This window comes from Streptomyces sp. NPDC052042, from assembly GCF_044548345.1.
Classification (GTDB): Bacteria; Actinomycetota; Actinomycetes; order Streptomycetales; family Streptomycetaceae; genus Streptomyces.
In genome coordinates, this window is sequence record NZ_JBIUBU010000009.1 from 1 (window position 1) to 57,671 (window position 57,671).

Annotated in this window: 46 protein-coding genes and 5 pseudogenes (1 of these 51 running past the window's edge); 27 read left to right on the top strand and 24 right to left on the bottom strand. The window is 70.8% G+C overall.

The features are described 5' to 3' along the window. The first annotated feature begins 100 nt into the window (after positions 1-100). The 4 genes from ACIHCL_RS16805 to ACIHCL_RS16820 all read left to right on the top strand — a co-directional run bounded on the left by ACIHCL_RS16805 (position 101) and on the right by ACIHCL_RS16820 (position 4,390). On the top strand, positions 101-1,237 hold the full coding sequence (locus tag ACIHCL_RS16805) for an NAD(P)-dependent alcohol dehydrogenase (RefSeq protein ID WP_399862328.1): 1,137 nt from the start codon (positions 101-103) through the stop codon (positions 1,235-1,237). A 31-nt stretch (positions 1,238-1,268) separates the two neighbouring features. Further along, positions 1,269-2,735 carry an aldehyde dehydrogenase family protein gene (locus ACIHCL_RS16810; RefSeq protein ID WP_399862329.1) on the top strand — a complete coding sequence of 489 codons (1,467 nt, stop codon included), beginning with the start codon at positions 1,269-1,271 and terminating at the stop codon, positions 2,733-2,735. 32 nt (positions 2,736-2,767) lie between these two features. Next, positions 2,768-3,514, top strand: a complete 747-nt coding sequence (locus ACIHCL_RS16815) for an SDR family NAD(P)-dependent oxidoreductase (RefSeq protein WP_399862331.1) — start codon at positions 2,768-2,770, stop codon at positions 3,512-3,514. Between the two features lie 90 nt (positions 3,515-3,604). Then, a complete protein-coding gene (locus tag ACIHCL_RS16820; protein WP_399862333.1) occupies positions 3,605-4,390 on the top strand; it encodes an SDR family NAD(P)-dependent oxidoreductase in 786 nt (261 codons plus the stop codon). 195 nt (positions 4,391-4,585) lie between these two features. On the opposite strand, the gene ACIHCL_RS16825 is transcribed toward ACIHCL_RS16820, so the two are convergent. From ACIHCL_RS16825 to ACIHCL_RS16835, 3 genes and pseudogenes are all read right to left on the bottom strand, one after another. Continuing rightward, on the bottom strand, positions 4,586-4,882 hold the full coding sequence (locus tag ACIHCL_RS16825) for a hypothetical protein (RefSeq protein WP_399862335.1): 297 nt from the start codon (positions 4,880-4,882) through the stop codon (positions 4,586-4,588). 283 nt (positions 4,883-5,165) lie between these two features. Further along, on the bottom strand, positions 5,166-5,570 hold the full coding sequence (locus ACIHCL_RS16830) for a hypothetical protein (protein ID WP_399862778.1): 405 nt from the start codon (positions 5,568-5,570) through the stop codon (positions 5,166-5,168). Between the two features lie 155 nt (positions 5,571-5,725). Beyond that, positions 5,726-6,259: pseudogene (locus ACIHCL_RS16835) on the bottom strand (RNA polymerase sigma factor); the annotation flags it as partial. A gap of 548 nt (positions 6,260-6,807) precedes the next feature. On the opposite strand from ACIHCL_RS16835, the gene ACIHCL_RS16840 reads away from it, so the two are divergent. Further along, complete coding sequence (locus tag ACIHCL_RS16840) at positions 6,808-8,352, top strand: FMN-binding glutamate synthase family protein (protein ID WP_399862337.1); 1,545 nt, start codon at positions 6,808-6,810, stop codon at positions 8,350-8,352. A gap of 302 nt (positions 8,353-8,654) precedes the next feature. Here the strand turns inward: ACIHCL_RS16840 and ACIHCL_RS16845 are convergent, their stop codons facing one another. Continuing rightward, positions 8,655-9,797, bottom strand: coding sequence for a serine/threonine-protein kinase (locus ACIHCL_RS16845; protein ID WP_399862339.1), 1,143 nt, complete (start codon positions 9,795-9,797; stop codon positions 8,655-8,657). A 35-nt stretch (positions 9,798-9,832) separates the two neighbouring features. Beyond that, on the bottom strand, positions 9,833-10,288 hold the full coding sequence (locus tag ACIHCL_RS16850) for a hypothetical protein (RefSeq protein ID WP_399862341.1): 456 nt from the start codon (positions 10,286-10,288) through the stop codon (positions 9,833-9,835). Positions 10,289-10,390: 102 nt separating this feature from the next. Between ACIHCL_RS16850 and ACIHCL_RS16855 the strand changes: the two genes are divergently transcribed. From ACIHCL_RS16855 to ACIHCL_RS16875, 5 genes are all read left to right on the top strand, one after another. Next, positions 10,391-11,011: a DNA-binding protein gene (locus ACIHCL_RS16855; RefSeq protein WP_399862343.1), complete on the top strand. Its 621-nt coding sequence runs from the start codon at positions 10,391-10,393 to the stop codon at positions 11,009-11,011. Between the two features lie 202 nt (positions 11,012-11,213). Further along, complete coding sequence (locus ACIHCL_RS16860; protein WP_399862345.1) at positions 11,214-11,969, top strand: DUF4118 domain-containing protein; 756 nt, start codon at positions 11,214-11,216, stop codon at positions 11,967-11,969. Between the two features lie 221 nt (positions 11,970-12,190). Then, entirely contained in the window at positions 12,191-12,637 is a 447-nt protein-coding gene (locus ACIHCL_RS16865; RefSeq protein WP_399862347.1) for a PPOX class F420-dependent oxidoreductase, read from the top strand. A gap of 458 nt (positions 12,638-13,095) precedes the next feature. Then, the gene (locus ACIHCL_RS16870) at positions 13,096-14,628 is read left to right on the top strand and encodes a flavin monoamine oxidase family protein (protein WP_399862349.1); all 1,533 of its coding nucleotides are present in this window, start codon (positions 13,096-13,098) and stop codon (positions 14,626-14,628) included. Positions 14,629-14,723: 95 nt separating this feature from the next. After that, positions 14,724-16,040, top strand: a complete 1,317-nt coding sequence (locus ACIHCL_RS16875) for a glutamate-cysteine ligase family protein (RefSeq protein ID WP_399862351.1) — start codon at positions 14,724-14,726, stop codon at positions 16,038-16,040. Between the two features lie 336 nt (positions 16,041-16,376). On the opposite strand, the gene ACIHCL_RS16880 is transcribed toward ACIHCL_RS16875, so the two are convergent. The 3 genes and pseudogenes from ACIHCL_RS16880 to ACIHCL_RS16890 form a co-directional block, all read right to left on the bottom strand. Further along, entirely contained in the window at positions 16,377-17,873 is a 1,497-nt protein-coding gene (locus ACIHCL_RS16880) for an IMP dehydrogenase (protein WP_399862353.1), read from the bottom strand. A 357-nt stretch (positions 17,874-18,230) separates the two neighbouring features. After that, positions 18,231-18,377 (bottom strand): annotated as a pseudogene (locus tag ACIHCL_RS16885) (GNAT family N-acetyltransferase); the annotation flags it as partial. 95 nt (positions 18,378-18,472) lie between these two features. Further along, entirely contained in the window at positions 18,473-19,822 is a 1,350-nt protein-coding gene (locus ACIHCL_RS16890) for an MFS transporter (protein WP_399862355.1), read from the bottom strand. Between the two features lie 614 nt (positions 19,823-20,436). Here ACIHCL_RS16890 and ACIHCL_RS16895 point away from each other — a divergent pair. Beyond that, entirely contained in the window at positions 20,437-20,997 is a 561-nt protein-coding gene (locus tag ACIHCL_RS16895) for a hypothetical protein (RefSeq protein ID WP_399862357.1), read from the top strand. A 666-nt stretch (positions 20,998-21,663) separates the two neighbouring features. Continuing rightward, positions 21,664-22,881: a hypothetical protein gene (locus ACIHCL_RS16900; protein WP_399862359.1), complete on the top strand. Its 1,218-nt coding sequence runs from the start codon at positions 21,664-21,666 to the stop codon at positions 22,879-22,881. A 122-nt stretch (positions 22,882-23,003) separates the two neighbouring features. Here the strand turns inward: ACIHCL_RS16900 and ACIHCL_RS16905 are convergent, their stop codons facing one another. Further along, positions 23,004-23,978 carry a LuxR C-terminal-related transcriptional regulator gene (locus ACIHCL_RS16905; RefSeq protein ID WP_399862361.1) on the bottom strand — a complete coding sequence of 325 codons (975 nt, stop codon included), beginning with the start codon at positions 23,976-23,978 and terminating at the stop codon, positions 23,004-23,006. 590 nt (positions 23,979-24,568) lie between these two features. Between ACIHCL_RS16905 and ACIHCL_RS16910 the strand changes: the two genes are divergently transcribed. Beyond that, positions 24,569-24,931 (top strand): winged helix-turn-helix domain-containing protein, encoded by a 363-nt coding sequence (locus tag ACIHCL_RS16910; protein ID WP_399862363.1) that lies wholly within the window; start codon positions 24,569-24,571, stop codon positions 24,929-24,931. Here the strand turns inward: ACIHCL_RS16910 and ACIHCL_RS16915 are convergent. From ACIHCL_RS16915 to ACIHCL_RS16935, 5 genes are all read right to left on the bottom strand, one after another. Then, positions 24,841-26,016 carry an MFS transporter gene (locus ACIHCL_RS16915; RefSeq protein ID WP_399862365.1) on the bottom strand — a complete coding sequence of 392 codons (1,176 nt, stop codon included), beginning with the start codon at positions 26,014-26,016 and terminating at the stop codon, positions 24,841-24,843. The genes ACIHCL_RS16910 and ACIHCL_RS16915 overlap by 91 nt on opposite strands. A gap of 62 nt (positions 26,017-26,078) precedes the next feature. Continuing rightward, positions 26,079-27,188, bottom strand: coding sequence for a winged helix DNA-binding domain-containing protein (locus ACIHCL_RS16920; protein ID WP_399862366.1), 1,110 nt, complete (start codon positions 27,186-27,188; stop codon positions 26,079-26,081). Positions 27,189-27,419: 231 nt separating this feature from the next. Continuing rightward, entirely contained in the window at positions 27,420-31,358 is a 3,939-nt protein-coding gene (locus ACIHCL_RS16925; RefSeq protein ID WP_399862368.1) for an amino acid adenylation domain-containing protein, read from the bottom strand. Continuing rightward, positions 31,355-32,380 (bottom strand): cytochrome P450, encoded by a 1,026-nt coding sequence (locus ACIHCL_RS16930; RefSeq protein ID WP_399862370.1) that lies wholly within the window; start codon positions 32,378-32,380, stop codon positions 31,355-31,357. Before ACIHCL_RS16930 ends, ACIHCL_RS16925 begins: the two co-directional genes overlap by 4 nt. A gap of 10 nt (positions 32,381-32,390) precedes the next feature. Then, positions 32,391-33,797 carry a BTAD domain-containing putative transcriptional regulator gene (locus ACIHCL_RS16935; RefSeq protein ID WP_399862372.1) on the bottom strand — a complete coding sequence of 469 codons (1,407 nt, stop codon included), beginning with the start codon at positions 33,795-33,797 and terminating at the stop codon, positions 32,391-32,393. Positions 33,798-34,098: 301 nt separating this feature from the next. Here ACIHCL_RS16935 and ACIHCL_RS16940 point away from each other — a divergent pair, with 301 nt between their 5' ends. The 4 genes and pseudogenes from ACIHCL_RS16940 to ACIHCL_RS16955 all read left to right on the top strand — a co-directional run bounded on the left by ACIHCL_RS16940 (position 34,099) and on the right by ACIHCL_RS16955 (position 38,932). Further along, the gene (locus tag ACIHCL_RS16940) at positions 34,099-35,697 is read left to right on the top strand and encodes a tryptophan halogenase family protein (RefSeq protein ID WP_399862374.1); all 1,599 of its coding nucleotides are present in this window, start codon (positions 34,099-34,101) and stop codon (positions 35,695-35,697) included. A 104-nt stretch (positions 35,698-35,801) separates the two neighbouring features. After that, positions 35,802-36,452 carry a flavin reductase family protein gene (locus tag ACIHCL_RS16945; protein ID WP_399862376.1) on the top strand — a complete coding sequence of 217 codons (651 nt, stop codon included), beginning with the start codon at positions 35,802-35,804 and terminating at the stop codon, positions 36,450-36,452. Beyond that, entirely contained in the window at positions 36,439-37,734 is a 1,296-nt protein-coding gene (locus ACIHCL_RS16950) for a cation:proton antiporter (RefSeq protein WP_399862378.1), read from the top strand. Before ACIHCL_RS16945 ends, ACIHCL_RS16950 begins: the two co-directional genes overlap by 14 nt. Before the next feature lie 473 nt (positions 37,735-38,207). Further along, positions 38,208-38,932: pseudogene (locus ACIHCL_RS16955) on the top strand (IS6 family transposase). Between the two features lie 60 nt (positions 38,933-38,992). Here the strand turns inward: ACIHCL_RS16955 and ACIHCL_RS16960 are convergent. The 3 genes and pseudogenes from ACIHCL_RS16960 to ACIHCL_RS16970 form a co-directional block, all read right to left on the bottom strand. Next, entirely contained in the window at positions 38,993-39,409 is a 417-nt protein-coding gene (locus tag ACIHCL_RS16960) for a hypothetical protein (RefSeq protein WP_399862379.1), read from the bottom strand. A gap of 271 nt (positions 39,410-39,680) precedes the next feature. Next, a pseudogene (locus ACIHCL_RS16965) lies at positions 39,681-40,444 on the bottom strand (transposase family protein). A gap of 203 nt (positions 40,445-40,647) precedes the next feature. Next, positions 40,648-40,911, bottom strand: a pseudogene (locus ACIHCL_RS16970) (hypothetical protein); the annotation flags it as partial. A 178-nt stretch (positions 40,912-41,089) separates the two neighbouring features. Between ACIHCL_RS16970 and ACIHCL_RS16975 the strand changes: the two are divergent. The 4 genes from ACIHCL_RS16975 (at position 41,090) to ACIHCL_RS16990 (ending at position 45,900) form a co-directional block, all read left to right on the top strand. Next, positions 41,090-41,782 (top strand): response regulator, encoded by a 693-nt coding sequence (locus tag ACIHCL_RS16975; RefSeq protein WP_399862381.1) that lies wholly within the window; start codon positions 41,090-41,092, stop codon positions 41,780-41,782. Next, entirely contained in the window at positions 41,779-43,305 is a 1,527-nt protein-coding gene (locus tag ACIHCL_RS16980; RefSeq protein WP_399862383.1) for an ATP-binding protein, read from the top strand. Before ACIHCL_RS16975 ends, ACIHCL_RS16980 begins: the two co-directional genes overlap by 4 nt. Then, positions 43,305-43,799 carry a hypothetical protein gene (locus ACIHCL_RS16985; protein WP_399862385.1) on the top strand — a complete coding sequence of 165 codons (495 nt, stop codon included), beginning with the start codon at positions 43,305-43,307 and terminating at the stop codon, positions 43,797-43,799. The genes ACIHCL_RS16980 and ACIHCL_RS16985 overlap by 1 nt, the downstream gene beginning before the upstream one ends. A gap of 343 nt (positions 43,800-44,142) precedes the next feature. Further along, a complete protein-coding gene (locus ACIHCL_RS16990; RefSeq protein ID WP_399862387.1) occupies positions 44,143-45,900 on the top strand; it encodes an enoyl-CoA hydratase-related protein in 1,758 nt (585 codons plus the stop codon). Between the two features lie 220 nt (positions 45,901-46,120). Here the strand turns inward: ACIHCL_RS16990 and ACIHCL_RS16995 are convergent, their stop codons facing one another. After that, positions 46,121-47,701, bottom strand: a complete 1,581-nt coding sequence (locus tag ACIHCL_RS16995) for an alpha/beta hydrolase (protein ID WP_399862388.1) — start codon at positions 47,699-47,701, stop codon at positions 46,121-46,123. A 630-nt stretch (positions 47,702-48,331) separates the two neighbouring features. Continuing rightward, complete coding sequence (locus ACIHCL_RS17000; RefSeq protein ID WP_399862390.1) at positions 48,332-49,150, bottom strand: sulfite exporter TauE/SafE family protein; 819 nt, start codon at positions 49,148-49,150, stop codon at positions 48,332-48,334. Between the two features lie 93 nt (positions 49,151-49,243). Here ACIHCL_RS17000 and ACIHCL_RS17005 point away from each other — a divergent pair, with 93 nt between their 5' ends. Next, positions 49,244-50,029: an AraC family transcriptional regulator gene (locus tag ACIHCL_RS17005; RefSeq protein WP_399862392.1), complete on the top strand. Its 786-nt coding sequence runs from the start codon at positions 49,244-49,246 to the stop codon at positions 50,027-50,029. Positions 50,030-50,426: 397 nt separating this feature from the next. Here the strand turns inward: ACIHCL_RS17005 and ACIHCL_RS17010 are convergent, their stop codons facing one another. From ACIHCL_RS17010 to ACIHCL_RS17025, 4 genes are all read right to left on the bottom strand, one after another. Continuing rightward, entirely contained in the window at positions 50,427-50,807 is a 381-nt protein-coding gene (locus ACIHCL_RS17010; RefSeq protein WP_399862394.1) for a hypothetical protein, read from the bottom strand. After that, complete coding sequence (locus tag ACIHCL_RS17015; RefSeq protein WP_399862395.1) at positions 50,804-51,061, bottom strand: hypothetical protein; 258 nt, start codon at positions 51,059-51,061, stop codon at positions 50,804-50,806. The genes ACIHCL_RS17010 and ACIHCL_RS17015 overlap by 4 nt, the downstream gene beginning before the upstream one ends. 128 nt (positions 51,062-51,189) lie before the next feature. Beyond that, entirely contained in the window at positions 51,190-51,399 is a 210-nt protein-coding gene (locus ACIHCL_RS17020; protein WP_399862397.1) for a hypothetical protein, read from the bottom strand. 351 nt (positions 51,400-51,750) lie between these two features. Next, a complete protein-coding gene (locus tag ACIHCL_RS17025; protein WP_399862398.1) occupies positions 51,751-52,422 on the bottom strand; it encodes a formylglycine-generating enzyme family protein in 672 nt (223 codons plus the stop codon). A gap of 313 nt (positions 52,423-52,735) precedes the next feature. On the opposite strand from ACIHCL_RS17025, the gene ACIHCL_RS17030 reads away from it, so the two are divergent. After that, on the top strand, positions 52,736-53,365 hold the full coding sequence (locus ACIHCL_RS17030; protein ID WP_399862400.1) for a class I SAM-dependent methyltransferase: 630 nt from the start codon (positions 52,736-52,738) through the stop codon (positions 53,363-53,365). 569 nt (positions 53,366-53,934) lie between these two features. Here the strand turns inward: ACIHCL_RS17030 and ACIHCL_RS17035 are convergent. Continuing rightward, the gene (locus tag ACIHCL_RS17035; RefSeq protein WP_399862402.1) at positions 53,935-54,105 is read right to left on the bottom strand and encodes a hypothetical protein; all 171 of its coding nucleotides are present in this window, start codon (positions 54,103-54,105) and stop codon (positions 53,935-53,937) included. 1,408 nt (positions 54,106-55,513) lie between these two features. Here ACIHCL_RS17035 and ACIHCL_RS17040 point away from each other — a divergent pair. The 4 genes from ACIHCL_RS17040 to ACIHCL_RS17055 all read left to right on the top strand — a co-directional run. After that, a complete protein-coding gene (locus tag ACIHCL_RS17040; protein WP_399862404.1) occupies positions 55,514-56,272 on the top strand; it encodes a BTAD domain-containing putative transcriptional regulator in 759 nt (252 codons plus the stop codon). Between the two features lie 70 nt (positions 56,273-56,342). Further along, positions 56,343-56,978: an NADPH-dependent FMN reductase gene (locus ACIHCL_RS17045; protein WP_399862406.1), complete on the top strand. Its 636-nt coding sequence runs from the start codon at positions 56,343-56,345 to the stop codon at positions 56,976-56,978. 212 nt (positions 56,979-57,190) lie between these two features. Next, a complete protein-coding gene (locus tag ACIHCL_RS17050) occupies positions 57,191-57,454 on the top strand; it encodes an ammosamide/lymphostin RiPP family protein (RefSeq protein ID WP_399862408.1) in 264 nt (87 codons plus the stop codon). Further along, positions 57,448-57,671 carry the 5' end (the start) of a hypothetical protein gene (locus tag ACIHCL_RS17055; protein WP_399862410.1) on the top strand. It continues 1,585 nt past the right edge of the window, so the window shows 224 of its 1,809 coding nt (coding positions 1-224); it begins with the start codon at positions 57,448-57,450; its stop codon lies off the right edge, out of view. The genes ACIHCL_RS17050 and ACIHCL_RS17055 overlap by 7 nt, the downstream gene beginning before the upstream one ends.

Here is a 57,671-nt window from a genome sequence, read left to right on the forward strand (position 1 = left end):
CCCGGAGGACCGGGCGGCCATTCCTTCGGAGTCATCAACGACAGACCACCATCAGCCACACCCGGTCCTCCCGGACCGCCAACCATTCTTAGGGAACACCATGAGCACCCAGATCCGCGCGAGCGTCGTCGAGAAGATCGGCGCTCCCTTCACCTACACCGACCTCGAGATCGACGACCCGGGCTCCGGCGAGATCCTCGTGCGCATCGTCGCCTCCGGCGTCTGCCACACCGACGCCAACACCCGCAGCGGCAACATGCCGCTGCCGCTGCCGGGTGTGCTCGGTCACGAGGGAGCCGGCATCGTCGAGGCGGTCGGCCCCGGCGTGACGAGCCCCCGGGTCGGTGACCACGTGGTCCTCGGCTGGCCTTACTGCGGGGAGTGCAAGAACTGCCTGGACGGGGAGCCGCGCTACTGTCTCAGCATCGGCCCGGCGCTGGTCGCAGGCGTGCGGTTCACCGGCGAGAAGGCGGGCGCCTCCGGCTACCGCCGCCTCGACGGGACACCCGTCTCGGGCCACTTCTTCGGCCAGTCCTCGTTCGCCACCCACGCGCTCGCGCTCGCCGGCCAGGCAGTCGTCATTCCCGACGATGTCCCGCTCCAGATCGCCGGGCCCCTCGCCTGCGGCATCGCCACCGGCGCCGGCGCGGTGCTCAACACGGCCAAGCCCCGAGTCGGGGACAGCATCGTGGTCTACGGAGCAGGAGCGGTCGGCCTGGCGGCGATCATGGCCGCGAAGAACACCCCGGCGACGACGATCGTCGCCGTCGACGTCCACGAGTCCCGGCTCGACCTGGCCACGCGCTACGGCGCGACGCATGTCGTCAACGCCGCATCCACCCCCGACGTCGTCGTGAAGGTGCAGGAGATCGTCGGCGGCACCGCCGACTACGCGCTGGACTGCACCGGCGTCATCCCCGTCGTCGAGCAGGCGATCGAAACCGTCGGAATGCTCGGCACCGCCATCCTCATCGGAGGCGCTCCTGCCGGGGCCACCTTCACCGCCGACCACTTCCGCACCCTGTTCGGCAAGCGGATCGTCGGCACCCTCGGCGGCAGCGGACGCTCCCAGCGCCTCATCCCCGCGCTGCTCGCACTGTGGCGCCAGGGCCGGTTCCCGTTCGACGAGCTCGTGGAGACCTTCGACTTCGAGGACATCGAGGGCGCTCTCGAGGCCAGCCATCGCGGCGACGTCATCAAGCCGGTCGTCCGCATGCCCGAACCCGCCGCCGAGTGACCAACCGTCGTACGACCGTCAAGGAGTTTCCATGACCAAGGACACCAACGAGAGTCCCGTCTGGGAGGGCAAGCTCTTCTCCGGCGGCTGGCGAGCCGGCTCCGGCGATCCGGTCACCGTCACCGCCCCCGGCACGGACAGGCTCCTGGGTACCGTCGCCGGCGCCACCCCCGCCGACCTGGACCAAGCCGTGGAGACCGCGCGTGTCGCCCAGCGGGCCTGGGCGGCGGCGCCGTACGCCGTGCGCGCGGCCGTCATGCTCAAGGCCGCCGCTCTCCTCGAAGCCGATCCTGCTCGGCTCGCGGAGATCCTGGTCGCCGAGTCCGGCTCGGGGCAGGGGAAGTCCGGCTTCGAAGTCGGGCTGGTCGTCTCCGAGTTGCAGGAGTCGGCGGCCCTGGCCTCGCACCCGTCGGGGGAGATCCTGCGCTCGGTCAAGCCGCGCCTGTCCCTGGCGCGACGGGTCCCGCTCGGCGTGGTGGGTGTCATTGCGCCGTTCAACTTCCCGGCCATCCTCGCCATGCGGTCGGTTGCACCGGCACTCGCGCTCGGCAACGCGGTGGTGCTCAAGCCGGACCCCCGGACCTCGGTCTCGGGCGGCCTCGCGCTCGCGGCGCTGCTCGAGGAAGCGGGTCTGCCCGAGGGCGTGCTCCATGTGCTTCCGGGCGGCGGCGAGCTCGGCGCGGCCCTGGTGGCCCACCCGCGGGTCCCGTGCATCTCGTTCACCGGGTCCACCGCCGCCGGCCGCAAGATCGGCGAGGCCGCGGCACCGCTGCTCAAGCGGATACACCTGGAACTCGGTGGGAACAACGCGATGTTGGTCCTGCCGGACGCGGACGTCCAGGCGGCGGCATCGGTGGCGGCCTGGGGCTCGTTCCTGCACCAGGGCCAGATCTGCATGACCACCGGCCGGCACCTGGTACACCGCTCCATCGCCGACGCATACGTGGCCGCGCTCGCCGAGAAGGCCACCCACCTACCGGTGGGCGACCCGATCGATCCGACGAACGCACTCGGTCCACTCATCGACGAGCGGCAGCGCGACCATGTGCACACCATCGTGACCGACACCGTCGCAAAGGGCGCCACCCTCGCCGCCGGAGGGGAGTACGACGGACTGTACTACCGGCCAACGGTGCTGACCGATGTCGCGCCGGACAGCCCGGCATGGACCGAGGAGATCTTCGGTCCAGTCGCACCTGTGCAGGTCTACGACGACATCGACGAGGCGATCGACGTCATCAACGCCTCCGAGTACGGACTGTCCGTCTCGATCCTGACCGGCAACCCGCACGCCGCGTTCGAACTGTGCGACCGCATCGATTCCGGCGCGGTCCACATCAACGACGCGACCGTCGACGACGAGGCCGTCGCCCCGTTCGGCGGGGCCAAGGCCTCGGGGGCGGGCGGCCGGTTCGGGGGGCCGCACGCCAACCTCGACACCTTCACCGAGACCCAGTGGGTCACCGTCCAGAGCGACATCGAGCGCTACCCGTTCTGACCCGCACATACCGAGGAAAGGCTGAACGCGTCATGCGATTCGACGACAAGATTGCCCTCGTCACCGGGGCGGGATCCGGGATCGGCCGCGCCATCGCGCTCCGCCTGGCCGAGGAGGGCGCAGTGGTCGTGGCCGGCGACATCCACCTCGCCGGCGCCGAAGAGACCATCGAACTGGTCGAGAGCGCGGGCAGTAGCGGTTTGGCGATCACACAGAACGTCGCGGACCCGGCCGACGCCGAACGCGCCGTGCAGACCGCCGTGGAACGGTTCGGCGGTCTGCACCTGGCCGTCAACAACGCGGGAATCCCCGGGGTGAACCTGCCGATCGCCGATCTGGAGATCGAGGACTGGAACAGGCTGATCGCCATCAACCTCAACGGTGTCGCCTACGGGCTGCACTTCCAGATCCCCGCGATCATCGCCTCCGGCGGCGGCGCGATCGTCAACATGGCGTCCGTCGCCGGCACCGTCGCCGTCCCCGAGAACCCCGCTTACACCGCCTCCAAACACGGCGTCGTCGGCCTCACGAGGGCAGCCGGTGCCGATTACGGCGCGTCCGGCGTGCGCGTCAACGCCGTAGGCCCGGGTTTCATCTCGACCCCACTGCTCGCCGAACTCCCCGACGAGGTCACGGCGGACGTCGCCGCCAAACACGCCATGGGCAGGCTGGGCCGGGCGGAGGAGGTCGCTGCGATGGCGGCATTCCTCCTCAGCGACGACGCCTCCTTCATCACCGGCAGCTACCACGTCGTGGACGGTGGCTACACGGCGGTATGAGACCGGCATGGGGGCGAGGACGACGGTCGTTCTCGCCCCCCACGTCTGGAGAACCGCACCCGGACTCGGGCCATTCGAAAGGAGCTTCACATGAACGCGCACGAGGACCTCAAGGGCAAGGTCACACTGATCACCGGCGGTGCAGGCGGGCTGGGGATCGCAGCGGCGAAGGCATTCCTGGAGCAGGGCAGCAAGGTCGCCCTCGTCGACCTCTCGGCCGAGGCGCTGGCCGCGGCGGCGGCCGACCTCGGTGCACCCGGGGACGATCTGCTCACCCTGACCGCCGACGTCAGCGAGGAGGACGACGTCAAGGCCTACGTCGCCGCGGTGGTGGAGAAGTTCGGAACCATCGACGTGTTCTTCAACAACGCCGGCATCGAGGGCAAGGTCGCACCGCTGGTCGACCAGGACATGGCCGACGTCGACAAGGTCTTCGCGGTCAACATCCGTGGCACCTTCCTGGGTCTGAAGTACGTACTGCCGGTCATGTACGCGCAGGGCTCTGGCTCGGTCATCAACACATCGTCGGTCGGTGGCCTGACGGCAGGCCCCGGGCTCGGCGTGACGCCGTACGTGACCAGCAAGTTCGCGATCACCGGACTGACCCGGCTGGCAGCCAACGAAGCCGCCGCCCACGGAGTACGCATCAACTCGGTGCACCCGTCACCGATCAACACCCAGATGATGCGCCGGCTGGAAGAGGGGTTCGCCCCGGGGCACGCGGACGAAGCGCGCTCCGGCATCGCCGACAGCATCCCGCTGGGCCGCTACGCCGAGGCACGCGACATCGCTGACGCGGTCCTGTTTCTGGCCTCCGACGCCTCACGGTTCATCACGGGCACTCAACTGCGGGTCGACGGCGGCCAACTCAGCTGATGTGCCACCCACCACCGACGCGAACAAGACCAGCCGCTCCGTGATTACGTGTACCTCACCGGGTTCAACGGGCGGCGCACGGCCCGGTAGGCGGCGTCGATGCGCGGGAGGTCGGCTTTCGACGGGCGGCGGCCCCGAGAACGCACCGGGCTTGACCGCCCGAGCGTCGGCCGGGCCGTCGGTCAGGGCCGTCGGTCAGGGCGTGTCGCCGCAGTGGTAGAAGCGGCAGCTCACGCCCGGCCCGGACGTGCGGGGCTCGTCGGGGCGCGGGTCGTACAACGACCGGCCGCCGGGAAAGCGCCCGAGTTCGGTGGACAGGGCCGCGCCGGCGTCGACTTCGTCGGGCCGCCGTCCCGTGATGTCCAGCAGCAGTCCGTCCAGCGGCCCACCGACCAGTTCGGCGTAGGTCCGGTGCGGGAGCGGGCCGGGGTTGGGGGCGTCGTGGTCGTGGCCGTAGACCCGGCCGTTCAGCAGTTGCTCATCGCCGTTCATTCGACCAGCCTTGCAGCCACCACCGACAACGAGAGCCCAAAGACGAGGACGGGCCCGGCCCGGAGAGGCCGGGCCCGTCGCGCAGGCGGTGCGGGGTTATCGGGTCCGGACGGCCGCGCGGTCGATGAGGTACTCAACGTGGCCGGGCCGGTCCCGCTCCGGGCTCGCCGTGAGGGCCGCGCGGACATCGGCGCGAGCCTGCGGGGTGATGTGCTCGACTTCGCCACTGCGGTAGCGCGGGCGCAGGCCTCGCACAGGATGGCGTGGGCCTTGTGCATCAGCGTCATGCAAAGCCGCGGAACCGGGGCCTTGATGAGTGCGTCGATGACGGCTTCGTGGTGGATGCCGACAGGACATCACGGGCGAACTCCTCCGAGGTCTTCGCCGCCGAGGTTGCCTTGGTGAGGGTGCAGACGCCGTCCACGCACCGGCGCTCCAGACGGCGGCGGGAGATGGTCTGCACCAGGCCGACCATCCAGCAGGTGGGGCAGCCGCGGAAGGCGATCAGCGCCAACGGGGCCGCCAGCAGGGTGACCGGGCCGACGGCGGGCACCAGGGCGATCGAGCCGGCGATCAGCCCGAAGCCGAGGGCGCCGCGCACCAGGTGGCGCGGGACGGAGGTGCTGGCGAAGTCGGGCGCCGCGGGCTGCGTGGTGGCCCGGTTCCTAACGCCCTGGGCGGGCTTCACGGTGTTCACGGTCCTGTGTCTCTCCGACTGTTGGTTGGCCGACTGATGGTTGGCCGACTGATGGTTGGCCGACTGATGGTTCCGGCTGGTGATTGGCCGATGGCTTCGTCGGATGCCTGATGGGCGGCTTGACCGGGCTCCCGATCGGTCACTGTCAGTGAGTGACGCAGAGCTGCGCGCGCTCTGTGCAGCCGCGATTTCATCGCGGCGTTGCTCAGACCGAGCGAGTGGGCGACGGTCCTGCCCGGCAGGCCCTGTATGTCCCGCATGATCAGGACCTGCCGCTGGTCATGGGGAAGGGCACCGACCGCGGTTGCGATCCGTTCCACTTCCAGCCTGTGCAACACCGCCTCCTCGGCGGACGGTTCCGCGGATGCCTCCGGTTCGGCCGACGCCTGGTCGCTCCGGGAGACGATCAGCCGTAGCTGCCGAAGGCATTCGTTGCGCACGATCCGGAACATCCATGAGGCAAGCGCGCCAGTGGCCCGCAAGGTGCCGATCTTCCGGTAGAGGATGATCAGCGCCTCCTGCACCGCGTCCTCCGCGTCCTGCGGCGAGGCGCACAGCGAGATGGCGAACCTGCGTACATGAGGCTGCGATTCCATGACGACGGTGGTGAGCGAAGTGACGTCGCCGTCCTGAGCAGCCTTGATCAGCCGCTCGTCCGGCCAGCGGAAGCGTTGGTTCATGTGCTCCTCATACCTGGAAGGCACCCGTGCTGGGCGCGGTTCAGCCGCGGCTCCTGTAGCGCCGCATCAGGTGCCAACTGCACGCGCCCATGAGCAGGCCCCCGAGCACTACGAGAACAGTGACCATCATTGGTGCTACCTCCCGGTTTCCTCCGGCCCGTTCGGCCGGTACACGGATAAGAGACAGGGAGGTCCCGAGAGGATTCGCGTCCGGCCGAATTTTCTCTCCGGGGCGCGGGCCGGGCGCCGAGGCGGTCGGGGCGGGGCAGGAAACCGGCCCCCGGCCGGCACAGAGGACGTTGCGGTGGTAGTGCCGCTCGCGGCACCAGGCGGGCCGGGCCCCCACGGGCAGGGCCCCGGCGGTGATGCCCGCGCGGCAGGACTCACACACCCTGCCCCGCCCGCCCATCCGCGCGACCTCTAATATCATGTGGCGTTTCGTCGTCGGACGCCGATGCCTGCCTGGCCCTGTCCGCCGCCCAACGCCCACGACGTCCGCCGCACAGCGATGGAGTCGGGTCATCGAGCAGTCGAGGAGAGGAACGTTCATGCGCGCTCGGAGCATCGGTGCGGCCGCCGCAACAGCATTGGCACTGGTGGCTGCCCGCGACCTCGTCCAGAAGAAGCACGCACTGCTCAGAAACTTCCCCGTGATCGGGCACGCCCGGTACCTGCTGGAGACGATCGGGCCGGAGCTGCGGCAGTACGTCGTGACGTCCAACGAGGAAGAGCGCCCGTTCAGCCGCGACCAGCGCACCTGGATCTATGCCTCGGCGAAGGAAGAGAACAACTACTTCGGGTTCGGAACCGATGTGGACGTCGAGCACGTGCAAGGGCACGCGTACGTGAAGCAGCGCACGTTCGCCGGCACGCTGCCCGACCTGCACGACCCGCAGGCCCCGCTGCCCTCGGCCAAGGTGCTGGGCGGCCCGCGCGGGCGTGCCAAGGCGTTCCGGCCGGCGAGCGTCGTGAACATCTCGGCGATGAGCTTCGGGTCGCTGTCCGGTGCGGCCATCACAGCGCTCAACAAGGGCGCGGCGCTGGCCGGCACGATGCAGAACACGGGCGAGGGCGGCCTCTCGCCGTACCACCGCAACGGCGCCGACCTCGTACTCCAGATCGGGACGTCGTACTTCGGCTGTCGCAACGAGGACGGCACCTTCAACCTCGACAAGCTCAAAGACGTGGTCGCCGGCGCCCCGGTCAAGGCGATAGAGATCAAGCTCTCCCAGGGCGCCAAGCCGGGGCTCGGCGGGATGCTGCCGGGCGCGAAGGTGACCCCCGAGATCGCCAAGATCCGCGGCATCCCGGCCGGCAAGGACTGCGCCTCCCCCTCTCGGCACACCGCGTTCCACGACGTCGACTCGATGCTCGACTTCGTGGAGCTGCTCGCCACCGAGACCGGTCTGCCGGTCGGGATCAAGAGCGCTGTCGGGGAGATGAGCTTCTGGCGGGAGCTGGCCACGCTGATGGCGCGTGGTGATCGCGGGGTCGACTTCGTGACCATCGACGGTGGCGAGGGCGGCACCGGGGCTGCTCCTCTGATCTTCACCGACTCGGTGTCGCTGCCGTTCCGGATGGGCTTCTCCCGCGTCTACGGCACGTTCGCCGAGCGGGGTCTGACCGATGACGTCACCTTCATCGGCTCCGGCAAGCTCGGCCTGCCCGAGAACGCCGCCGTCGCCTTCGCCCTGGGTGTCGACATGATCAACGTCGGCCGCGAGGCAATGCTGTCCATCGGCTGCATCCAGGCGCAGAAGTGCCACACCGACAAGTGCCCCACCGGCATCGCCACCCAGGACCCGTGGCTGGTGCGCGGCCTCGACGCGCCCTCGAAGGCCACCCGGGCCGCTGTCTACCTGCGCACCCTGCGCAAGGAGCTGCTGAAGGTCTCGGGAGCCGTCGGCGTCGCCCACCCGGCACTCATCACCACCAACGACATCGAGATCATGAACGGCGACTACGACGCCCGCACCCTGGCGAGCGTCTACGGCTACAAGGACGGCTGGGGCGAACTCGGCCCGGAGCTCGCCCAGGAGATCACCGCGCTGCTCACCGCCCAGCCGATCCCTCACCAGAAGCCGGCCGGCTGACGCGTGACGCGTTGCCGGGCGAGGGTGTCCAGCAACGACTGACCGGGCTCTGCGTGGCCGCCGACGATGCCCAGCGGTCGGGGAAGGGCCGCCTGTGGGGGCTGCGTTTCCGGGCGAGGGCCCTGCCTTCCCGGTTGAGGACGACCGCTCCGACCGCCCAGACCTCGCCGCGGGCGGGCACGGGGATCTCGACGTCGGCCTCCACGGTCACACGGCGTCGGCTTTCCGGCATGCCCTCGCAGTCGGTCCCATGCCCTCACCGTCGGTCCCATGCCTTCGCAGTCGGTCCCGTGCCCTCACCGTCAGTCCTCGGGAACGACCGGTTGCCACTCGTAGCGGCGTGTGCCGGGGATGTGCGCACACAACAGGGCGTAGCCCTCGGGGCTGAAGGCGATGCTGTACTCCTGGCCCGCAGGGCAGGGACTGAAGGCGGTGGGCCCTTCGGGATCGGCGGGCCCGCGCTCGGCGTCGGCGGGGACGGTGCGGGCGGGGACGGTGCGGGCGGGGGCGGTCGGCGAGCGGCTCTCCGCGGGGGTGGCCGGGTCGTCGGGGCCGCCGCTGATCAGGACTGCCGTCGTGGCGAGGCCGGCCAGGAGCGCGGCGCCGACGGTGAGGGCTGCCCAGGTGCGTCGGCGGTGGGGGGACCGGTCGGTGGCGGGAAGGGGCGCGTCGCCGAGCTGGTCGGCGATGAGGAAGGGCTCGTCCTGCCACTGCAGGGGCCAGTGCTCGGTCCCGAGGGCGACGCGGGCGGCGGTGATCGCGTCGAGGGCCGCCGCGGCGGTGGGCCGGCGCTCGGGCCGCTCCGCGGTCATGGCGGCGAGCAGTGCCGGTGGGGCGCCCAGGGTGCGCAGTACGAGCCCGGTGGCGTAGATGTCCTGGGCGGGGGAGCTACTGGCTCCGGCACGGATCTCGGGGGCGAGGTAGTCGGGGGTGCCCGCGATGTAGGCGGGTGCGGTGAGCTGGAGGTGGGGCAGGACGTGGGCGATGCCGAAGTCGCTGAGGTAGGCGTGGGGGCGGGCGGCGCCGGTCGCGGCGAGGAGGATGTTCGAGGGTTTGACGTCGCGGTGCACGAGGCCGGCGGTGTGCACCGCGACGAGCGCGTCCAGGATCTGTTCGGCCAGGAGCAGGCCGACGGCGGGTGGCAGTTCGCCGTAGTCCGCGAGAAGCCCGGCGAGCGTGCCGCCGCGGACCAGGGGCAGCACCAGCCAGGCCTCGCCGTCGCGGACGAACCAGTCGACGGGGGCGAGGACATGGGGGTGCCCGATGCGTACCGATTGCTCGCACACCAGCCGCAGCAGCGACTCCACGTCGGCATCGCCGGTGACCTTCACGGCCACGTCCTTGCCGTGACGCGTGTCCACGGCTCGCCAGACCGTGCCCTGGCCGCCGCGCGCGATCGGCGCGAGCAGCCGGTAACGGCCGGCGAGCATCCCCCCTGCTTCCATGCGCCGTAGCGTACCGGCGCACGGGCTCCTCGGCGTCAGGCGCCTGCGATCGTGAGGATCACGGTGTCGGCGGTGGTGGTGATCTGTACGGCGGTCATGCCCGCGGTCGCGGTGAACGTGCCGCCGACGTCGACCACGGTGTACTGGGCGCCGTCGAGGGCGGACCGGTAGGCATCGAGCGTGGCCTCGGGGTCGTCCGTGCTGTACGTGAGGACGTACGCGCCCTTGGCCCCCGTCACGGAGGTGAGCTCCCCCTTCGGCAGCGGCAGGCCGGCGGGCAGGTCATCCGGGGCCTTCACGCCGTCGACGGTGGCATCGGAAGGGGTGTCCGTATCGCCGGAGGCAGCGGTGTCCGGAGCAGCGGGGGCGGGGGCGGTGGCAGCGGGCTTGTCGGAGCCCTCGGGGGCGGCGCCGTCGCTGCCGCAGGCGGTCAGGCCGAAGACGGCGAGGGCGGCCACGGCGGCGAGCGAAGTGGTGCGCGTCCAGGACACGATGAGATCCCGTCAGTTGAGAGTGGATCGAGCTTCCGGAGGGGAGATTGACACATGAAAAGCCTCTTTGACAAGTGTAAAAACTGCTCCTAGCGTGGCCCCATGGACCTGACCGCCACGACGCGCAACCAAGAGCTCCAGCGCCAGTGGTACGGCGCTCCGCTCGGTGAACTCTGCCGGGACCTGTGCACTTTGTTCGCGGTGACCCAGTCCGGCCTCGCGGAGATCATCGGGGTCTCACCGGCCATGCTCAGCCTCGTCATGAGCGCCCAGCGCGCCCGGATCGCCAACCCCGACGCCGCGGCCCGCCTCTCCGCGGTGCTCCACCTCGCCCACGACGTCCGTACCGGCGCCGTACCGGCCGCGACCGCATACGAGACGCTGGCGACCATCCGGGCCAGCCGGACCCCCGGCCAGGACTCACTGGGCACCGCCTCACTCCCGCCCGCTCCTTCCCACCCGGCTCCGGCCCCCGCCCACGGCCCGGCCCAGGACCTGGACACACACTTCGCCCTACGGCTGCGCGATCTGCTCAACTCCCGTGCCGGCGCCGCGGAGATCCTGGCAGCCGCGGCCCTCCTCGAAGCCGAGCACCCCGGCCTCGCCGACATCCTCCGCACCTGCGGCGTGGGAAGAACCGACGAGGCCGTGAACCTCGTCCGTCGGCTCGACACCGGTCACGGTGTCCGTGGCGTTCGCGGCCGGGACTTTCCGACGGCCTGATCGTCCGGGAGGCCGGCATCGACGACATGCCCCGGCGCGACGGGCTCGCGGGCCTGCGCGCCGACAGCTCGCTCCAAACCCGGGAGGCGGCCGGACCGGCCTTCAGTCCATCGGTCGATCACGACGCAAGAGAGGCGTTAAAGCTTGTCCGGTGCCGCGTAAGCCCTGATACACCGGAAGGTGGGGGCAGGAGGTGCTCACGATGCCTGACTACCTCGTCAGAGGGCCTATCGCGATCATCGCGGCGCTCTTGGCGCCACTCGCGGTCTCTGCGGTGCTGCTGCCCTTCCGTGCCGGCCTGACCACCGCCAATGTCGCGCTGGTCCTGGTTCTCGTCGTCGTTGCGGCAGCGGCCCTCGGCCACCGTCTGGCCGGCGCTCTCGCAGCCGTGTCCGCGGCGGTCTGGTTCGACTTCTTCTTCACCGTCCCCTACCAGCGGCTCACCATCACCAGCAGCGCCGACATCACCACAGCGGTCGTGCTGCTCGCCGTGGGGCTGGCCGTTTCCCAGCTGGCCGCCCGCGCCCGACGCCTGCACGTCGTCACCATCACTGACGCGGACCACCTCGCACGGATCCATCACGCGGCCCACCTGGCCGAGACGGCGACGTCGCCCGACGCCGTGGTGGAGTGCGTACGCGCACAACTCGTCGGCCTTCTCCACCTGCGTGGCTGTCGCTTCCAGTACGGCACCCTGCTCGGACACGGCCCCCGCCTCGAAGACGACGGCTCCCTCACCTGGGGTCGCGGTAAGTGGGACGTCGACCGCCTGGGCATGCCCGCGCAGGAAATCGAGCTGCGAGTCGTCGCGGGCGGCCACTTCCACGGCCGCTTCCTGCTCCGGCCCACGCCCGGCACGACCCCGTCCCTCCAGGCACGCCTGGTCGCCGTCACACTGGCCGACCAAGCCGGCGCCGCCCTGCAGACCACCTGGGCAAAGACAGCATCCTCGCCCTGAAGTGCCGCGAGTACGGCGCGCGGTGAGCGTCGGCGCGTGGGGGCACGTCAGCCGGGGCCCAGCGGACGGCGCGGCGGCGATGGGCAGGCATGCGGCCGCGTATGGTCTTCGGCTTGCTGCTCTCCGGGCAGTGCGCGGCGATGGCGGCGTCTTCTCTTCAGCCGGCGGACTCCACTGTTTCCCCCAACTCCCCTACCCCTCATGGTTGGTAGCCTCCCGGGATGACCGCGACTCTCGACGAAGCCGTCCGCGCCCGACTGCAAGCCCCCAACATCTGGTACGTCGGCACCGTGTTCGCCGACGGAGCACCGCAGGTCAGCCCGATGTGGGTGGATCTGGAGGGGGAAGGGGAGCTGGCGTTCAACACCTCGGTGGGTCGGGTGAAGGAGGAGAACCTGCGCCGCGACCCCCGTGTCTACCTCTCGCACGCGGACGCCACCGACCCCTTCGACCGAGTGCAGATCAGTGGTGTGGTGGCCCGCTTCATCGAGGGCGAGGAGGCACACGACCGAATGGACCGGCTGGCCCACAAGTACCTGGGCATCGAGCGCTTCGAGTGGACCATGCCGGGGGAACAGCGGGTCGCGGTGATCGTGCGCCCGGTCAAGGTGCGACACATCGTCGGGGTGGAGCGGTTCCGGCCCGGCGGCCCCGTCCCCGCTCCCTGACCGGCACACCCGCCGTGGCGATCGTCGCCGCCATCACGGCTTCGTCTCAGGGGAAGGACGACCGCTCCGCCCGCCGACTCGAGCGCCCAGCGGCCATCGTCCGTCGGCGACCTTTCCGCCCCGGCTCCGTGACGGCACCCCGGCCCGCGACGCCATCGCGGAGTCGGCCTCCCTGTCCCACGACATCCGGGAGGAGACAGCGCGAGGACCGTCCTGAACAGGCCGTCGTCCATGCCCGTCCCGCGCTTGGCCCGCACCGCCGGAGCCCGGGTGCCGACCGGTGCGGGCCGCCGATACCCCGGCTGTGGGCCGTACCCGACCCGCCCTATGTCTTCCGGCCAACCCCGGACAACCCGCCACGGGATGAGCTAGCGTTCGCCCGTCGTCGAGCGGCTCACAGCGATACCCGATTCCGGGCAGGACCTGGCCGGACACCACGTCGAAGGGGAACGGTGCAGATGTTCAACGAGAGCTTCGCTTTTCCGGACCACCTGCTGAGTCCGCAAACCGGTTCCTCCGGGCGGATCGCCGTCATCGGCTCCGGCATCGCGGGCCTCGTCTGCGCCTACGAACTCCAGCGCCGCGGATTCGACGTCGTCCTGTACGAGCAGGCGAACCAACCGGGCGGACGCGTACGCACCCACCGCTTCTGGGACGGGACGCACGCGGACCTGGGAGCCATGCGCATCCCCGGGAACCACCACTGCGTGTTGCACTACGTGTCCGAATTCGGCCTGGCGACACGCCCGTTCGTCAACTTCAACCCGGACGCCTACTACCACCTGCGAGGCCGCCGCGTCCGGGTCCGCGACGTGCCGGAGCTGTTCCCGGTGTACGCGCTGGACCCCGCCGAGCGGCAGCCCCCGGCCGAGCTTCTGGACCGCTTACTGAGGGAGGTGTGGGAGGCCCTGTCGCCCACCCAGCGGCGGCGGGTGCTGGCCGGGCTCTGGGACGATCCCGCACTCGACAAGCTGGTCTCGGTCTCCCTGTGGCAGTTTGTCAACGAACGCCTCTCCCGGGAGGCGTGGGACCTGGTGGGCCATGCCACGGGACTGGCCCACTACGAGCAGTCCTCGCTCCTCGAAGTGCTGGTCGACTACTTCGGCCTCTTCCACGTCGGTCAACTGGAGTTGGTGGACGGCATGGACGCCCTGGTGGGCGCCTTCGTCCGCAGGCTGCGCCCGAGGGCGCTGCGGCTGTCCACCCGGGTCGAGGAACTCGTGCTCACCGAGTCCGGGGTGCTGCTCCACGGGAAGGGGCTGGACGGTGCGATCGCCGAGCGGTTCGACTACGCCGTCTGCTGTGTCCCGGCCCCCGCGCTCGACCGCCTCACCATCGCCCCCGGTCTGCCGCATCCACAGCATCACGCCGTCCGGGGGATCAGTTACGCAAGCAGCGGCAAGACGCTGCTGCATCTGACCCGGCGCCGCTGGGAGGCGGAGGACGGGATCTACGGCGGGGGCAGTTTCACGGACCTTCCGATCCAGCAGTGCTGGTACCCCTCGGACAACGCCCGGCGGATCGGTGAGGGGAACGAACGCGGCACCGCCGACCGGTGGACCGCCCGGGACCGACGGCGCTCGGAGGAGCCGACGGCCCTGCTCGGGGCCTATCTGTGGGGTGCCAACGCCCGCCGTTTCGCCGCCCTGCCGAACGCCGACCGCGACCGGTTGGTACTGGATTGCCTGGAACGGCTCCACCCCGGCATCGCCGGGGACGTGGACGACATCGTGCACTGGAACTGGGACGAGCAGGTGGGCATGGGCGGTGGCGCCTTCACCCACCTCACGCCCGGTGAGCACACCCGCTATCTGACGGTGCTCGGATCCCCGCACCCGGTAGACGCCCCACGGCTCTTCTTCGCCGGGGAGCACTTGTCCGCGGCGCACGCCTGGTGTCAGGGGGCCGCCCAGTCGGCGCTCGGCACGGTGAGCCTGCTCCTGGACGAGACCCGGCGTGCCGCGGCCGTCTCCCGGGTGGGTGCCGCATGACCCGGGATACGGAACACGGGCCGGGGAACAGCCCGGCCCCAAAGGCCCCCCGGTCCGACGGACCTTCCCGCCTCAGCCGCGACGACCTCCGGTCGTTGTTCGTCCCACCGCCCGGAGCCCGGGAACGCGTCGGCATCGAGGTCGAGAGCGGACTGGTCGATCCGGACACCGGCCGTGGCGTCCACTATGCGGGGAAGCGCGGCGTCCTGGCCGTCCTGGAGACGATGCTCGCCGAGTGGGGCGGCGAACCGCAGCAGGACGCCGGCCGACTGACCGGAGTCCTGCTGCCGGACGGCAGCCAGGTCACGCTCGAACACGGCTGTCAGATCGAGTACTCGTCCACCCCCGCCTCCGGGGTGGCCGCGGCGGTGACCGACACCCGGGCGGCCCTGGAGCGCATCGCGGAACTCGTCGGCCGGTTCGGCCTGGCCCTGCTCCCGGGCGCCGGACTCCCCTTCGACTGTTCGGGCACCGTCTCCTGGGTGCCGATGACCCGGGGCGCGATCATGCGGGACTTCTTCACGCGCATCGGCGAGCCGGGCAGTCGCGCCCGGGAGATCATGGCGACGGCGCTCTCCACCCAGGTCACCCTCGACTACCTGTCCGCCGAGGACTTCACCGAGAAGCTCCGGATGCAGGTCGCCGCCTCCCCCGTGGTCGCCGCCCTGCTCGTCAACTCGCCCTTGCACGGCGGTCGTCCGAGCGGACTGCTCTCGCACCGTTCGCATGCCTGGCTGCGGATGGACCCGCGCCGGTGCGGTGTGCTTCCCCCGGCCCTGCGGCACGATGTCGGCGTCGACGACGTCATCGGCTGGGCCATGCGGATCCCCATGATTTACCACCGCGACCAGGACCAGCGCTATCGCGCGGCCCCGGACCGGTCGTTCGCAACCCTGCTGGCCGAGGGCTTCGACGACGGCTCGTGGCCGGCCTTCGACGACTGGGCCTCCCACATGTCCCAGATCTGGACGAACGTACGCGTCCGCCGAACCCTGGAACTGCGCGCGGCGGACGGCCCGCCCCACCACGCCATGCCCGCCGTTCCGGCCCTGTGGACGGGCCTGAGCTACCACCGCCCCTCCCGGCTCGCGGCCTGGGAGCTGCTGGGCCGGTACACCGAGCGGGACCACCGCGCGGCGATGGACGCCCTTCCGTCCGAGGGGCTGCGCGGCCGCATCGGCGCAGACCCGCTCCGCGAGCTGGCCGCCGAGTTGCTCCGGCTCGCCCGCGACGGCCTGGTGGCCCGGGTCCGGGCCGGTCTCGAACCTCCGCACGTCGAGTCCTACCTCGACCCCCTGGACGAGATCGTCGCCACCGGCCGTACCTTCGCCGAGCAGTGCCTCCGCCGGTGGGAGTCCGCGTCCGACCTCCGCCGCGACCCGCACCGCTATGTCGCGGCCTATCGCGTCTGAGTCCGTCCCTGGTGAAAAAATGACGGGCCGATGAGTTCCGTTTCCATGCCTGACCCGACGAACGGGGTTCCGCTTCCGTGCCTGACCCGGCAAACGCGCGAGACGGCGAGGTGGCCGTTGCCGCCCCCGCACGTCCACGGCGGCCGGATCCGCCCCGCCGCAGCGACGGCCCCGGGACGCAGGGTCACCGTGCCGCGGGACGAGGCGTGGGGCCGGGCGCGGCACTCGACCACCGAACCCAAGGAAGAGTTCCTGGACCACCGGCGGGAGGGGCTGTTCCGACCGTGCGCCCTTGCCCTCCGGCCGGTAGTCCTCTCGTCGGAACCCGGCAGCTTGTCAGGAGACCGTCGCCGGGGTGTCCCGCAGGGTGACGTTGGCGTGGCTCTCCTGGAAGCTCTGGTCCGAAACGAGGGTCAGCCGGGCCGTGGACTGAAACTCTGGCAGGGTTCTGGAGCCACAGGAGACCATCGTGGTCTTGAGCTTGGCGACGGTCAGGGCGAGCCCTTCGCTGAGGTCGCCCGCGTAGGGGACGTAGCCGTCCACACCTTCCTCGAAGAGCAGCTGCCGGCCTCCCTGGCCGTAGCGCTGCCAGTTGCGGGCCCGGTTCGAGCCCTCGCCCCAGTACTCCTTCACAAAGCCGTCGCGGGTGGGCAGCTTCGCACCGGCCGCCTGGTCGAAGCGTGCGAAGTACCGCCCCATCATGACGAAGTCGGCTCCCATCGCCAATGCCAGGGCCACGTGGTAGTCGTGCACGAGCCCGCCATCGGAACAGATCGGCACGTACGCGCCGGTGCGTTCACGGAAGGCGTCCCGGGCCGCCGCGACGTCCAGCACGGCGCTGGCCTGGCCGCGGCCGATGCCCTTCTGGTCCCGAGTGATGCAGATGGAACCGCCGCCGACCCCGACCTTCACGAAGTCCGCTCCCGCCTCGGCGAGAAACGTGAACGCTTCGCCGTCGACCACATTGCCGCCGCCGACCGGGATCTCCGGATAGTTCTTCTTCACCCAGGTCAGAGCCTGTGCCTGCCAGTCGCTGTAGCCGTCGGACGAGTCGAAGCACAACGCGTCCACACCCGCCTCCAGCAGGGCCGGGACACGCTTCTGATAGTCGTGGGTGTTGATACCCGCGCCCACGCGCAGACGCTTGGCCGCGTCCACGAGCTGGTTCGGGAAACGCTTGTTGTCCGTGTAGTCGGAACGGAACACCAGATGCTGCAGATGCCCCTCGGCATCCAAGACCGGGAGGCAGTCCAGCCGTTCGTCCCACAGCCGCGCGTTGGCCTCGGAAAGCGTGGTGTCAGGCCCGGCATGGGCCAGGTCGGCGACAGCGGTCATCCGGCCGCTGACCGGTCCGTCCAGGTCGTGGCGCTGGGGGTGGAAGTCCCGGGAGGTGACCAGGCCGAGCAGGCGGCCGTTGGCGGTCCCGTCGTGGGTGACCGCGGCGGTGCTGTGACCGGTGCGGCGCATCACGTCGGCCAGAAGGCTCAGGCTGTCGTCGGGGCGGACGTTGGTGTCGCTGGTGACGAATCCGGCCTTGAAGTTCTTCACCTGGAGGACCGCCGCGGCCTGCTCCTGGATCGGCTGGTTGTGGTGCAGGAAGCCGAGACCACCGTTGCGCGCGAGCGCGATCACGAGATCGGGTGTGCTGACGGCTTGCATGATCGCCGACGTGAAGGGGGACTGCATCTCGATCGCCGACGCCTCGCCTACGGTGTACCGCACCAGGGGCGTGCGCAGGTCGACCGTCGCAGCCGAGCAATCGGTCCCCGTCCGGTTCGGCAAGAGCAGAAACTCGTTGAACGTCCGTGAGACCTCGGCGATGATCTGTGCCACTCGTTCCTCCTGAACCGTCGGCCGGGGCCCGACTGCCCCGCCGTGACGATCACCCCCGTATCCCGGGGCCCGGGCAGGCAGAGATCAGCACGACAGCCGTGGAGGTGCCACCGACTGCGGCAGAGCCCTGACCGGCCCGTGGATCGGACGGGTGCGGTCGTGGCCTGGCACCTTATCGATGAAATCAGCCACTGCACGAATCGTGATCCTCACTGGCCGCCACCCCCGGGTGGCTGCTTCAGGTCCTCGGCCCGGCTACGAGGGAGGCGGCCCGGTCACGTCCGGCGCAGGCGACCCGGCGGAGTGCGGTGTGGCGGTGCATCCCGGCCACGTCTGCGAGGGCCGAGCTGGGCGGATCAGCAGCAGGGCCCGGCCGATTGGGAGGCGTCGCTGGAGCGTCCGGACACTCAGCTCTTCGACCTCGCCCACGGTGTGGTCGTGACGGCGGACGCGAAGGGCGACGCCGACCATGTCCTGTCCGTTCCAGGCAGCCCTCCAGCATGCCGCGGTCGTCTGCGGCCGTTCGACGAGCCGGCCGTACTCGAAGCGGGCCACGCGGACGAGGGCGACGCGGTGGGGTGCGTCGACTTGAAGGTCCTTCATCTCCGCCTGTCCTCACGGTTTCCGGGCAGCAGCGCCGCGGGGGCGAGGCCGAGGACCGCCGCCGCGGTCAAGAGCAGCAAGGTGGATTCCGGGCAGGCGGCGGCGCCCGCGCTGGTGGCGATGGCGATGCCGAGGGTCGGACCGCTGTTCGTCGCGGTCTGTTTGAGGCCGCCGACGGCTCCGGCGTACGCAAGTGGCGCGTCGCCGACGACCGTCCCGGTGGCGGTGACCATGACGGCGGCGAATCCGGCGCCGATCACGGCGAAGACAGCACCCGTCGGCGCCACCGCGCCGTTGCGGGCCAGCTGCGAGAGCCCGAAGACACCGAGTACGACGAGGAGCGTTCCGGTGACGGCGGTGGGTCGCGGTCCCCACCGGCCCAGGGCGGCGCCGGCCAGCGGTGAACCGAGCACCATCAGCACGGTGAGCGGCAGTACGTGCATCCCGGCGGTGAGAGGATCCAGGCGCAGGACGCTCTGGAGATAGAAGGTGGCGGTGAACAGGCTGCCGAACAGACCTGCGGTGGCGAGCAGGAGCAGCGCCGTCGAGGCCATCACCGGAACCGACCGCGCCGCGGCCGATGGCACGATCGGATGCGCGGCACGGCGCTCGCTCGCCGCAAGTGCGGCCGCCAGGCCCGCCACTGCGGAGAATTCGAGCAGCGTGGACGGGGCGGCCCAGCCGCGCGCCGGGACGCCCGCCAGGGCGTGGACGAGGAGCGCGAGGACGCTCGCGAGCAGCATCGCGCCGGTGAGGTCGAGCCGCTGCCGGTCCGCGCGCTCAGGGGCCGGCAGCCGGACCACGAGAGTGAGCACCACCACGGCAAGCACGATCGGAACATTGAGCCAGAACACGGCCCGCCACCCCAGGTGCACCACGAGGAATCCCCCGAGCAGCGGGCCGCACCCGGCGGCCACCGCGATCGCGCCCGTCCGCACGGCGACGGCCCGGCGCAGCTCTCCCTCCGGGTAGGCCCACCGCAGCACCGCGAGGGTCGCCGGCTGGAGCAGGGCGCCGAAAACCCCCTGGGCGACCCGCAGCCCGATCACCCAGCCGACCGAAGGCGCCACTGCGATCCCGGCCGAGGCGGCACCGAAGCCGAGCACGCCGACGCACAGCAGCCGCAGGTGCCCGTAGCGGTCCCCCAGTCGTCCCGCGAGGACGAGAAGGGCGGCGACCGCGACGAGGTAGCCGGTGCTGGTCCACTGGATCTGCTCCGGGCTCGCGGCGAGCGCACGCTGCAGGCTGGGCTGCGCCACCAGCAGGACGGTGCCGTCCAGTGCGACGATCGCCGCCCCGGCGACGCTGATCAGGAGTGGGACGGAGCGCCGCAGCCGCCCGGTCATGAGGCCGCCGGGCCGAGGTGGGCGTCCAGCGCGGCTTCGATGAGCCGGTGGGGACCGTCGAGGTTCCCGGGACCCTCGTCGCCGAGTGACTCGAACCTCGCGCCGGACTTCGTCGACCGCGTACGGCTCCACGCTCAGCCATGCGGCAGACCGCGACTGCGTGCCGGAGTTCACGCGTCCCCCGCCCCACCGCGCGAGCGCGGCGAACACCGGACCGAGTGGCCCGCCGTTGTCCGGGACCGTGTACGCACGGTGGGCGTGGCCGGGTGCCGTGTTCGGGGCACAGGTCCGGGGTGGTGCGCCGACGGTCGGCGACCTCTGCCGGCGACGCCGGGGCATCAAGTCCTGACCGGCCTCCGGGACACCCTTCTGGGGGCGTGGAGGGCGAGCAACGGACCTCCATGGTAGGGAGCTTCGCGGTGCCCGAGCCAAGCTTCACTTTGCCGCAGCGGTCGGCTCCGGGGTCTTGCACTTCGCCCAATTCACCTGCCGGCCAGTGCCACAGCGAGGACCAGGACGTCGCGCAGACAGGTGGGGAGGCTGATGTTGGTGATGCACGACAACGGCACAACAGCGGTACGGCCCGCCGCCCGGCAGTTGATAGCGTGATCGTCGTGATAGAGCTGGAAGAGCTGGTCCTGACCCCCGACGAGCGGGCCCAGGGGGTCCTGGTCGACAGAGTGATGTTCATCATGGACTGGACCGGTGAGGATCACCCAGGCCAGCTGGCGGCGTTCGTGGCTGGTCGGGTACGGGCCTTCGGGACAGAACCGACAGACGTCGACACCAACGTCGTCTACCACGCCGCCGAGGCCGACCCGACTCTGCGCCGCGGTGATTTCCCGGTCCGCCAGCTCGACCATCTGTCCGGTGTGCTGGCACATCTCGGCTTCACGCTCGTGGTGCGGGACAACGGCACCGACACCTACGAGGTACTGGTCGCGCTGACCGGTGAGCGTGAGCTGACCGGGTTGATGTACGAGGGCCTCCCGGTGCGGGCCTGGGACTCGGAACCCGAAGAGACCCTGGTCAGTCTGGACTGCCCGAACTGCTCGCAGATGCTGGTCTGGCAACTGTCGGCGCCCCAGACCCTGGCCGACGAGCGCTGCGATTGTGGAGCCGCGTTGTTCGACGCCGCTGGCCGCCCGCTGCCCAACGTCACTCTCCACGACTGAACCGCTCAGTGCCCCCTGGCCTCGGCTCATCCTCACCGATGAACTACTCGTCGAATGCGGCGCCCGCTGATCCGCATGACCCGCACCTGCCCGTCTTCACGTCACAGTGATCCACACCCAGCACTTCATGCTCGTCAGGTGCGGATCCCGCGCAGAGACGTCGGTGGTCGAGGCTGTGGCGCGGCGACAGGACCGGCAGCAAGACAGGCACAGGACCTGGCGATCGTGGAGCTGCGACGCTCTGCAGCCACCGGGAAGACCCGTGCCTGCCTTGTGAACCGGCGGGTCCAGCCTGGCAAGCCGAAGGGTGAACCCGCTCTCGGAGCCGATCACTTCGAAGACGGTGGCCGAGACGAACTCGCCCATCGCCGTCGGACACGACCGGCAGTCCTGGCTTCGCCTCCGAAGCCCGCCGGCCGCTGTTTGCCCGCCGCCACCCGGCCGTCGCCCCCGCCCGTCGCGTACGAGGGGGCAGGTGCGGTCGAACCGGTTGGAAGGCGGAGACCGGGCCGCCGGCAGCGGACGCGTGACGGGATGCACGCGGATGTCATGTTCCAGACATGCCGGTTTCAGACAGTGAACGACCGTTCTTGATCCGGTAGTTGGGCTTACAGACTAGGCGTCGCCCGCGGATGCCCTACCGGGCACCCTCGAAAGGAGACCTTCGTGAAGAAGACCCTGTCTGTGGCAGCGAGCCTGGCGATCGCCGCGACTTGTGGCCTTGGCATGGCACTTCCCGCGCACGCCGCCGACCCGACCGGCGTCACGACTGCGGCGAGCCAGTCGCTGCAGTCCTCCATCGACACCTCCTCCCTGGACCCGCAGCACCAGGCCATCGTCGACAGAATCCTGGCCAAGCTGCCCGCCGACTGGGAGGCCCGCCTCGACGCGGCCAAGGCCAAGTACGGCCTGAACGAGGAGTGGCAGCAGATCCGCGACAGCGCGATCAACCCCGGCGACTACCAGTGCCAGACGACCGATCTGTCGAAGTACGCCAACTCCCTCCTCGATGGCGCCCAGGACCCGTGGACCATCTTCATCCTTTCGCTCTTCGGCGGCTTCGACCTTCCCACCTACGACGCGCTGATCTTCGGCAAGGAGTCGTCGTCGAACACGTTCGGCGTCAAGGGTGAGTACACCCAGCAGCTCAACTCCCAGATGAAGAACCTCAAGCGCTTCTGGGACATCGACTCGGCGCGCATCGAGCTAGTCCCCATGCACGGCGCGGATGTCTTCAGCAGCCCGGACCGGCTCGCCAACACGCTCGCCGTGCTGTACGGCGACACGCCCGAGGAGAACCTCGACCTGGCGGAGATGTTCATCGAGCTGGTCGACTCGGAGCCGATCCTCCAGGGCGGCGCCAACCCGATCTTCTCCTTCAACGCCTTCGCCTACAGCGAGAAGGACGACCCGGATCCGCTCGGCATCACGGACCGGATCATCATGGGTGACGGCATCCTGCAGGGCATGAACGCGGTGAACCTGGGCGATGTCGCGCCGCGCGGCATTCTGGGCCACGAGTTCGGTCACCACGTCCAGTACCAGAAGAATCTCTTCGAGAGCGACCTGACCGGCCCGGAGGCCACCCGTCGCACCGAGCTCATGGCGGACGCGTTCGGCACGTACTACCTGACCCACGCCCGTGGCGAGTCGCTGAACGCCGCCCGCGTTCTCAAGTCCGAGAAGTCGTTCTACCAGGTCGGCGACTGCAGCTTCACCAGCTCCGGTCACCACGGCACGCCCAACCAACGGCTCAACTCGGCGACCTGGGCAGCGGACGTGGCCAACCAGGCGCCGAACCAGGGGCACATCCTGTCCGCCCTCGCGTTCGACGAGCTCTTCGAGGCCAAGCTGCCCGACCTGGTCAAGCCGGACAGCAAGTAGCGGTCACCACCACACCGCGGGGCGATGAACGCCTGAGCGGCTGAGGACCCGCGCGGGGCGGGCCGGATCACGCACCGGCCCGCCCCGCGCGCCCACGCCACGAGCCCGGCCGCGGCCCGGGGTCACAGCCAGCCACGACGGCTGGCCTGCACGCCGAGCTGGAACCGGGTCTTGGCGCCGAGCATCTCCTGGAGGCGGGCGATGCGCCGGGCGACGGTGCGCTCGCTCACCCCGAACTCACGGGCGATCGACTCGTCGGTCAGCCCGGCACTGAGGTAGCTCAGGAGCTGCCGCCCCTCGGGGGTCGCCTCGCTCTTGACGGCCTCACCGGCCGGCGGGAGCGGAACGGCGATCCGCCAGTACGAATCGAAGACGCCGATCAGCCCGTCCAAAAGCCCCGACGGCTGCACGACGACACTGTGGTGTCCCGTACGGTCCGGGGCGGCGACGGACACCACGGCGAACCGGTCGTCGCAGACCAGCACGTTCAGCGCGACATCGGGGAAGACCCGGGCCTGCTCTCCCCGGGCGACGCACTCGTGCGCCACTTCCAGAGCCTTGGGTTCCTGCAGGATGTTGGCGCTGTACACCACCCGGTAGGCGATCCCGCGGTCCAGCGCGTCCAGCGTGCCGGGGCCGACCTCCGGCACCAGGTCGCTCCCGCCCACCGGACCTATCGACAGCGCGCGGACCTGGGACACGGCCCCGTTGTGCACCCGCGACTGGATCTCCTCACGCCGCTCGGAGGTGTCGACGACCTCGACGTAGCTCACTCCGGCGGTGTGGTCGAGCCAGTACTGCGACAGGGCCGCGGCGCTCTCGTAGGCGATCCGGGCCTGGCGCGCGCGCCGCTCGGCAACCGCCTCCAGCGCCGCGCGGGGTGGCTGGGCGGCCAGCCTGCCGTGCGCGCGGAACACCAGGCCGATGTCGCTGAGTTCGGCGACGGCGTCCTCGAGGCCGTCGAGCGCCGACCCGATCAGCGCCGGCCGGTCGGTGAGCTCGGCCAGGGTCTGCGGACCCCGTTCCACGAGCACGAGGTAGGCGGCCTCCGCTGTCGCGGAGAGACCGAGAGCCTGCAACGGGCGCAGTGCGCGCATGTCCCCCCAACCCGGCGGCGCCGCACAGCACCACCCACCGACCCCATCACTACGGAGGCTGTCATTCCGCTAAAGGTCGTCAGCCTAACACCGGCATGATCACGCGGACCGGGAGCGGACGGCGTGACAAGTGGCGCTGGTGAAAGCGTCGGTGAGGGCGCCGACGGAGGCGTCGGCGGAAGCGTCGGCAGCCGGTCCGCGCCCTCGGATTCGTGGGCGTTCGAGGGGCCGCGGCCTCCCTCCGGCCCCGGCCGCCGCGGCGACGGCATCCGCGAACACGATGCGGCCGCGGCGGGAACGTCCGGGTCGACCCCGACGTCCACCAGCAACACCGTGAAGAAGCAACGAACGTGTTCCGCCCGGGCGGCGAACCGGCGCAGCCCGCCGCGGACCGTCTCCACCGGCCGGCCCAGCCTCGCAGCGATGGTCCGGACCTCCCGCCGGCCCGATCACCTCGACCACATCAGCACGTCCGACAGTCGCGAGCGGCGGGACATCGCCCCGGCGACGGAGGCGGTCGATGTCCGATACCGAACTCACCTCCTTGTTGTACGGTTATCGGCCGGGCTCAGGTCACATCGGGGGGACCTTTGAACCAACTCGTCTTCAAGATGCTCGGGCCACTGGAGGTACAGGCCAACGGGGTGCCCCTGCGGATCAGGGGCCGGCGCCAGACCATCGTGCTCGCGGTGCTGCTGCTCTCCGCCGACCGGACCGTGTCCGTCGACACCCTGGTGGACGCCGTCTGGCCCGACTCTCCCCCGGCGACCGCGCGGAACCAGATCGCCATCTGCGTGGCGACGCTGCGCAAGACCTTCAAGGAAGCCGGCGAGAACAGGCTCCTGCTGACGAAGCCGCCCGGTTACAGACCGCCGATCGCGGTGGTCGCTCCGGCGAGGGCCAGTCCCCAGGTGAGGCCGAGGGCCTCACCCAGCGCGCCGCCCGCCATGTAGCCGAGCGACAGGGCGCCGTAGACCGCCGAGAGCGCGGTGCCGCTGACGCGGCCCATCTGCTCGTTCGGGGTGACGCCCTGGACCAGGCTGAGGACGTGGATGTCGAACATCGGGGAGACGAAGCCGATGACGGCCTGGACGGCGATCAGTCCGACGAAGCCGCCGAGGGCGCCGCCGGTCGGAACCAGGACGTAGCCGACGCCGAGGACGACGGCGGTCAGGACCAGGGTGCGGCCGAGCGTGAGGACCTTGGAGACCTGCTCGGAGAGGACCGCGCCGACGATGACGAAGACCGACATGACGGCGAAGGCCGCGCCCACCTGTCCGGGGCTGAGGTCGAGGACCTTGTAGGCGTACACGATCAGCAGTGCGTCGCCCATCGCGGCGCCGAGGTTCACCACTACGTTGGCGGTGAACAGACCGCGCAGGACGGGCGTGCCGAAGAGGGTCTTCAGGCCCTCCTTCATCTCGGCCTTGGCGGAGGCCTTGGTCGCCTCCACCCGGACCCGGGTGTCGCGGTGCCGGATGAGCAGCAGCGCGACCAGCGACACCAGGAAGGTGAACGCGTCGGCGGTGATGGCGCGGGCGGCACCGAGCAGCTGGATCAGCGCGCCACCGGCACCGGCGCCGACGGCCTCGGCGACGCTGCGGCTGATCTGGAGCTTGGTGTTGCCCTCGACCAGGTTCTCGGTGCCGATGAGCTGTGGCAGCCAGGACTGGTAGGCGACCTCGAAGAAGGCCGTGAGAACACCGGTGACGCCGGCCACGATGTAGACGTGCGTCATGCTGACGGAGTCGAGCGCGAAGGCCACCGGGATGGTGCCGAGCGCGAGGAACCGGCCGAGGTCGGCCAGGATCATGACGGTACGGCGCGAGAACCGGTCGGCGACGAGACCGGCGACGGGGGCGAGTACGAGGAACGGGAAGAAGCGCAGCGCGCCGAGGACACCGACCTCGAACGCGCCGCCGTCGAGAAGGACGACCGCGAGGGTCGGCAGCGCGAGCAGCGAGATCTTGTCGCCGAAGTTGCTGACCGTCTGCCCGAACCACAGGCGGTTGAAATCGGAATGCCGACCGAGTGCCATGTCGAGGCCCTTTTCTGATCGGGGCGGAATTGTCGGACGACATGGAACGTACGGAGGGCCGGTTAGCCCCCGGTTACGAATCCGGTGGATTGAAGGCCGGTTGTAGGGGGCGTATGAGAAGCGTTGTAGAACCGTGCGACATCGTCGCGCTCCCGGGCGATCCCGGCGTCGAGGGCCCCGTCCTCCAGGTGTCCCATCGCGCGGGCGTCGAAGAGTTCGACGGCCGGGGCGGTGCCGTTCCGACCACCCGACCAGGTGCCGACCGCCTCGCCGTCCACCATGACGGTCGCACGGATCATTCCGCCGCCGGGCCGGACTCGCTTTTCGTGTTCCGCGGGCACGGAGAGTTCTCTGCGGCGGTAGCCGACCAGATAGTTGTCGTAGGCCGGCAGCAGCCGGATGTCGCCGCGCGGAATGTCCTCGGCGTTCTTCTCCGGTTCCTCCGACGGAACTCCGGCGGCCTGCCAGGCTTTTGTGCAGACGGTGGTCCGCAGTCCGGACCAGTGCGCGAAATCGGCCGCGTCGGACGGGCCGTGGGCGGCCCGGTAGCGGCGGGCCAGCTCGGTCGCGGCGGCGTCGCCGGTGTACGGCGGCGGGCCATCGGCCGACGGAAGCCAGTCGTCGAGCGGGACGAAGGTGGCCTCGCCGTCGCGCTGCGGTCCGTGGCAGATCAGGCCCGCGAGCGCGGTGCGGCGGATCAGGTGGAAGGCGGCCTGGCCCTTGGGCTCTACGCCGAGCGTGGTGAGAAGCTGGGTGAGTTCGGCGCGGGTCAGCGGCCCCTCACCGTCGACGGCCCGCGCGATCAGCGCCGAGGCGCGTTCGCACAGTGGCTCGTCGAGGCCCAGTTCCCGCAGGCGGCGGGTACCGAGGGCCAGGTAGGCAGGGCCGAAGAGGCCGAGCAGCCAGCGGGCGTCGGCGGCCGGGACCAGCTGGAGCGTGCCGCGCATGAACCAGCCGCGCACGGCGCTGCGTTCGGTGTCGAGCGCGTGGCGCACTCCGTCGACGGTCAGGCCCGTCACGCGTACGCGCAGCCCGAGGGCGGCGGCCCGGAGGTCCTGCGCCTGGACGGCGAGGACCCGGTCGAGGGCGGCGGCGACCGTCTTCTCGCGGGCCCCGCCCCCGATCGACTGCGCATGGGCCCTCAACAGCCGGTCGGCGGTTCGTCGTTCCACAGTTCCTCAGTCTCTCACCGCGAGTCGTGCCTGCCGGCCGCCGGACACGCGTCCGCCTGCCCTGTCCTTGCCACCGGCCGCCGGAACACCTTCCGGGTCGGCCGTACCTGTCCGCGCGACACCGCGCACCACCTCGACCGTGCCGCGTTGCGACCGCGCACGACCGCCAGGCTCCGTGCCCACCGAACCAAAGGAATCGGCGGCACGAAGCCTGGCGAGGACGCGCGACCGTCAGCGGCGGCGCAGCACCGCGTAGTAGCCCGGCAGCAACAGCGCCCCGGAGTCCGTGCGCGGGTCGATGGCGTGCAGTTCGATCGCCTGGTCGTGGACGACCTCCCAGTCGTCCGCCGGGAAGGCGGCGTCCAGTTCGGGACGGGTGAAGCGGTGCGAGTGGCGCACCCCGGCCGCCTCCAGCGGGCCCACCAGGTCCTCGGTCCGGCCGCGCTTGCCGCCGACGAAGCCGAGGTAGCCGAAGGAGTTGCCGGAGTAGTCCGGTTCGTGGACGATCAGCACCCCGTCGGGGCCGAGCAGCCGGCCGGCGACGGAGGCGAGCCGGGCCCGTGCCGCGTCGTCGAGGACGTGGAGGACGCCGCGGACGAAGATGTCGTACGGGCCGGCGCCCAGGGCGGCAGCCTGTCCGGCGTCGGTCATGTCGACGGCCTGGAAGTCGACGTTCGCCACCCCGGCCTCGGTCGCCTCGCGCACCGCGTGCTCGATGGCGCTGACCGACACGTCCACGCCGACGACCCGCGGAAAGTGGGCGGCCAGTTCCCGGGCGTAGCGGCCGTTGCCGCAGCCGAGGTCGATGACCGGCAGGTCGCCGCGGAAGTGCCGGTGGGCCTGGTCCGACAACCACTGGAACTCCTCGCTGCTGTCGGCGTCCCAGATGACGTCGCCGCCCCGGCCGGTGCGTCCGATGCCGGCCCAGTAGCGTTCCCAGGCGTCCCCGGTGTCCCGTTCCCCCGCGCACTCGGCGGGGATCTCCTCGCCGGGCGGCGGCGAGAAACGCTCCCAGGTCTCCTCTTCGGCGAGCGCGTGGAGGAGGGCGGTGAACTCCCGGAACATGCCCTCGATCAGCCCGTCCGGGTAGACGGCGGGGAGATGGTCCCAGTTGAAGGTGAGTCCGGCGGGCTTCTCGAAGACCTGGAAGTCCAGCGAGACCTGCGGGGTCTGGGAGATGCCGTAGACCGGCACGCCGAGGTCGTTCTCCTCGTACTGCGGAGGGTGGCCGGCGAGGCTGGTCATCACCACGGGCATGGCGGGTGCGAGAGAACCGCGCAGCTTGGTGAGTTCGCGCAGCACCTGGACGCCGCTGAAGTAGCGGTGCTCCAGGTCGGCCCAGAGACGTCGCTGCACGGCCTGGGCGCGACCGGCGAAGGTGGTCTCCTGCTGTTCGATGGCGAGCAGCAGCGTCGTCGTGGTGTCCGCGAGCAGGGAGTTGACCTGCGGGTGCAGCGAAAGCCGGTTGAAGAGGGGGAAGTTGATGGTGAACCGGGCCTGCCCGGCGGCATTGCCGAGGATCTCGGCGTAGGCAGCGGCGAGGACACCGGACGGGGTGACCTTCCGGTCGCCCGCCAACTCCTGGATACGGCGCCACTGTTCAGCGGGGACGACGTGGCTGAGGCGTTCGAAGCGCACCGGCAGGGCCGGGGCGTCGGCCGATCGCTCAGGCAGTTCGGGCGCGGGCGGCAAGGTGGCCAGGCGGTCGCGCCAGTACCACTCGGAGCGCCGGTACAGCTCGCTGTCGCGCAGGGAGTTCCCGACGGCCAGCACGTAGTCGCGGAAGGTCAGTTCCAGCGGCGGGAGTTCGGCGTCGGGGTCGACGTAGTAGGCGACGAGGTCCGGCACGAGCACCTGGAAGTAGCTCCAGGCGTCGGCGACGAGGAAGTCCAGGCAGAGGTGAATCCGGGCCCGGCCGCGGCCGAGCAGGCTGATCCGCACATCGAACAGCGGCCAGGCGTCGGCGTCGAGCACCTGGTGGGACAGCCGCTCCCGCAGCGCGGCCAGCTCCGTGTCGCGGACGTCCGGGGCGAGCCCGCCGAAGTCGGTCACGGGGATGTCGTACGCCGGGATCTCCTCGCACACCCGCTGGGTGCCGTCGGGCAGGACGCGGGTACGCAGCGCGTCGTGGCGTTCGACGAGCCGGCGCCAGGCAGCCTCGAAGCGGGCCACGTCCAGCTGCTCGCTGTCCCACTCGAAGTAACCGTGGCAGCCGACGTTGCCGAGGTCGACGAGACCGCCGCGGCCGATCCACAGGGCCTGCTGGCTCTCGGTCAGCGGGAAGGGATCGAAGCGGGCCGACGGGTCCGGGACGATCGCGGCCAGGCCGCCGAACTCGTCGCGTGAGCCGTCGCGTTGGGCGGCGACGAGGGCGGCGAGTTCCGCGACGGTCGGGCGGGCCGACAGGTCGGAGAGGCTCAGCTCGATGCCGTAGCGGCGGCGGATCTCGTCGATGAGCTGGAAGGCGAGCAGCGAGTGGCCGCCCAGATCGAAGAAGTTGTCGTGGACGCCGACGACGTCGGTGCGGAACGCCTCGGACCACAACCGGGCGAGCGCGTCCTCGGTCTCGTTGCGCGGCGGCTCGTAACCGGCGCCGGCGGCGCCCTGGTGCTCGGGCGGCTCGGGCAGGGCGCGCCGGTCGACCTTGCCGTTGGCCAGGCGAGGCAGCGTGGGCAGTGTGACGATGTGCGCGGGGACCATGTAGTAGGGCAGGGTGCGGGCCACGGCGGCGCGCAGGGCACCCGGGTCGGGAACCGTGCCGTTCTCGGCGGAGACGTAGGCGACGAGCCGCCGGTCGTCGGTCGCCCGCTCCTGGACGGTGACGACGGCCTCGGCCACGCCGTCGAGGCGGGCCACATGGGTCTCGACCTCGCCCAGCTCGACGCGGAAGCCGCGGATCTTGACCTGGGCGTCGGAGCGGCCGAGGAGTTCGAGGGCGCCGTCCGCGCGGCGCCGGGCCAGGTCGCCGGTGTCGTACAGCACAGGGTGCGGGTCCCCGACGACCGTGCCGGGGCGGAACTTCGCGGCGGTCAGCTCGGGACGGCCGTGGTAGCCGGCGGACACGCCGGCGCCCGAGATGTGCAGGCGGCCCACCTCGCCGTCGGTCACGGGGCGCCCCTCGTCATCCAGGAGGTGCGCGCGCGTGTTGGCGATGGGCACACCGACCGGGACCTGGCGGGTCGCGCGGATCTCCTCGGGAGTGGCCTGGCTGGTGAAGTCGATTCCGGCGCCCAGGTCGAGGCAGGTGAGGGCGTTGGTGGTCTCGGTGGTGCCGTAGGTCATCACCACCCGGAACGGGGTGTCCACCGGGGGCCAGGAATGGACGCGCTCGGCGGTGGTCACGAGGATCCGCAGCGCGGCGTCGGCGGGCCAGGCGAGGTCCCAGACCGGCTCCGCGAGGGCGGCGACCAGCATGGTGTGGGTGACCCGCTCGGCGGCGAGCCAGTCCCGGATCTGCTCGGGGGTCTGTGCCCGGCCGGTCTCGGGGATGTGGATCGCGGCCCCGAGCGGCAGGTACGGCAGCCACTCCATGATCTGCACGGCGAAGCCGGGGGTGGACATCCAGGAGGCCCGGTCGCCGGGGCGCACGCCGTAGGCGCGGGCGGTCCAGTGCACCAGGTTGGTGAGCGCGCCGTGCCGCTCCAGGACGGCCTTCGGGGTGCCGGTGGAGCCGGAGGTGTAGATGAGGTGACTGACAGTGTCGGGACCGGTGACGACCTCGGGCAAAGTGGCGGGCCGCCCCTCGCCCTCGGTGGCGGCCTCGGCGAGCGGCACGTCGGCGGGCAGCCGGGGCGCGAGGTCGGCCGGGGTGAGGACGAGCAGCGGACCCGCGTCGGCGATCATGGCGGTCAGCCGGTCGTCGGGGTTGACCGGGTCGAGGGCGACGATCGCGGCGCCCGTCTTGAGGATCGCGAGGGAGCCGATCACATAGTCCGCGCCGCGCGGGTAGCACAGACCGACGCGCCGGCCGGGGGCGGCGCCCCGCTCGATCAGGGCGTGGGCCAGCCGGTTGGTGGCGGCCTCCAACTCCTCGAACGTCCAGTGGCGGGCGCCCTGCACGAGGGCGGGGGCGACCGGGGTCCTCGCGGCCTGGGCGGCGAGGAGCTCGGCGTATCCGGCGGCCGGGAAGTCGGCGTCGGTCCGGTTGAAGTCGATCAGTGCGGTGGTCACAGGACGGCCCTTTCTCGGGGCGCGGAGGCTCCGCTGCGCAGCAGCCGCACCGGGAGGCTCCTGACACCCCAGGTGAAGTTGGACGAATTGAACAGCGCGGGTCCCGTCAGTTCGAAGCCGTCGAGGACGGAGAGCATCTCGGTGAGCAGGGCGCCGAGTTCGAAGCGCGCCAGCCGGGCGCCGAGGCACAGGTGGCGGCCGTGGCCGAAGGCGACGTGACGGTTGGGGTACCGGTCGACGCGGAAGGAGTGCGGGTCGGTGAAGACGTCCTCGTCGCGGTTGGCGGAGACGTTCCACAGCGTGACGCGGTCGCCGGCGGCGATCTTCCGGCCGCCGATCTCGGTGTCGCGCAGCGCGGTGCGCAGCGCGTGCACCCCGGGGGTGGTCCAGCGCAGGATCTCCTCGACGGCCGGGGCGACCCCCGCCGGTCCGAGGTCCCGCAAAAGCTTCCACTGCTCGGGCAGTTCGGCGAACATGCGGACCGCGCCGGCGGCGGAGTAGCGGGTGGTCTCGTTGGCGCCGGAGAGCACGCCGTTGCAGTTGAAGACGATCTCCTCGTCGCTGAGCGGCCGCGCGGTGCCGTCGCCCTCGTCGACGAGGGTGTCGTGGGCGATCTGGCTGACCAGGTCGTCGCCGGGGCGGGCCCGGCGTTCGCCGAGGAGTTCGATGAAGTAGAGGAAGATCTCGGAGTGCGCGTTGCTGCGCACGGTCTCGTCCGCCGAGTCGAAGGCGTCGGTGGTGAGCGCCCCGAGCCAGGTCCAGTCGGCCCGGGGGATGCCCATCATGGCGCAGACCACCCGGTTGGGGAGCTGCTTGGCGAGGTCGATGAAGTCCAGCTCGTCCAACTCAGCTGCCTCACACACCAGTTCACCGACGACGTGAGTGACGAGGGCTTCGAGCCGGGGCATCTGTTGCGGCCCGAACGCCTGGTACAGGGCCCGCTTGAGCCGGGTGTGGTGGGGCGCGTCGGAGACGATCAGCATCTGCTGGGTGACGGCGGCGACGGCGGCCGGGCTCGGCACCCCGGCCGGGTCACGGGGTGCGTACGGGTGGGCCGAGCCCCGGGGCCGACGTGGGGCGCCGGGACGCGGCCCGGGTCCCGGTGGCCGGGGTGCCCGCCCGCGCGTCGGCCCGGGTCCGGCGCGTCGGCCGCGGGCGCGAGCCGGGTGGCCCACCGGCCGCGGGCGTGCCCGCCGACCGCGCCGCCACGGCCCCTGGTGGCGCCGAACACGGCGGAACTGCGGTCGCGGCCGAGGGCGCGGCCGTGGTCGGCCCAGGTCCGCCGACGGCCGACCCGGTCCGCCTCGCACCAGCACCGGGCGGCACCGCGCGTGCCGACGCGACAGTCTTCGGCACGGTGGCGGTCACCGGGGCCGGTGGTGGGGCGGCGGTCATCGACGGCGGACGGCCGCCCGGGACACCGGCACGCGACGCCGGACGCGCCGACGCCCCCGCACCCGCCCTCGCCCCCGCACCCGCACCCGCACCCGCACCCGCACCCGGTGAACGGATCGCGCCGACCATCGCCCCCGGCGTGCGAGGCGGACCGGCGGTCACCGACGCCGGGCGCACCGGCGCACCGGTCAGGGGACCGAAGCGGGCCGAGGCGGCGGCACCCAGGGACGCAGCCCATCCCCGCGGGACGGGCGCCCGGGTCGGCAGCATGGCGTGGAGCAGGCGGTCCGTCTCACGGGACGGAGCCACCGCGAGATCCTCCCGGAGGCGGCGGGCACACAGCTCGTACCAGCGGCGCACACAGGCGTGTTCACCGCGTCGGCCGTGCGCGGTCATCAGGGCGCGGTAGGTCTCCTCGTGGTGCCGATCGATGCCGAGGGTGCGGCGGCAGACCTCGATGAGGTCGGGGAAGTCCTCCCGCTCGGCGGCATCCGCGCGCAGCACATCCAGCGCATGCAGCGCCAAGGACCGTAAGAACTCGCGGTGTTCGGCCACCCAGTCCGCGCGCTCGCCACGCAGGAACTCGCCGGTGTACAGGTCGGCGGCGGACCGCAGGAGCTCGCGGGCCGGGACCCGGTCGCCGGAGGAAGCGGCGCGCAGCCCGGCCTCCGCCAGTTCCTGGAACCGGTCCACGTCGGACCAGAGTTCGGCGATGTCCAGGGCGTAGCCGAAGTCCCGGTAGTGCAGCCGGATGCCGGACTCCCGGGGACTGTCCGGGTGGGCGTCCAAGACCCGGCGCAGCGCGTGCGCGGCGACCTTGAGCGAGCTGTCGCCTGCGGGCCGGGCCGAGCCGGGCCACAGTGCCTCGTAGAGCCGGTCACGGGTGAGGGTCTGCCCGCGGTGGATCACGAGGTACTGGAAGAGCCCACGGGCCTTGCCGGCCCGCCAGCTCCGCACCGGGACGCCGTTCACGGTCATCTCGAAGTCACCCAGGAAGCGGATGTGTACCGCCTGCCGCGCGATTCCCGTCACCGCGGTGGTCATCTTTTCCTCCCGGGGTCCGCCGAATGCCGTTTCTCCTGCGGTGATTGTGTGCGCGGGGTCTACAACCGGCCTATAGCGGCTCGTTCACGCCCCTGTAGGTCCGTCATAGAGCGGTCGCCCACGCTGATGAATACGACGGCCCCGGCCGCGATCCCCATCCCGGCCTCCGTGTCCGTACCGGCGTCCGTCCGGCCGTACGTCCGACGCGCTGTCCGACGCGATGGCCGAAAGCCCGGTCCGGCCCCCCGGTCCGGCCCCGTTCCCTGGACCCCGACCTCGATCCCGAAATGAGGGCTGCTCCATGACCAGCACCGACACCCGACTTAAGAAGGTCGTCATCCTCGGCGGCGGCACTGCCGGCTGGATGACCGCCGCGTACCTCGGCAAGGCTCTCCAGGACACGGTCGACATCACGGTGCTGGAAGCGCCGACGATTCCGCGGATCGGGGTCGGCGAGGCAACCGTACCGAACCTCCAGCGCACGTTCTTCGACTACCTCGGCATCCCCGAGGAGGAGTGGATGCGCGAGTGCAACGCCAGCTTCAAGATGGCGGTGCGGTTCGTGAACTGGCGGACCACGGGCCAGGGCGAGTCGACGGCGCGGACCCTGCCGAACGGCGGACCGGACCACTTCTACCACCCGTTCGGTCTGCTGCCGGACTTCGACCAGACGCCACTGTCGCACTACTGGTTCAAACGCAAGTACGAGGGCAGCACCACGGAGCCGTTCGACTACGCCTGCTTCCGCGAGCTCCCGATCATGGACGCGATGAAGGCGCCGCGCTGGCTGGACGGCCGTCCGGCCACCCGCTACGCCTGGCACTTCGACGCCCAGCTCCTGGCGGACTTCCTGCGCCGGTTCGCCATCGAGAAGCAGGGCGTGAACCACGTGCAGGACGAGATGACGGAGGTGCTCAAGGACGAGCGCGGCTTCGTCACCGCGCTGCGCACGAAGAGCGGCGCGCTGTTGGACGCGGACCTGTTCGTGGACTGCTCCGGCTTCCGCGGGCTGCTGATCAACCAGGCGATGGCCGAGCCGTTCATCGACATGAGCGACCACCTGCTGTGCGACAGCGCCGTCGCCACCGCCGTACCGTACGACGCCGAGGACGACGGGGTGGAGCCGTACACCTCCGCGATCGCCATGTCCTCGGGCTGGGCGTGGAAGATCCCGATGCTGGGCCGCTTCGGCACGGGCTACGTCTACTCCAGCAAGTTCGCGGACCAGGACGAGGCGACGGCCGAGTTCTCCGCAATGTGGGGGCTCGACCCGGAGAACACCAAGTTCAACCACATCCGCTTCCGGGTCGGGCGCAACCGCCGGGCCTGGGTGAAGAACGTCGTCGGCATCGGCCTGTCGTCGTGCTTCCTGGAGCCGCTGGAGTCGACCGGCATCTACTTCATCACCGCCGCGATCTACCAGCTCGCCAAGCACTTCCCCGACACGACCTTCAACAAGGGCCTGATCGACAGCTTCAACAACGAGATCGAGGTGATGTTCGACGACACCCGCGACTTCATCCAGGCGCACTTCTTCTATGCCCCGCGCAACGACACGCCGTTCTGGCAGGCCAACAAGAAGCTGACGCTGCCGGAGAACATCCAGCGGAAGATAGCCGCCTACCGGGCGGGCCTGCCCATCAACTCCCCTATCACCGACGAGTCGACGTACTACGGCAACTTCGAGGCCGAGTTCCGCAACTTCTGGACCAACGGCAGCTACTACTGCGTCTTCGCCGGGATGGGCCTGGAGCCGGACGCCCCGCTGCCGGCTCTGGCGTACAAGCCCGAGTCCGTGGCCGGCGCCGAGCCCCTGTTCGAGAGGGTCAAGCGGCAGCAGACGACGCTGCTGGAGACGCTGCCGAGCGCGTACGAGTACCTCAAGCGCCTGCACGGATAAGGACGCCCCGCCGCCGCTCCTCCCCCGGCCCGGCGTCCGGCGCGAACCGCCGGACGCCGGGCCGCCGCGCATCCACAGGTTTCGTCATCCTCAGGGAGGCAGACATGTCCCACTCCGCTCCGCCACCGGACATACCCGATGTACCGGAGGCAGAAGTCGCCGAGCGAGCCGCGAAGACCACCACCCCGGCCGTCCTCCACACCGCCGATCTGCGGCCCTTCATGGCCTCCTTCCCCTCCGGTGTCTCGGTCGTCACGACGCTCGACGCCGACGGGCGGCCTCACGGCCTGACGTGCAGCTCGCTGGCGAGCGTCGCGCTCGCACCGCCGACCCTGGTGGTGTGCATCCGGACGGCCAGTCCGACCCTGGACGTCCTGCTCCGCCAGGGGCAGTTCGCCCTCAACCTGCTGCACGAGGAGGCCCGCCCGACCTCGGACCTGTTCGCCTCCGGGGATCCCGAGCGGTTCGAGCGCGTCGAGTGGCGGCTGCCCCTGGGCGCGAGCGGTCCGCACCTCGTCTCGTCCACGCACGCCGTCACGGACTGCGCGGTGGTGAAGACCACCTCCTTCGGTGACCACACGGCGGTCTTCGCGGAGGCGCGCCGGATCACCGTCCGCCCGTCCCCGCGACCACTGCTCTACGGGCTGCGCCGGTACGCGAAGTGGTCCGCCGCCGCGTCGGCACCGCAGCCGGCCGCCGTCCCCCTGCCGCTTCGCGGGCTCTCTGCGGAAGGAGCCGCCCATGTCAGCGGCTGAGCTCCTGCCCGCCGTGCTCGTCGCGATCCCCGCGGCGATCCTGGCCTGCCAGGCCGGCGCCTCGCTCGTCCGGAGGCTCGGACAGCCGCCGGTGATCGGCGAAATCGTGGTGGGCATCCTGCTCGGCCCCTCGCTGCTCGGCTGGGTGTGGCCCGAGGCACAGCACTGGCTGTTCCCCGAGTCCGTCCTGCCGTTCACCTCTCTCCTGGGCCAGATCGGCCTGCTGGGCTTCATGTTCCTGGTCGGTCTCGAACTGGACCTCGGCGCGCTGCGCGGCGTCTCGCGGACCGCCGTGGCCGTCAGCCAGTTCGGCATGCTGGTGCCGCTGGGCCTGGGCGCGCTGCTGGCGTTCCCGCTCTACGGCCATCTGGCCCCGGATGGCGTGGGGTTCGGGCCGTTCACCCTGTTCCTCGCGGTGTCGATGAGCATCACCGCCTTCCCGGTGCTCGCGCGGATCCTGGTGGACCGGGGCTTGTACGGGACGCCGCTCGGCGCGCTGGCCATGGCGTGCGCGGCCGTGGACGACGTGGCCGCCTGGTGTCTGCTGGCGCTGGTGGTGGCGCTCAGTACCAGCGGTTCGCCGTTCGACGCGGTGACGGCAGCCGGGCTCACCCTGGCCTTCGGTGCCCTGATGGTGCTGGTGGTCCGTCCGCTGCTGGCCCGGTGGGCGCAGGTCCGTTCGGACCGGGCGAGCGACGGGATGCTCATGGTCCTGCTGTTCAGCGGGCTGAGCCTGTGCGCGCTGATGACGGATCTGATCGGGGTGCACACGCTGTTCGGTGCGTTCCTCTTCGGTGTGGCGACCCCGCGCGGGCACCGGCGCATCGAGGCGTCGGCGGCGCGGCTGCGGGCCGTGGTCGTTCCGCTGCTGCTTCCGCTGTTCTTCGTCCATACCGGCCTGAGCACGGAGATCGGCGCCCTGGCGGCCGATCCGGTGCAGTGGCTGTGGCTGGCGGCGCTGCTTGCGGTCGCGGTCCTCGGCAAGTGGGGCGGAGCGGCCGGGGCGGCGCGGCTGTCCGGCCAGTCCTGGCGGCAGTCCATGTCGATCGGGTCCCTGATGAACTGCCGGGGCCTGACCGAGCTGGTGGTGCTGAGCACCGGCCTGGAACTGGGCGTGATCGGAACGGAGTTGTTCACCCTGCTGGTCCTGGTGGCGCTGATCACCACGGCGGTGACGGCCCCGGCGGTCGGCTACTTCCAGCGTACGAAGATCCCGCCGCCGCTCCCGACCCCGGAACCGGCGCACTCGACCCCGGCGGCCACGGCGACCCCGTCCGCCTGACCCGGCCTCCCCCACCGCGCCCCCTCCCGCTCGATACGTCCGGCCGGCGACCGCCCCGTCACCGGCCGGATGCGTTTCCCGCTGCCGGGCGGTTCGGCGGAATTCGTGGAATTCGCGGACGAGCCGGATCGGGCCGACGACATGGGCGTCGAACTCGCCGGACTTCCGCAGGTCAGGCGCCCTTCTCTGTTGGTTCGAGGATGGCAACACACTCCACATGGTGCGTCATCGGAAAGGTGTCGGCCCGGGCGGGTCACGGAAAGGACCAGGTCAGACACACTTTCTCGGCTCATCGGTCTTGTATACGGAAGCCCAGAGCGTCAAACGAGCGTCACGGCCGACAGCCCGGCCCTCCTATTCGGGGCGAACCCGCCGCCAAGGTCAGCTCACCCAGCGGCACTGTCAAGTTGGGTGGTGGGACGCGGACTTGGGATGATCGCTGGGCTTGTTGATCGTTCGGGAGGGGCCGGGCCATGGAGGCTGCCGGGGCGGCGGTGTTGTACAAGGGGTTCAGGTTCCCGGCGGAGATCACCGCCCACGCGGCGCGGCTGTATCACCGCTTCCCGCTGTCCTTCCGCGAGGCCGAGGAACTGCTGCTCGCGCGCGGGATCACCGTCTCCCACGAGGCGATCCGGCAGTGGTGCGAGAAGCCCGGCCCCCAGTACACGGCCGCCTTTCGCCACCGCCAGCCGCGGACCGGCGAAAAATGGCACCTCGACGAGGTGTTCATCAAGGCCAACGGGGTACGGCAGTACCTGTGGCGCGCCGTCGATCAGGACGGCAACATCCTCGACATTCAGCTCCAGTCCAAACGGGACGCGAAGGCAGCGAAGCGGTTCATGGCCAAGCTCATGAAGAAGCAGTGCCGGGTACCGAGGGTGCTGGTGACCGACAAGTGCCGCTCCTGCGGGCCGGCCCACCGGCACCTGATGAGCTCGATGGAACACCGCTCCCACAAGGGACGAACAACCGGGCCGAGAACTCCCACCAGCCCACCCGGCAGCGCGAACGCGCCATGGAGGGCTTCCGCTCACCCCGGTCAGCACAGAAGTTCCTGTCCGTGTTCAGCCAGATCTCGCCGCACTTCCGGCCCCGCCGTCACCGGATGACCACCGCCGACTACCGCACCGAGATGCACCACCGCTTCGAAACCTGGAACGAGATCACCAGCACCACCGCCATGCCCACCACGGCCTGAAGACGGGGCCGCCACAGGCCCACCACGCCCTGACGCGCCCCCAGCCGCCACACGCAGGAATCACTTGACAGTGCCAGACGACTTCCTTTCCAGGTAGTAGTAACTGCGTGAATCCGGGTCCCTGAACAAGAAGAACAGGCGCAGCCCCTTCGCGCCCCGCTCCATCTCCAGCGTCCACTTGTATGTCCCCGGCGCAGACTCCCTGTCGCCCGGGAGGATCTCGTGGCCGGGTTTCGGATCACGGCGCTCCTCCCACGAGGTCTGCCGCGTGACGGTCACGATCACGTGCTGACCTTCGCCCCAGCCGACGCGGGCATCGGTCTGTTGCCAGATCCCGGTCCCCGACATGCGCCAGCCCTCGTCGAAGTCATATTCCTGGCCGTCGAGGCGCGTCACGATGGCCGTCCCATCAGCCTCCAACGCCACCTCCGTGCCATCCCAACCCAGCCAGGTCCCTACGATTTCGGCGTGCTTCACATCCGAGACTCCTGGTACGGAGTCGTACTGATGTGGGTTGCAGCCCTGGAGAGATATGAGCAACAGCGCAACGACTGCAAAAGTTGTCCCTAGCCGAGTGCGGCGCATGTCGACCCTCCTGACCACCGCCTCTCGCAGACGGACCGCCGACATCCTTGCAGAACCGGCGGTGCGTGTGTCACTTGGACCCCCTTCTGAATATGCGCAACTCCCACCATTTTGATTGAGATCGCCATCCAGGAACAGCCCGACTACACGCACTGAACCTCATTCATCCTGAATAGCTGCAGGTCATGAGCGTGTGGACGGCCTGGATGATAGTGCCGATGCGGCGGGTGGAGCAGCGGGCGTGGCGGAGGATGCGCCAGGACTTGAGCTGGGCGAAGGCGCGTTCGCCGGGGGTGCGTAGGCGGGCGTGGTCGTGGTTGAACTGCTGGTAGTTCTCCGGCTGTTCGCGGTGGTTCTTGTACGGGGTGCGGACGGTGGCGGCGGCGCCCTGGTAGGCGCGGTCCGCGAGGATGAGGATCTGGCGGGTCAGGCAGGCTTGGACGATGCCGTGGGCGTGGGCCGCGGTGAGATCGTAGGTGCGTCCTGGTGCCGCGTGGGAGAACCACAGGGATGTGCCGTCCGGCGCGGCGATGACCTGGACGTCCATGCCGTGCTGCTTGTGTTTCTGCGAGTAGTACGGCTCGTCCGCCTTGATGCGGTCGGTCGGGATGAGGGTGCCGTCGACGATGACGAAGCCGCCCTTGCCCAGGCCCACCAGGGCCTCGTGCAGGCCCGGCGCCCACGCTGCGAGAACGTCCAGGGTCTCGTCGACGTAGCGCCAGGCGGTGGCCTCCGACCCCCCGAACCCGGCGCCGAGCTGCCGGTACGTCTCGTTCTTCCGCGGGTGCGCCAGTGCCAGCAGGACCTGCTTGAGTAACCGAGTCGGCGCCAGGGGGAGTTGATCCTCTGACGCTGTTCACAGAGGAGCCAGGACACGTGCTCGACAAGCTCGTACGGTACATCGAGGCTGGCAGAACACGGAACCAACGAAGCCTCCGTCGGCCGGTGCGAGGGGCGAGATCACCACACCAACGACGGAGGCTTCACCACGTTCCGATCAGCGCCCCTGACCTGCGGCTTCGCCCTTCAAGGGGCGGGATGAAAGAGGCTCGGTCACCGATCGGTGGATCCAGGTTGAAACGGCCGAGTTACTGAGGTTGAACTCGTGGTGCCGTAGGGGGTGCGGCACTTCACTGCATGCCGTCCAGACCGTCGAGCAGCTTCGACCCGCACGCCGCGCGGGCCTTCCTGTACGCCGGCGAGTTCGGGTCGACTGACGGGGCCACGGGATTCGGGTCGCCGCCCGGCTGCGCGTTGCCGCCGCTCATGGTCGGGTCGGTGAACCCGGAGACGCCGTTGTCCCGCATGCACCGGGCGGGCGCGAGCATCGACTCGTAGTCCTTCTGCTGGTCGCGCTCGAGCTCGGCCGTCATGGCGGCCTGCAGCTCCGGGACGCGGGCGGCGGTGGTGCGGGGGTTCGTCCCGAGGAGGTTCATGCGTCTCACGTTCACCGCCGAGGACGACGGCCCGTCCATGGCCACATGATGGGAACGTAACAATGCCCCCGACCTGGGGGTCCGCCCCCGTTCCGGGCTAGGCGAATGGGTCTTGGGCATGCCCATAATCGGCCCCATGCCGCATCTGCTGCTCATCGAGGACGACGTGTCCGTACGGGACGGAATGGAACTCGTGCTGCGCCGGCACGGATACGGTGTGGACACCGCCGCCACGGGCGAGCAGGCCCTCGCCCTGCTGGCCGGGGAGCGGGGCGCGCGGGTCGAACTGGCCGTGCTGGACCTGATGCTGCCCGGCATGGACGGCTTCGAGGTGTGCCGCCGCATCCGTGCCCGCTCGGCGACCCTGCCGGTCATCATGCTGACCGCGCGCGGCGACGACTCGGACATCGTGACCGGGCTGGAGGCGGGCGCCGACGACTACGTCGTCAAGCCCGTCACCGCACCCGTGCTGCAGGCCCGCATCCGGGCCGCGCTGCGGCGGGCGGAACCGTCGGCCCGACCGGGGCCGGACACCGATCTCGCCGGGCTGGTGATCGACCGCGCCGGACTCACCGTCACCAGGAACGGCACCCCCATCCCGCTTCCGCCCACCGAACTGCGGCTGTTGCTGGAACTGTCGGCCTCACCGGGCCGGGTCCTGAGCCGTGAGCAGCTTCTCGAATCCGTCTGGGACCACAGCTTCCTGGGCGACTCCCGGCTGGTGGACGCGGCGGTCGGCAGGCTGCGGGCGAAGATCGAGGACGTACCGGCCAAGCCCCGGTACATACAGACGGTGCGGGGCTTCGGCTACCGCTTCGGGCCCCTGTGAACGGTACGGACAAGGGCGGTGAGGACGCGCTCCGCGCCACCTCGGCGAGGCGCCCGCGGCGGTTCGTCGGCGGGCTGCGCACCCGGCTCGTCATCACCTTCGTCCTGGTCGCCCTCGTCAGCGCGGTGACCGCGACCACCCTCGCCTACCGGGACGCCCGAACGGCCGTCCTGCGGCGTACCCAGGACGCCGCCGTGGACGACCTGCGGGAGCGGGCCACCGCGGTCGCCGCCGACTTCGATCTGCCGCCCGACCAGCGGTCGCTTTCCCGGTTCGCGGCGAAGATCTCGGACGGCCTCGGGGCCCGCATCGTGGTCGCCCGCTACCAGGACCTCACCGCGGTCTCCGACGCGTACGCCGACACCAAGGAGCGGATCACCGTCGAACTGCGCGCCGCCGTCATGAGCGGCAGCGGCGCCCGGTTCCAGCGGGTGATGTGGCGGGGCGAACCCTATCTGGTCGTCGGCATGCCCGTGACGTACGCCGACGGGGATCGCCGCGTCTCCGGACTGGAGGTCTACGCGATCACCGATCTGCGGGCCGAGCGCGACGACACCGCCGCCCTGCTGGACTCCGTACGGGCGGGCACCGTGCCGGTGGTGCTGCTGGCCGCGGTCCTGGCATTGCTGGCCGCGAGGACGGTCCTTCGCCCGGTGCGGAAGCTGGGCCGGGCCACCCGGGAGCTCGCGGCCGGAGACCTCGGCAGCCGTGTCGCCGTCACCGGACACGACGAACTCGCCGACCTGGCCCGGACGTTCAACGAAACCGCCGACGCGCTCCAGACCTCCGACGCGGAACTGCGCGAGCAGGAGGCGAAGGCACGCCGCTTCGTGGCGGACGTGTCGCACGAACTGCGCACGCCCCTCGCGGCGATGACGATGGTGGCGACCGTCCTGGAGGAGGACGCCGGCCAGTTGCCGCCGGACGCCGCGCGGGCGGCCCGTACCGTCGGCGCGGAGACGGCACGGCTGTCCCGGCTGGTCGAGGACCTGATGGAGATCTCCCGCTTCGACGCCGGGGCGGTACGGCTGAACGCGGCCGAAACGGACCTCGCCGCCACCGTGCGGGCGTCGCTGGAACTGCGCGGCTGGACGGACCGGGTGGAGACACACCTCCACGAGGGGCTGCGGGCGGTGATCGACCGGCGTCGTTTCGACGTGATCGTCGCGAACCTGGTGGGCAACGCGCTGCGGCACGGGGCCCCGCCGGTCACCGTGACCCTCGGCACGGCCCGCGCGGCGGACGGGGGCGGCGGGGAGTGGGTGACGCTGGAGGTCGCCGACCACGGCCCCGGGCTGCCGCCGGGGGCCCGGGAACGGGTCTTCGACCGGTTCTACAAGGCGGACGCGGCCCGTACGCGCGGCGCGGCCGACGACAGCGGACAGGGCAGCGGCCTCGGCACGGCGATCGCGCTGGAGAACGCTCGGCTGCACGGCGGCACGATCGACGTGGCCGAAGGGCCGCGGGGCGGCGCGGTGTTCACGCTGCGGCTGCCCCTGCGGCGCGGTGGGGAGGAGACCTGATGAGGGGCCGGCTGGCGGGCGTGGTCGCAGCGCTGGGCATCGTTCTCACCGGCTGCGGGGTCCAGCCGACCGGAGTGGTGGGCGCGGGCGAGCCCGCGTCCGGGCTGACGAGCGGGGCGCGGCTGTACTTCGCGTCCGCCGGTGGACTGCGTGCGGTGCCCGTGGGCGACACGGAGATCAAGAATCTCGACACCGTGGTGAAACTGCTGCTCAAGGGGCCGCCGCCCGGCGGACCGGCCGACGGTCTCACCTCTTTCGTCGAGCTTCCCGGCTTCTCGGCGGCCGGAACGGGCACCCGGGTGACGCTGCACCTCGACGGCCCCTACGCGGGGACGGGGCGCGATCAGGGCACGGGGCAACTGGTGTGCACGCTGGCACGCGCCCAGTCCGTGCTCGACCCGAAGGTCAGGACCGACGATGTGGAGGTCACCCTGCTGCCGTCCGGAAGCGCCGCGCTGGGCCCGTACCGGTGTGCGGAGTTCCTCAACGGGTGAGGGCATCGGGTGCGCGGAAGAAGAAGGCCGCCGGCCCGGGCCGCGCCCCCCTCACCACGCCGCCGCCCCGGGCTCCTTGAGCCAGTGCCGCTCCCGGCACCAGGCCCATTCGACGGGTCGCCACGGCGGAAGCGGCCGGAGCCCGGGTTTCCCCTGAGTGGTCGCCGCCGCGTTCGCTTTCGGGTGACTTGTCGGCCGGTTGCCGCCGGGGCCCCGTCGGCGGTGCCCCAGCATCGCAACCGTCCGGCCTCGCCCAGGCCGTGTCTTCGCACGGGCGTCACAGCAGAAGCCGGTGCGAAGACATGGCCTGGACCGGGACGGGCCGGAGCGTTGGGAGATCGTTGTGCGCATCCTGCTCGTGGCGAGCGTGTTCAACAGCCTCACTCAGCGTATTCATGCCGAGTTGAGGGACTGCGGCCATGCCGTAGCGGTGGAAATCGCGTTGCCGAACGTCTCGGTGCGCGACGCGTCGTTGCGGCGGGCCGTGCGCGCGTTCGCGCCGGACCTTCTGGTGGCCCCTTTTCTGAAGACCGCCGTCCCGCAGGACGTGTGGGCGGCGCACACCTGCCTCGTCGTCCATCCCGGCCCACCGGGCGACCGTGGGCCCTCCTCCCTCGACTGGGCCGTCCAAGAAGGCGCGGACACCTGGGGCGTGACGGTCCTTCAGGCCGACGAGGAGATGGACGCCGGGGCCGTCTGGGCGTCGGCCACCTTTCCGGTGCCACCGGTGGGCAAGAGCGATCTGTACCGCAACGAAGTCTCGGACGCCGCATCGCGGGCCGTGCACCTCGCCGTCGAGCGCTTTTCCTCTGGTACGTATGTTCCTCGTCCGCAGAGCGGCGCAGGTGCGGAGTTGCTCATCCGTACGCGACCGTACCTGCGTCAGGCGCATCGGCGCATCGACTGGGCATCCGACTCCACGGAAACGGTTCTTCGCAAGCTGCGTGCCGCCGACTCCTTCCCCGGCGTACGTGACGAGTTGCTGGGGGACGAGTGGTTTCTGCACGGAGGGCACCCGGAGCCCGAACTACGCGGGAAGCCGGGCGAGTTGGTGGCCGTACGGGCGGAGGCCGTCTGCCGGGCGACGACCGACGGCGCGGTATGGATCCCCGAGCTCCGGGCCTGCCGCCGGCCGGATGGCCCCGCCACGTTCAAACTGCCCGCGACGATGGCGCTCGGCGGGCGTCTGCCCGCACTTCCGCAGCTCCCCGCGCCGCCGCACGAGCAGGAGCGCCGACGCGGCTGGAGTGACATCAGCTATCGCGAGGAGGGACAGGCCGGTTTCCTCGCGTTCTCCTTCCCCGGCGGCGCGACGAGCACCACGCAGTGCCGACGCCTGCTCGACGCCTACCGAAGGGCGTGCCGACGGCCCACCTCGGTGCTGGTACTCGGCGGCGGCCGGGACTTCTTCTCCAACGGAATCCACCTCAACGTCATCGAGGCCGCCGCCGATCCCGGCGAGGAGTCCTGGGCCAACATCAACGCCTTGAACGACCTCGTGGAGGCGGTTCTCACCACGACCGACCGGCTGGTGGTCTCCGCCATGGGCGGCAACGCCGCCGCAGGCGGGGTGATGCTCGCCCTCGCCGCCGACGAGGTCTGGTGCAGGCAGGCAACGGTGCTGAACCCGCACTACCGCCTCATGGGGCTGTACGGATCCGAGTACTGGACCTACACACTGCCGCGCCGGGTGGGGGCCGCTGCCGCGGAGCGCCTCACGGGTACGGCGTTGCCGGTGAGCGCCGAGGCGGCCGTGCGGCTCGGCCTGGTCGACCGGACGGTCGACTGCGAGGCGCAGTCGTTCTCGGACGAAGTCGCCCGGTTGGCGGTCCAGCTCGCCACATCGCCCGCGGCACGGTTGCGTATCGCCGCCAAGAAGGCCGAACGCGACCGGGACGAGGCCCGAAAGCCCCTGGCCGCCTACCGGGCGGAGGAGCTGACCGTGATGCGGCGGACCTTCTTCGATCCGCGGTCGTCCTACCACGCACTGCGGCGCGCGTTCGTGCACAAGGATCCGCCCGCGGGCCGGCTGCCGCACCTCGCCCCGGTCTCGGCCGGCAGATCCGCAGCGGGGCGGCGCGTCGGGGCTCCTCGACCTTGACCGCCTCGGCTTCGAAGTCGCCCGGGACAGCCGCGGCGCAGATGGGCCAGGTCACCTTCCGGGAGGTCTGCGCCCGGGAGACGGGAATCCCGCTCGCCGAACGAGCCGAACGAGCCGAACGAGCCGAATGAGCCGAATGAGCCGAACAAGCCTGACGGGCTGAACGGGCTGAACGGGCTGAACGGGCGTCGGCGACGGGATCCTCGGCGCCGTCGGCCGGTCAGTGGCTGCGGGCGACGCAGGTCCGGTCCTGAGCAGGCAGCTTCCCGGTGGCGAGGTACCGGTTGACCTCGTTGTCCACGCAGGCGTTGCCGTACTGGCCGTAGAGCGCGTGCCGGTAGGCCCCCTCAAGGGTGATCAGCCTGGAGCTCGGCAGCAGGCCGTGCAGTGCCACGCTGCCCGTGTACGGGGTGCGCGGGTCGCCGGTGGCGGCCACGATCAGGGCCGGTGTGTCGTGACGCACCTGGGTGGGCTTCTCACGGGGCCGGTCCCAGAAGGCGCACGGGCCTATGTTGTTGGTGAGGGGCCCGAACAGCGGATGCGCAGCGCGGCTGCGTTCGATGTCCCGCCAGTAGCTCTCGGGATCGCGCGGCACGGAGACGTCGCCGCAGAGAATCGCGGACTGCACACTGCCGTTGCGCGACCCCTCCTCGGTGAGCGCGGACCGCAGCATCGCGGCGAACTCCGGTGACAGCGGGGCGGGTCGTCCCGCAGCGGCCCCGGCGAGTACCGACAACTGCTCCGAGGCCGCCGCTCGTGCCTCTTCGGTGTCGTCCGCGGTCCCGGAGAAGATCACGAAGGGTACCTGGGTGTCGTCGAGCCGGAACGTGTCCGCGCCGGTGCCGACGGTCAGCGGCCGGCGCGCGGAGGCCGCGACGATGCGGTCGACCGTGGCGAGCACCTGCCCGCGCGTGCGGCCGAGACCGTACGCGTCATGGCGCCGCGCCGCCCAGGAGGCCCAGTCGGCCAGGGCCCGCTCGTTCTCGCGCTCCACGCCGCGCATCAGCCGCGGGTTGTAGCGGCGCGGATCCAGTGCCCCGTCAAAGACCACCCGGTCGTACCGTCCGGGGAACATCTGGGTGTAGACCGTGCCCAGGTAGGTGCCGTAGGACCAGCCCAGATAGGAGATCTCGCGTTCGCCGAGCGCGCCCCGGACGACGTCCATGTCGCGGGCCGTGTTGCGGGTGGTGACGTGCGGGAGCACGGCCCCGTTGGTGGCCCGGCACTTGTCGGCCAGGCCCTTCTGCAGGACGACCTGCCGCTCGAAGGCGGCCCGGCTGTGACCGGCCGAAAGCACGGAGGAACCGACGGGCCACTCGCAGTCGAGCGGGGCGCTGCGCCCGACGAAACGCGGGTCGAAGCCGACGACGTCGTAGCGCGCACCGGTCTCCTTCATCGTCCGGCGAACGAGCGGGGCGTAGCCGAGGCCGGGCCCGCCCGGCCCTCCGGGGTTGAACAGCAGCGCGCCGATCCGGTGACGGGTGTCGGTGGCGGCGAGGCGGGAGACCGCGATCTTGAGCGTACGTCCCCCGGGGTCGGCGTAGTCGAGCGGGACGGTCACGTCGGCGCAGCGTGCGCCTGCCTTCTCCAGGTCGTGGCCCGGGGCGTCGTCCGGGCCCAGGACGCAACTGCGCCAGTCGAGGCGCTGGTGGTAGTAGCGGTCGAGGCTCGTCCCGCCCGTCACCGCTCCGCCGTCAGGGTGCGCGGCTGTCGCCGTCGCGCCGGGCAGCACGGTGAAGCAGGCGGTCAGGGCGAGGCCCAGGGCCGAGGCGCGGCGCACGCCCGCGCTGATGGTGGTCACACGGTCTCCTCGAGTCGGTGCATGAGGCAGTGGTACGGAAGGCGAGGGAGAACGGCGAGTCGGCCCGTCCCCTCCGGGACCGCACCAGTGCGCGGCGGCCCCGAGGAACCGGCGGCCGGGCCGCGCGTTCGGCTACCGGCGCGTCCGGCCCGTTCCCGGTGGGGCGGACCGGACCGACCGGGCCACGAAAGGCAGTCGGAGGAAAGCGGAATGCCCCCTCGACCGGCCTCGGCCCCGGCCCGGCCGTTCTCGTCATGCCTGCCACACTGCCACCGCGCCTGACACGACGTCATCGTCTCCTGGCACTCATGTGCGCGTACGTCATCGTCTTCTGGCATTACCGTGCGCATACGTCAGAGGTCGCATGTCCCGGCCGACGTCGCACCCGAGCCGGCCGGACGGGGACGGACCGCCGCCGGGAGGGGGCGCGGGCTATTGACGCCCCCCGTGGACGGGCCGAGTCGACGCCGACCCGCCCGCCGCGCAGTGCCGTCTGCCCCGCCGGGGGTTCCAGCGATGCCGACGGGCTCCCGCCCACGGAGTGCCGGGACGGCAGAACCGGCACGGTCCGACCACGACCGGCGGGGGCCACCGCGGGCGTGATCCACCCCGAGCGCGACCGCGCCGCCGTCACGGCCCGGTCGCGAGCATGACGATCAGGACGAGGACGAGCAGGGCCACGTAGGCGGCGGAGTGCAGGCGGTCGGGAACGCGCCCGCCGACCCGCCTGACCAGGGCGATGGCGGGCAGGGATCCGCAGAGCAACGCGGCGCAGGCCACGAGATCGACGTAGCCGACACGGCCGCCGTGCACCTGGGCGGCGGGCGCGAGCGCGTAGACCAGGGTGCCCGCGAGGGCGACGGGGGCACTGAGCGGGTTCGCCAGCGCGGTGGCGGTAGCCATGGGCAGTCCCCGGCGGCGCAGCAGCGGGACCGTCATGACGCTGCCGCCGACGCCCAGGCTCGCCGCGACCGCGCCGATGCCCACGCCGCCGAACGTCGTGGTGAACCGGCCGAGCGGGCGCGGCCCGTCGCCGTCCGCCACGGTGAGGAACCCCTTGCGCAGGAGACTGTCCGCGATCGTGACCACCAGGTACACGGCGAACAGCACGTGCAGCAGGCCACCGCTGAGCCGGGTGGCGACGAGCGAGCCGAGTGCCGCGCCCAGCAGCACGAAGCCGCCCAGCGGCCACACGTACTCCTGCCGCAGCAGCCCGGCCCGGTGCTGCGCCAGCGTGGCGGTCACCGCGTTCACGACCATGACGGCCGTCGAGGTCGCGACGGCCACGTGCATGGCGTCGCCCGGGTCGTCGCGTACCGCGGTGGTCAGGAACGCGTACACGACCGGGACGGTGACGAAGCCGCCGCCGAAGCCGAACAGCACCGTCGTGACGCCCGTCAGACAGCCGAACAGGAGGAGTGGGAGGTAGGGAAGGAACGAGGTCGACACGGTGGAGACGCTAGACACCGGGGGCGACGGCGGACAATCGATCATTCGCCGACTTCTTACGCGCAGACGACAGCGGGCGCGTAGGGTCGAAGGGTGCGCAACATACCGGTCGACGAGGTGGACGGCCTGGACCGTGCGGTGCTGGCCATCGGCACCGACTACCCGCACGACCACCTGCTCCCTCTCCACGCGCACCGGCGTGCCCAGGTCCTGTACGCGGCGACCGGCGTGATGCAGGTCGAGACGGCGGACGGGGCCTGGACCGTGCCCACGGCCCGTGCGGTCCTGATCCCGCCCGGGGTCCGGCACCAGGTCGCCATGACGGGGGTCAGCACCCGCAGTCTGTACATCGAGCCCGGTGCCGTTCCGTGGTTCCCCGAGCGGTGCCGGGTGGTGGACGTCTCCGCGCTGCTGCGGGCGCTGGTCCTGGACGCGGTCGACATGGCACCCCGCTACCCCGAGCACGGCCGGGACGCGACCGTCGTCGAGCTGATCCTGCACGAGCTGCGGAGCCTGGCGCCACTCCCCCTCGACGTACCGCTGCCCGCCGCGCCGGAGCTGCGGCGGCTGTGCGACGCGTTCCTGAGCGCACCGGACATCCACGATCCGCCGGCGCGTTGGGCGGCAGCCCTGAACGTGAGCGAGCGCACCCTCGGCCGGCTGTTCCGGCGCGGTACGGACCTCAGCTTCGCTCAGTGGCGGCAGCGCGCGTGCATCCTGCGGTCGCTGCACGCGCTCGCCGAGGGCACGCCGGTGACCCGGGTCGCGGCGTCGCTGGGGTACGAGAATCCCGCCGCGTTCACCGCGGCCTTCCGGAGCCTGCTGGGCCGTGCCCCGTCCGCGTACCTGGCCCGGCCGCCGCACCGCGGCGGAGGTTGAACCGCGGCGCGGCGCCCGCGGGTCCGCCTCCCTGGACCGCTCGGAACCGGCGCACTCGCGTCCGCCGTCCCCGCACCGCACTACCGTGTCGGCGCGGACGGCCGCCTGCCGGCGAAAAGGGTTCTTCGGTGCCTTCGTCGCCCGGTGGATCACGTCATCCGCGCTTCGTCCTCATCGCCCCGCCGATCAGCCCGACGGTGACGTGGGTCGAACCCAACGACGAAGCGGGTCGAACCCGACGGTGACGCACGCCGAAACGGTTGGCGATCTCGCACAGGGCGGCTTCGTTCCCGGGCGGCGCGGCGATCTCGCGCCGCGGGACGGACCTGCCGGGCGCGCGGCCCACCCCCGCCGGATCACGGGGAACAGCGGGCGTCGAAGGCCCCGCGGCCTCCGCTCAGGCGTTGAGGTCGAGCACGCGGACCGGCTCGCCCTCCCATCGCTTCGGGGCGGTGGTGGCGATGATCGCCCCGTCGGGCCGCTCCGGGGTGGGCAGCGCCGCGTACTGGCTGTGGGCCGCGGCCCAGGTCGCCTGTCCTGCGACAGCCAGCGCGGCCGACAGGTCCAGGTCCAGGACCGTGATGCCAGGCAGCGCGGCGAGGTGTTCCGCCGTGCCGGGGCGGGCCCGGTCGGCCTCGACGAGAGCACACGCCGGGGCGTAGAGGAACCAGCCGGGCTCGGCGTGAGCCCGGTGGATGAGCCGGGAAGCGAGGACGTTGCCCTGGCCGGCCGCCGCCATCGCCGTGTCGTCCAGGACGATGTGCAGAGCATCGCTCACCGGGCCGTCACCCGGGCCAGGCGCCGGTCCAGCTCGATGTCCTGGGCTGCCTGCTCGGCCGTGGTGGGGGCGTAGCCGGTCCACGCCTTCAGCGCGGCGCGGGCCTTCTCCGCGCGTTCGGCACGCTCGGCCGGGGTGAGCAGGGTCTCGGCCAGGCGCGCGAGATATGCGCGCAGCGACAGGCCCTCGGCAGCCGCGATCGCGGCCAGCCGGTCCTTGGCCTCCTCCGGGAGGCGGATATTGGCATCGGACATCGTCGTGCTCCTTCCCACCCCCTCAGGATACGGGTACGGGTACGTACCCATTGCCCCGTGCCCCTGAATTCGGAGCGGTTGCTGTCGAAGACCGACCCCGGCCCCCGGGAATCGGCACAGCAGGGCAGTCAGCCGAGCCACTGCTTCCAGCGGGCACGGGGCGGATCACAGTGGCCCGAGTCGACAGCCTGCTGGTAGGCGCGGTCGACGAGTTCCTCGTCCGACCACACTCGGCCGTTGGCATCGGGGAGAGTGTGCCCGCTGCCGTCGGTGATTCTGGAGATGCCGACGACGCAGTCGGGGCGCACCGTTTGGGTGGCATACCAACTCAGGATCACAGCAACCAGGGCAACGGCTCCGCACGCGATGACAAGCAACTGCCGCGGACTGCCAGCTCTATGCGAGATCACCGGTGCATCGTATGGAGTGCGAGTGGCCAGTGGCTCGCTCAACCTGGCTGACGCGCGCGCTTGGCCTTCGGTGGCACGAACTGGCATCCGTCAGGATGCGATGGCGCGCGGTCGAAGTCCGGTGACACCGGACACCCGTCGCAGTGCGGCCGGCCACGCGAGGCACGTTGTCCCGTCTCCGTCGATACGCTCCGCGCCTCGAACGATCCGGTCCGATTCGTCTCCGGTCTCAGGGGATCCGGTGCGACGGGCGGGCAGCGGTCATGCACACAACGTGGCTCAGGACACGAGGGAACGTGCGATGCGGAATCCCACGTCGTCGACCTGGAAGGTCGGGTGGCTGCGGCGCCGCGCGGAGGCCCGGCAGCTCCAGTGCTCGTCGAACCAGCCTCCGCCGCGTAGCACCCTGTAGGCGCCGTAGACCTCAGCGTCGTAGATGTCCCAGCACCAGTCCCAGACGTTGCCGAGCATGTCGTACAGGCCCCACGGGTTGGGCCGTTTGCGACCCACCTCATGGATCTGCTCGTGGGAGTTGCCGCGGTACCAAGCAATCTCGTCGAGAGGTCCGTAGTGCGGTCCGGTCGTACCGGCACGGCAGGCGTGCTCCCATTCGGCTTCGGTAGGCAGCCGGTACCCGTCGGCGGACGCGTCCCACTCGATGCCTTCGCCGTCGGTGTGGAGGTGGTAGGCCGGTGCGAACCCGTCGCGTTGGGACAGGGCATTGCAGAATCGGACCGCATCCCACCAGGAAACGTTCTCGACGGGCAAGGAGGCCCCCTGGGCGGTGCTCGGCCGCAGGCCGGCGACCTGTGCGTACAGTGCCTGGGTGACGGGGAAGGCCGCGAGTTCGTAGGGCGCGACCTCGACCGACCAGCTGCGCTGAGTCCGCCGGTCGGACAGCGTTACCTGCCCCGGCGGGACGGCGATCATCTTTCCTGCGCTCGCATCCATGTACAGGTGATCGTATCGGTACCTGTTCCGGACGACCGCGCGGCCTGCCTTCCGCACTGTCCCCGCGCCCGATCGAACCCAACTGCCATCGAGGGTCAAAGGGTCGAAACGAGACGTCGCCCGACGGGGTGATGCTTCGGTTTCCTCGGGCCGGACACCACCGGTTGTTCCACGCTCGTCTTCGCGTTCACCGCGCTTCTCCGCACCATCGGGGGTGTCCCGTGATCAGCTGACGGGACGGTCAGTCCCGAGGGGAAGGGCCGGGTGGGGCCGGAGAACGGCTGGGAACGGCGAGGGTGTTAGTTTCCTTCCCGTGTTGGAACACCAGGACGAGACCAGGGCGGCCTACGACGGGGTCGTCGAGCTGTATGCGTCGATGTTCGCCAACCGGTTGGAGACGCAGCCCTTCGCGCGGAACATGATCGGCACCTTCGCCGAGCTCGTGCGTGATACAGGGAACCTGCGGACAGCCGACGTCGGGTGCGGACCCGGTCATCTGACGGCCATGCTGCACGACTTGGGGCTGGACGCCTTCGGCCTCGACCTCTCCCCGGCTATGGTCGCCCACGCCCGGCGGGCCCATCCGGCACTGCGGTTCGACGAAGCACGCATGGAGGCCCTGCCGGTCGAGGACGGCGCGCTCGGCGGAGTGCTGGCCCACTACTCGATGATCCACACCCCACCTGGGGAATTGCCCGCGCTGCTCGCTGAGCAGGTGCGTGTCCTGGCTCGTGGGGGCCTGCTCCTGGTGTCCTTCTTCGGGACCGAGGGACCGGAGCCGGTCCGCTTCGATCACAAGGTGGCGCCCGCCTACAGCTGGCCGACGGGGCAGTTTGCCGAGTTGCTGGCCGGGGCCGGGCTCGTCACGGTGGCTCGGTTGCTCCACGACCCGGCCTCCGAGCGGGGTTTCCTCGACACCCACTTGCTGGCCCGCCGCCCGTAGAGCGTGGCCCGTGGCCTGGTGCGAGGTGGTGCAGATCAGCCGAGGAGTTCGGACTCCGGGGAGAGCGCGACGACGCGGATCCGGTCGCCGGCGCGGTAGGTCACGTTGCCCGGCGCGTCGCCGACGGCCGGACCACGTGCAGGTCCGAGGCGGTGAGGGCGGGTTCGGGGCTTTCCACATCGCAGCACCATGGGGAACGGCGCTCTCTGGCGGATACAGTTGGCGACTTCGGCGGTACTCCTGCATCTCTCGCGAATGAGACTTCCGCGAGATTCGGCCCGTTTGAGAACGCCGGCCAACGGCGGTCTCAAACGACCTGGCAACCGCGCGAGTCAGCAGCCCACCACACGCCAGACACAACGGGAGGCGTTCGGCGAACCGCAGCTGCTGCTCGCCGGGGCCGAGCGGATCGGAGACCGACCGGCGGTGCTGCCGGTGCTCTACCACCTGGTTGACCAGGGTGCGGGTCCGCCCGGCCGACGTCCACGGCACCGGCGCTGTCGAGGAAGCCATGGCCCGCCATGTGGAGGGCGAGCAGCGCCTCGGACACGGGTCTGCCGTACGCCGCGTCAGGCCGCGCGCCCCGTGTCGATCAGGGCGGCCAGGGCGTCCATCCCTCCCGCCGCCGCGATCTGTTCGGCCAGGGCCCCGGTCCGGTACCGGTAGCCCGGGTCGGCTGGCACCCGGCGGGCGGTCGCACCCAGCACCTTCGCCGACGGGCGGTTGGTGCGCATCCCCACGCCCACACCGGACCAGGAAACCCACGCGGCCCACCTCGCCGCCGGAATCGACCTCATCGCCGCCGCCAACGCCCGCTCGGCCGGACTCTGGCGTGCCTTCGTCAGCGCCGCGGACACGGAGGCCGATGTCCGGGCCCCCCTCGGCTCCGACTCGTCGCGGCGGTGCTGCGTCCCGGTCCGTGACCACACAACCGGACAGCCCGCCCGCTCACCCCGTCCGGTACTCCGCCCCTGCCCTGTCCCGCGGTGGCGCGCCTCCGACCCGAAGTGGGCGACGAGGTCAGGATCCGGCGCGGCACGGGACCCCGACACACACAACTGCCCGCCCCTGGACGACCGCGCGCCCCGTTGCGGTCGCCCTCGCGCTGTCCGCGACCGCCCTCCTGCTCGTGTCCGCCAGGGTGACAGGGTGACAGGGGTCTTCGAGTGCCCCGGTGAACCACGGAAGGGGTGCTTCGGCGATGCGTGCGCAGTATCGAGGTGACAGGCCATCACCTCGAAGTGCCCTCGTACGATGGTTCGTTGGCGTCCCACGACCCACTCGCCACGATCGACCGGGGTGAGCGCTGCGCCTTCCCCCTGAGACGGCGGCCCGCCGTCTCAGGTTCCCTGGAGAGGCACTATGTGGAAAGGGTCTCAGCACGGCGTTTCCACCTTGCCTCCCGATCGGCCAACCGCTGTACTGGGGCCCACGGCGATTTCCGTTACGCATACGTGCCGCGGGTGCGCCGTGGAGGAATCGAGTTTGCGTTTCATCACTTCGCCGGCATATCCACGGGGGTCGGCCTACGAAGACTCCATCACCGACCAGGCTCTGCAATCAAAATCACCGATCACCGAAAAGAAATCGCCATGACAGTATCGACCTGGCGAATATCATGAGCCTGCCGGAACCCGCCGGACCGAAAGCAATCGAAAGGCCCACCGATCATGCGCTGCGGTCCCGCATCGCCCCCTGAGAAGCGTTCCTCCCGTCGAAGACACCCAGGCCCCGCACAAGGAGAACACTGACGCGACCTCAGGGAATCACACGACCGGGTTGATTGTGCGCCGCCACCCCCAGCAACTCAACCTTGTGTTCATTGTGTTCATTACGTTCATTGCGTTCATTCTTTTCACCACCGCCTGTCCTGCGGAACTGTTTCTTCCACGAGACCTACCGGCCATATTTTTCCCCACCGATGACGCCGGTTGTCGCAGCAACTCGTTGTGAAGAGACCGGGTACACAACAGCTGGGAGCGGACCCTCACGCCTCATTTCAGTCGTGCGGGTGTGCAGCCTTCCGCCAGAGGCAACGGTATTGACCATTCACGGGATTCACCCGCGAGAAGGGAGAGGGACTTCAGCATGCCCAAGATATCCGAGCGTGTCGTCGTACGCTGTCTTGGTGGCTTTTCACTGGAGTTAATGGGGCGCCCGGTCAGACGATGGCGGGCCGGCAAGGCACGCGAACTGTTCCTCTACCTCCTCATCAACCGGGGCCGCACGGTCGACCGCGACGAACTGCACGCCGCACTGTGGCCGGACCGCACCCGCTCCGCGGGTTCGAGCTCCGTCAGGGTCGCCAAACACGCGGTCCAGCAGATCCTCAGCGGTGAGCAGGGAGCGGGAGAGCAGCCGGCAGCGGAGATCATCCTCAACGAGTACGGCTACACCCTCAAGGTCCACGACGCCTGGCTGGACTTCGAGGCGTTCGAGCGGCTGTGCTACGAAGGCCACGGGGCGGCGGCCCGCGGGGACCGACGGACGGCCGCGGAGCACTACCGGCACGCCCTGAAGCTCCATGTCGGGAACTTCCTGCCGGGCGAGACCGCCGAATGGGTCAGGGAGCAGCAGGACTGGGTTCGGTCCCTCGCCCTGGGAGCGGCGGACTATCTCCTCCAAGAGGCCCTGGACCGGGGCGAGTTACCCGAGGTCATCGATGTGTGCCGGCGCACGCTGGACATCGATCCGTATCAGGAGGACGTCTACCGGACCCTGATCCAGGTCCACGGCGAGCTGGGCCAGTTGGGGCAGGCCAGGTCCTGGTTCAAGCTGTGCAGCGACCGGATGTCGGGCGGACTGGACATCGATGTCAGCCCTGATACACAGCGGGTTTTCGAGCGGGTTCTACGCGTCAGAAACATGCCGCGCGGGCCTCGGGCCGACCCTCTGGCCAACGCGTAACCACCCCGTAACCACTCCGTAACGGGCCTTCCTAGACTCGGGATTCCTGCGACCGGCCAAGGAGGTTGGTGTGACCGTGCTGGAGACAGAACCGGATTCCGGTTCCTCCGCTGAGAATCCCGATGCAGACCCCTCAGCCGATGCCGGACCCCTGATCGTCGGTATCGGTGGCACCGTCCGCCCGGGTTCCTCGACGGAACGGGCGGTCCGGGCGATCCTCGCGGCCTCCGCCTCGGCGGGGGCCCGGACCCTGCTGCTGGGTGCCGAGGACCTGCAACTGCCGTTGTACGCCCCCGGGGAGCAACTGCGCACCCCGGCGGCCCGGCGGCTGATCGAGGCCGTCACCCTCGCCGACGGTCTGGTCATCGGCACGCCCGCCTACCACGGGGGCGTCTCCGGGCTTGTGAAGAACGCCCTCGACTACCTGGAGGACCTGCGCGAGGACGCGCGCCCCTATCTGCACGGCCGTGCAGTCGGCTGTGTCGTCACCGCACGCGGGACGCAGGCGGCCTCGGCACTGGCGGGTCTGCGTTCGGTGGTGCACGCCCTCAGAGGCTGGCCCACGCCGCTGGGAGTGACCGTCAGCACGGAGAACGTCGCCCTGGCGCCCGACGGCAGCAGCACCGATCCGCACCTCGCGGCACAACTGGCGACCGTCGGCCGGCACGTGGTCGAGTTCGCCCGGATGAGCACACCGGTCGGCTGAGAACTCCCCGCCCGGGTCCTGGTACGCGCGCGGGTCCGAACCGGCCCGGCCGCCGCCCTCGTGCATCCGCACGCCCCCCCACAGCTTCTCGCTTTCTCGCATTCTCTCCAGATTTCCCCGGCTTCCCCCACGATCCCGCGGACCGTCTGGTTCCGGCTGCCCTGCTCCCGGACCGTTCGCGTCCGTATGCCCATGTCCCACTGTGATCCCGGATGGAGCACGCCATGGAAAACACCACGAAGTCCACAGAGCCCGGTGCGGAAGCGACCGCTGCCGACCGGGAAGTCGTCCAGGGGACCGTGGAGGACCCCGCGGCCGCCGCCGAGCAGGACGCGCAGACCCCGCAGGCGGAGGCAGCCGAGGACACCGAGCTCGAGGCGCTCGACGACCTGGACGACGTCGACTTCGACCTCGACGAGGTCGAGAACAAGATCGCCCCGCTCGCCCTCGCCGCCACCGAGTTCCCGCGATGGTGACGCGGGCGGCCGGAACGGGCCGCACCTCCGAGGGCTCCCTCCGGGTCGACGTCAACACGGGTCCCGCCGCCTCGTACACGGGGCTGCGGGCGAGCCTCGACGCGCTGCGCGCCGAGGGCGCCGACTTCGCCGCTCTTGCCACCCGCCATCCGTCGGAATGGGCCGAGCTCTTCCCCGCCGAGACCGCTCCGGGCACCGCCCCGCTGGAAGAGATCGC

Coding starts and splice junctions, on each gene's coding strand:
- ACIHCL_RS16825 (WP_399862335.1), bottom strand. CDS start 4,882: ATGAACGGCGATGAGCAACTGCTGAACGGCCGGGTCTACGGCCACGAC.
- ACIHCL_RS17040 (WP_399862404.1), top strand. CDS start 55,514: ATGGGGCGCCCGGTCAGACGATGGCGGGCCGGCAAGGCACGCGAACTG.
- ACIHCL_RS16935 (WP_399862372.1), bottom strand. CDS start 33,797: ATGACCACCGCGGTGACGGGAATCGCGCGGCAGGCGGTACACATCCGC.
- ACIHCL_RS16890 (WP_399862355.1), bottom strand. CDS start 19,822: ATGACCGGGCGGCTGCGGCGCTCCGTCCCACTCCTGATCAGCGTCGCC.
- ACIHCL_RS17025 (WP_399862398.1), bottom strand. CDS start 52,422: ATGGATGCGAGCGCAGGAAAGATGATCGCCGTCCCGCCGGGGCAGGTA.
- ACIHCL_RS16840 (WP_399862337.1), top strand. CDS start 6,808: ATGCGCGCTCGGAGCATCGGTGCGGCCGCCGCAACAGCATTGGCACTG.
- ACIHCL_RS16845 (WP_399862339.1), bottom strand. CDS start 9,797: ATGGAAGCAGGGGGGATGCTCGCCGGCCGTTACCGGCTGCTCGCGCCG.
- ACIHCL_RS16985 (WP_399862385.1), top strand. CDS start 43,305: ATGAGGGGCCGGCTGGCGGGCGTGGTCGCAGCGCTGGGCATCGTTCTC.
- ACIHCL_RS16950 (WP_399862378.1), top strand. CDS start 36,439: ATGTCAGCGGCTGAGCTCCTGCCCGCCGTGCTCGTCGCGATCCCCGCG.
- ACIHCL_RS16820 (WP_399862333.1), top strand. CDS start 3,605: ATGAACGCGCACGAGGACCTCAAGGGCAAGGTCACACTGATCACCGGC.
- ACIHCL_RS16945 (WP_399862376.1), top strand. CDS start 35,802: ATGTCCCACTCCGCTCCGCCACCGGACATACCCGATGTACCGGAGGCA.
- ACIHCL_RS17015 (WP_399862395.1), bottom strand. CDS start 51,061: ATGTCCGATGCCAATATCCGCCTCCCGGAGGAGGCCAAGGACCGGCTG.
- ACIHCL_RS16975 (WP_399862381.1), top strand. CDS start 41,090: ATGCCGCATCTGCTGCTCATCGAGGACGACGTGTCCGTACGGGACGGA.
- ACIHCL_RS16905 (WP_399862361.1), bottom strand. CDS start 23,978: ATGCGCGCACTGCGCCCGTTGCAGGCTCTCGGTCTCTCCGCGACAGCG.
- ACIHCL_RS16915 (WP_399862365.1), bottom strand. CDS start 26,016: ATGGCACTCGGTCGGCATTCCGATTTCAACCGCCTGTGGTTCGGGCAG.
- ACIHCL_RS16940 (WP_399862374.1), top strand. CDS start 34,099: ATGACCAGCACCGACACCCGACTTAAGAAGGTCGTCATCCTCGGCGGC.
- ACIHCL_RS16815 (WP_399862331.1), top strand. CDS start 2,768: ATGCGATTCGACGACAAGATTGCCCTCGTCACCGGGGCGGGATCCGGG.
- ACIHCL_RS17050 (WP_399862408.1), top strand. CDS start 57,191: ATGGAGCACGCCATGGAAAACACCACGAAGTCCACAGAGCCCGGTGCG.
- ACIHCL_RS16865 (WP_399862347.1), top strand. CDS start 12,191: ATGACCGCGACTCTCGACGAAGCCGTCCGCGCCCGACTGCAAGCCCCC.
- ACIHCL_RS16805 (WP_399862328.1), top strand. CDS start 101: ATGAGCACCCAGATCCGCGCGAGCGTCGTCGAGAAGATCGGCGCTCCC.
- ACIHCL_RS16860 (WP_399862345.1), top strand. CDS start 11,214: ATGCCTGACTACCTCGTCAGAGGGCCTATCGCGATCATCGCGGCGCTC.
- ACIHCL_RS16870 (WP_399862349.1), top strand. CDS start 13,096: ATGTTCAACGAGAGCTTCGCTTTTCCGGACCACCTGCTGAGTCCGCAA.
- ACIHCL_RS16855 (WP_399862343.1), top strand. CDS start 10,391: ATGGACCTGACCGCCACGACGCGCAACCAAGAGCTCCAGCGCCAGTGG.
- ACIHCL_RS16810 (WP_399862329.1), top strand. CDS start 1,269: ATGACCAAGGACACCAACGAGAGTCCCGTCTGGGAGGGCAAGCTCTTC.